This window comes from Streptosporangium sp. NPDC049078 (genome assembly GCF_040648855.1).
Lineage (GTDB): Bacteria > Actinomycetota > Actinomycetes > Streptosporangiales > Streptosporangiaceae > Streptosporangium.
This window is the reverse complement of the sequence record NZ_JBEZEL010000007.1, coordinates 341,667-398,767: the sequence shown is the minus strand read 5'-3', so window position 1 is coordinate 398,767 and position 57,101 is coordinate 341,667. Positions and strand designations below refer to the sequence as shown.

At 69.5% G+C, this 57,101-nt stretch carries 51 protein-coding genes and 3 CRISPR repeat arrays (2 of these 54 cut by a window edge); of the genes, 35 read left to right on the top strand and 16 right to left on the bottom strand.

The annotated features are described in order from the left end of the window. Nucleotides 1–623, bottom strand: the beginning of a protein-coding gene (locus AB0B90_RS14690) for a hypothetical protein (protein ID WP_362922839.1). It extends 1,324 nt beyond the left edge of the window; the window shows 623 of its 1,947 coding nt (coding positions 1–623); the start codon lies at nt 621–623; its stop codon lies beyond the left edge, outside the window. 33 nt (nt 624–656) lie between these two features. Here AB0B90_RS14690 and AB0B90_RS14685 point away from each other — a divergent pair, with 33 nt between their 5' ends. Then, nucleotides 657–1,208 (top strand): hypothetical protein, encoded by a 552-nt coding sequence (locus tag AB0B90_RS14685; RefSeq protein WP_362922837.1) that lies wholly within the window; start codon nt 657–659, stop codon nt 1,206–1,208. A gap of 243 nt (nt 1,209–1,451) precedes the next feature. Here the strand turns inward: AB0B90_RS14685 and AB0B90_RS14680 are convergent, their stop codons facing one another. Beyond that, nucleotides 1,452–2,378 (bottom strand): MBL fold metallo-hydrolase, encoded by a 927-nt coding sequence (locus AB0B90_RS14680; protein WP_350947810.1) that lies wholly within the window; start codon nt 2,376–2,378, stop codon nt 1,452–1,454. A 109-nt stretch (nt 2,379–2,487) separates the two neighbouring features. On the opposite strand from AB0B90_RS14680, the gene AB0B90_RS14675 reads away from it, so the two are divergent. Then, nucleotides 2,488–2,937 (top strand): hypothetical protein, encoded by a 450-nt coding sequence (locus tag AB0B90_RS14675; protein WP_362922835.1) that lies wholly within the window; start codon nt 2,488–2,490, stop codon nt 2,935–2,937. Between the two features lie 158 nt (nt 2,938–3,095). Here the strand turns inward: AB0B90_RS14675 and AB0B90_RS14670 are convergent, their stop codons facing one another. After that, nucleotides 3,096–4,607: a DUF1015 domain-containing protein gene (locus AB0B90_RS14670; protein ID WP_362922833.1), complete on the bottom strand. Its 1,512-nt coding sequence runs from the start codon at nt 4,605–4,607 to the stop codon at nt 3,096–3,098. A 111-nt stretch (nt 4,608–4,718) separates the two neighbouring features. On the opposite strand from AB0B90_RS14670, the gene AB0B90_RS14665 reads away from it, so the two are divergent. Together AB0B90_RS14665 and AB0B90_RS14660 are read left to right on the top strand one after the other, a co-directional pair. Next, nucleotides 4,719–5,150, top strand: coding sequence for a tetratricopeptide repeat protein (locus AB0B90_RS14665; protein ID WP_350947807.1), 432 nt, complete (start codon nt 4,719–4,721; stop codon nt 5,148–5,150). A gap of 226 nt (nt 5,151–5,376) precedes the next feature. Beyond that, the gene (locus AB0B90_RS14660; protein ID WP_362922831.1) at nt 5,377–6,396 is read left to right on the top strand and encodes an HAD-IIA family hydrolase; all 1,020 of its coding nucleotides are present in this window, start codon (nt 5,377–5,379) and stop codon (nt 6,394–6,396) included. Nucleotides 6,397–6,572: 176 nt separating this feature from the next. Here the strand turns inward: AB0B90_RS14660 and AB0B90_RS14655 are convergent, their stop codons facing one another. Continuing rightward, nucleotides 6,573–6,920, bottom strand: coding sequence for an SCP2 sterol-binding domain-containing protein (locus AB0B90_RS14655; RefSeq protein ID WP_350947805.1), 348 nt, complete (start codon nt 6,918–6,920; stop codon nt 6,573–6,575). A 623-nt stretch (nt 6,921–7,543) separates the two neighbouring features. Between AB0B90_RS14655 and AB0B90_RS14650 the strand changes: the two genes are divergently transcribed. The 13 genes from AB0B90_RS14650 (at nt 7,544) to AB0B90_RS14590 (ending at nt 21,003) form a co-directional block, all read left to right on the top strand. Beyond that, nucleotides 7,544–7,900, top strand: a complete 357-nt coding sequence (locus AB0B90_RS14650; RefSeq protein WP_362922829.1) for a hypothetical protein — start codon at nt 7,544–7,546, stop codon at nt 7,898–7,900. Further along, nucleotides 7,897–8,715: a TlyA family RNA methyltransferase gene (locus AB0B90_RS14645; RefSeq protein WP_350947803.1), complete on the top strand. Its 819-nt coding sequence runs from the start codon at nt 7,897–7,899 to the stop codon at nt 8,713–8,715. The genes AB0B90_RS14650 and AB0B90_RS14645 overlap by 4 nt, the downstream gene beginning before the upstream one ends. Before the next feature lie 173 nt (nt 8,716–8,888). Beyond that, on the top strand, nt 8,889–9,794 hold the full coding sequence (locus tag AB0B90_RS14640; RefSeq protein WP_350947802.1) for an NAD kinase: 906 nt from the start codon (nt 8,889–8,891) through the stop codon (nt 9,792–9,794). 90 nt (nt 9,795–9,884) lie between these two features. Further along, nucleotides 9,885–11,597 (top strand): DNA repair protein RecN, encoded by a 1,713-nt coding sequence (gene recN / locus AB0B90_RS14635; protein ID WP_350947801.1) that lies wholly within the window; start codon nt 9,885–9,887, stop codon nt 11,595–11,597. Nucleotides 11,598–11,767: 170 nt separating this feature from the next. Then, nucleotides 11,768–12,979, top strand: coding sequence for a putative cytokinetic ring protein SteA (gene steA, locus AB0B90_RS14630; RefSeq protein ID WP_350947800.1), 1,212 nt, complete (start codon nt 11,768–11,770; stop codon nt 12,977–12,979). Next, nucleotides 12,976–13,950 (top strand): copper transporter, encoded by a 975-nt coding sequence (locus AB0B90_RS14625; protein WP_350947799.1) that lies wholly within the window; start codon nt 12,976–12,978, stop codon nt 13,948–13,950. The genes steA and AB0B90_RS14625 overlap by 4 nt, the downstream gene beginning before the upstream one ends. 4 nt (nt 13,951–13,954) lie before the next feature. Continuing rightward, nucleotides 13,955–14,833, top strand: a complete 879-nt coding sequence (locus tag AB0B90_RS14620; protein WP_362922827.1) for a hypothetical protein — start codon at nt 13,955–13,957, stop codon at nt 14,831–14,833. Continuing rightward, nucleotides 14,830–16,479, top strand: a complete 1,650-nt coding sequence (locus AB0B90_RS14615; protein WP_350947797.1) for a lipid II flippase MurJ — start codon at nt 14,830–14,832, stop codon at nt 16,477–16,479. The genes AB0B90_RS14620 and AB0B90_RS14615 overlap by 4 nt, the downstream gene beginning before the upstream one ends. Next, on the top strand, nt 16,472–17,632 hold the full coding sequence (locus AB0B90_RS14610; protein WP_362922824.1) for a glycosyltransferase family 4 protein: 1,161 nt from the start codon (nt 16,472–16,474) through the stop codon (nt 17,630–17,632). The genes AB0B90_RS14615 and AB0B90_RS14610 overlap by 8 nt, the downstream gene beginning before the upstream one ends. Before the next feature lie 376 nt (nt 17,633–18,008). Beyond that, complete coding sequence (locus AB0B90_RS14605) at nt 18,009–18,998, top strand: TerC family protein (protein WP_362922822.1); 990 nt, start codon at nt 18,009–18,011, stop codon at nt 18,996–18,998. A 169-nt stretch (nt 18,999–19,167) separates the two neighbouring features. After that, entirely contained in the window at nt 19,168–19,773 is a 606-nt protein-coding gene (locus AB0B90_RS14600) for a phosphatidylserine decarboxylase (RefSeq protein ID WP_350947822.1), read from the top strand. Then, nucleotides 19,760–20,593: a CDP-diacylglycerol--serine O-phosphatidyltransferase gene (gene pssA, locus AB0B90_RS14595; RefSeq protein WP_350947794.1), complete on the top strand. Its 834-nt coding sequence runs from the start codon at nt 19,760–19,762 to the stop codon at nt 20,591–20,593. The genes AB0B90_RS14600 and pssA overlap by 14 nt, the downstream gene beginning before the upstream one ends. Nucleotides 20,594–20,733: 140 nt before the next feature. Then, complete coding sequence (locus tag AB0B90_RS14590; RefSeq protein ID WP_362922820.1) at nt 20,734–21,003, top strand: hypothetical protein; 270 nt, start codon at nt 20,734–20,736, stop codon at nt 21,001–21,003. A gap of 234 nt (nt 21,004–21,237) precedes the next feature. Here the strand turns inward: AB0B90_RS14590 and AB0B90_RS14585 are convergent, their stop codons facing one another. After that, nucleotides 21,238–21,879 (bottom strand): MBL fold metallo-hydrolase, encoded by a 642-nt coding sequence (locus AB0B90_RS14585; protein ID WP_362922818.1) that lies wholly within the window; start codon nt 21,877–21,879, stop codon nt 21,238–21,240. A gap of 291 nt (nt 21,880–22,170) precedes the next feature. Here AB0B90_RS14585 and uvrA point away from each other — a divergent pair, with 291 nt between their 5' ends. The 7 genes from uvrA (at nt 22,171) to whiA (ending at nt 31,509) form a co-directional block, all read left to right on the top strand. After that, the gene (gene uvrA / locus AB0B90_RS14580) at nt 22,171–25,011 is read left to right on the top strand and encodes an excinuclease ABC subunit UvrA (protein ID WP_350947791.1); all 2,841 of its coding nucleotides are present in this window, start codon (nt 22,171–22,173) and stop codon (nt 25,009–25,011) included. Nucleotides 25,012–25,100: 89 nt separating this feature from the next. Then, the gene (locus AB0B90_RS14575; protein WP_350947790.1) at nt 25,101–25,526 is read left to right on the top strand and encodes a Rieske (2Fe-2S) protein; all 426 of its coding nucleotides are present in this window, start codon (nt 25,101–25,103) and stop codon (nt 25,524–25,526) included. A 223-nt stretch (nt 25,527–25,749) separates the two neighbouring features. Continuing rightward, nucleotides 25,750–26,220, top strand: a complete 471-nt coding sequence (locus AB0B90_RS14570; protein ID WP_350947789.1) for a Rieske (2Fe-2S) protein — start codon at nt 25,750–25,752, stop codon at nt 26,218–26,220. A 419-nt stretch (nt 26,221–26,639) separates the two neighbouring features. Then, complete coding sequence (gene uvrC, locus AB0B90_RS14565; protein WP_350947821.1) at nt 26,640–28,634, top strand: excinuclease ABC subunit UvrC; 1,995 nt, start codon at nt 26,640–26,642, stop codon at nt 28,632–28,634. Next, the gene (rapZ, locus tag AB0B90_RS14560; RefSeq protein ID WP_350947788.1) at nt 28,631–29,503 is read left to right on the top strand and encodes an RNase adapter RapZ; all 873 of its coding nucleotides are present in this window, start codon (nt 28,631–28,633) and stop codon (nt 29,501–29,503) included. Before uvrC ends, rapZ begins: the two co-directional genes overlap by 4 nt. Continuing rightward, nucleotides 29,500–30,435 (top strand): uridine diphosphate-N-acetylglucosamine-binding protein YvcK, encoded by a 936-nt coding sequence (gene yvcK, locus AB0B90_RS14555; RefSeq protein WP_350947787.1) that lies wholly within the window; start codon nt 29,500–29,502, stop codon nt 30,433–30,435. Before rapZ ends, yvcK begins: the two co-directional genes overlap by 4 nt. A gap of 93 nt (nt 30,436–30,528) precedes the next feature. After that, the gene (gene whiA / locus AB0B90_RS14550) at nt 30,529–31,509 is read left to right on the top strand and encodes a DNA-binding protein WhiA (RefSeq protein WP_350947786.1); all 981 of its coding nucleotides are present in this window, start codon (nt 30,529–30,531) and stop codon (nt 31,507–31,509) included. Nucleotides 31,510–31,564: 55 nt separating this feature from the next. Here the strand turns inward: whiA and AB0B90_RS14545 are convergent, their stop codons facing one another. Beyond that, nucleotides 31,565–32,083, bottom strand: a complete 519-nt coding sequence (locus AB0B90_RS14545; RefSeq protein WP_350947785.1) for a hypothetical protein — start codon at nt 32,081–32,083, stop codon at nt 31,565–31,567. A 216-nt stretch (nt 32,084–32,299) separates the two neighbouring features. Here AB0B90_RS14545 and gap point away from each other — a divergent pair, with 216 nt between their 5' ends. From gap to AB0B90_RS14515, 6 genes are all read left to right on the top strand, one after another. Beyond that, entirely contained in the window at nt 32,300–33,304 is a 1,005-nt protein-coding gene (gap, locus tag AB0B90_RS14540; protein WP_350947784.1) for a type I glyceraldehyde-3-phosphate dehydrogenase, read from the top strand. Beyond that, entirely contained in the window at nt 33,304–34,491 is a 1,188-nt protein-coding gene (locus AB0B90_RS14535) for a phosphoglycerate kinase (protein ID WP_362922815.1), read from the top strand. Before gap ends, AB0B90_RS14535 begins: the two co-directional genes overlap by 1 nt. A gap of 79 nt (nt 34,492–34,570) precedes the next feature. After that, complete coding sequence (tpiA, locus tag AB0B90_RS14530; RefSeq protein ID WP_362922813.1) at nt 34,571–35,356, top strand: triose-phosphate isomerase; 786 nt, start codon at nt 34,571–34,573, stop codon at nt 35,354–35,356. A gap of 132 nt (nt 35,357–35,488) precedes the next feature. Then, nucleotides 35,489–35,719 carry a preprotein translocase subunit SecG gene (secG, locus tag AB0B90_RS14525; protein WP_030905020.1) on the top strand — a complete coding sequence of 77 codons (231 nt, stop codon included), beginning with the start codon at nt 35,489–35,491 and terminating at the stop codon, nt 35,717–35,719. 79 nt (nt 35,720–35,798) lie between these two features. Then, nucleotides 35,799–36,146 carry an RNA polymerase-binding protein RbpA gene (locus AB0B90_RS14520; protein WP_012892502.1) on the top strand — a complete coding sequence of 116 codons (348 nt, stop codon included), beginning with the start codon at nt 35,799–35,801 and terminating at the stop codon, nt 36,144–36,146. A 282-nt stretch (nt 36,147–36,428) separates the two neighbouring features. After that, the gene (locus AB0B90_RS14515) at nt 36,429–36,671 is read left to right on the top strand and encodes a DUF6343 family protein (RefSeq protein ID WP_350947781.1); all 243 of its coding nucleotides are present in this window, start codon (nt 36,429–36,431) and stop codon (nt 36,669–36,671) included. A 178-nt stretch (nt 36,672–36,849) separates the two neighbouring features. Here AB0B90_RS14515 and AB0B90_RS14510 read toward each other — a convergent pair whose 3' ends face one another. From AB0B90_RS14510 to AB0B90_RS14465, 10 genes are all read right to left on the bottom strand, one after another. Continuing rightward, nucleotides 36,850–37,392 (bottom strand): SPW repeat protein, encoded by a 543-nt coding sequence (locus AB0B90_RS14510; protein WP_350947780.1) that lies wholly within the window; start codon nt 37,390–37,392, stop codon nt 36,850–36,852. A 192-nt stretch (nt 37,393–37,584) separates the two neighbouring features. Further along, a CRISPR array of direct repeats spans nt 37,585–38,219; the repeat unit is 31 nt; unit sequence GTTGCGACCCCTCTCAGGGGCGATGAGGACC. Nucleotides 38,220–38,353: 134 nt separating this feature from the next. Further along, nucleotides 38,354–38,617, bottom strand: a complete 264-nt coding sequence (gene cas2, locus AB0B90_RS14505; RefSeq protein WP_362897371.1) for a CRISPR-associated endonuclease Cas2 — start codon at nt 38,615–38,617, stop codon at nt 38,354–38,356. A 6-nt stretch (nt 38,618–38,623) separates the two neighbouring features. Continuing rightward, nucleotides 38,624–39,604: a CRISPR-associated endonuclease Cas1 gene (cas1, locus tag AB0B90_RS14500; protein WP_362922811.1), complete on the bottom strand. Its 981-nt coding sequence runs from the start codon at nt 39,602–39,604 to the stop codon at nt 38,624–38,626. After that, nucleotides 39,605–40,102 carry a CRISPR-associated protein Cas4 gene (locus AB0B90_RS14495; protein WP_362922809.1) on the bottom strand — a complete coding sequence of 166 codons (498 nt, stop codon included), beginning with the start codon at nt 40,100–40,102 and terminating at the stop codon, nt 39,605–39,607. Further along, entirely contained in the window at nt 40,099–42,450 is a 2,352-nt protein-coding gene (gene cas3 / locus AB0B90_RS14490) for a CRISPR-associated helicase Cas3' (protein WP_362922807.1), read from the bottom strand. The genes AB0B90_RS14495 and cas3 overlap by 4 nt, the downstream gene beginning before the upstream one ends. 2 nt (nt 42,451–42,452) lie before the next feature. Further along, nucleotides 42,453–43,139 carry a CRISPR-associated protein Cas5 gene (gene cas5 / locus AB0B90_RS14485; protein WP_362922805.1) on the bottom strand — a complete coding sequence of 229 codons (687 nt, stop codon included), beginning with the start codon at nt 43,137–43,139 and terminating at the stop codon, nt 42,453–42,455. Beyond that, on the bottom strand, nt 43,136–44,170 hold the full coding sequence (gene cas7i, locus AB0B90_RS14480) for a type I-B CRISPR-associated protein Cas7/Cst2/DevR (RefSeq protein ID WP_362922803.1): 1,035 nt from the start codon (nt 44,168–44,170) through the stop codon (nt 43,136–43,138). The genes cas5 and cas7i overlap by 4 nt, the downstream gene beginning before the upstream one ends. Next, nucleotides 44,167–45,582 (bottom strand): hypothetical protein, encoded by a 1,416-nt coding sequence (locus AB0B90_RS14475; protein ID WP_362922801.1) that lies wholly within the window; start codon nt 45,580–45,582, stop codon nt 44,167–44,169. Before AB0B90_RS14475 ends, cas7i begins: the two co-directional genes overlap by 4 nt. A gap of 56 nt (nt 45,583–45,638) precedes the next feature. Continuing rightward, nucleotides 45,639–46,367: a CRISPR-associated endoribonuclease Cas6 gene (locus tag AB0B90_RS14470; RefSeq protein WP_362922799.1), complete on the bottom strand. Its 729-nt coding sequence runs from the start codon at nt 46,365–46,367 to the stop codon at nt 45,639–45,641. Between the two features lie 290 nt (nt 46,368–46,657). After that, nucleotides 46,658–47,343: direct repeats of the CRISPR family, unit length 30 nt; unit sequence GTCCTCATCGCCCCTGAGAGGGGTCGCAAC. Between the two features lie 19 nt (nt 47,344–47,362). Next, nucleotides 47,363–48,739, bottom strand: a complete 1,377-nt coding sequence (locus AB0B90_RS14465; RefSeq protein ID WP_362922797.1) for a helix-turn-helix transcriptional regulator — start codon at nt 48,737–48,739, stop codon at nt 47,363–47,365. Nucleotides 48,740–48,990: 251 nt separating this feature from the next. On the opposite strand from AB0B90_RS14465, the gene AB0B90_RS14460 reads away from it, so the two are divergent. The 5 genes from AB0B90_RS14460 to AB0B90_RS14440 form a co-directional block, all read left to right on the top strand. Continuing rightward, nucleotides 48,991–49,638, top strand: coding sequence for an ATP-binding protein (locus AB0B90_RS14460; protein WP_362922795.1), 648 nt, complete (start codon nt 48,991–48,993; stop codon nt 49,636–49,638). Between the two features lie 305 nt (nt 49,639–49,943). Next, a CRISPR array of direct repeats spans nt 49,944–50,565; the repeat unit is 30 nt; unit sequence GTCCTCATCGCCCCTGAGAGGGGTCGCAAC. 117 nt (nt 50,566–50,682) lie between these two features. Further along, nucleotides 50,683–51,900, top strand: a complete 1,218-nt coding sequence (locus AB0B90_RS14455; protein ID WP_362922793.1) for a hypothetical protein — start codon at nt 50,683–50,685, stop codon at nt 51,898–51,900. Between the two features lie 58 nt (nt 51,901–51,958). Then, nucleotides 51,959–53,617, top strand: coding sequence for a hypothetical protein (locus tag AB0B90_RS14450; protein WP_362922791.1), 1,659 nt, complete (start codon nt 51,959–51,961; stop codon nt 53,615–53,617). Continuing rightward, nucleotides 53,614–56,166, top strand: a complete 2,553-nt coding sequence (locus AB0B90_RS14445) for an RAMP superfamily CRISPR-associated protein (protein ID WP_362922789.1) — start codon at nt 53,614–53,616, stop codon at nt 56,164–56,166. The genes AB0B90_RS14450 and AB0B90_RS14445 overlap by 4 nt, the downstream gene beginning before the upstream one ends. Further along, on the top strand, nt 56,163–57,101 hold the 5' portion of the coding sequence (locus AB0B90_RS14440; protein WP_362922787.1) for an RAMP superfamily CRISPR-associated protein. 678 nt of this gene lie beyond the right edge of the window; the window shows 939 of its 1,617 coding nt (coding positions 1–939); its start codon is at nt 56,163–56,165; the stop codon falls past the right edge of the window. Before AB0B90_RS14445 ends, AB0B90_RS14440 begins: the two co-directional genes overlap by 4 nt.

Below are 57,101 nucleotides of genomic sequence, written 5' to 3'. Positions count from 1 at the left end.
GGGACGACCGGTCCGGGGGGCGCGACGAGGCTCCCGGCGGCCAGCGTGAGGAGTTGCCCGAGCTCGCGCCGGACATCACCGCGGAGGAGCTCGACAAGGAGATCCGCGAAGAGCTGCGTTCTCTTCCGCTCGACCTCGCGGATCTGATCTCCCGCCATCTCGTGGCGGCCGAGAGGGCCCTTGGCGAGGACGACGCGGAGCGGGCCTACGAGCACACGAAGGTCGCACGCCGCTTCGCGGCCAGGATCGGAGTGATCCGTGAGGCCGTCGGTATCGCGGCCTACCGTGCCGGCCACTTCTCCGAGGCGCTCAGCGATCTGCGCGCGGCTCGCCGGATGACAGGTTCCGACTCGTTCCTGCCGATCATGGCGGATTGCGAGCGCGGTCTTGGCCGCCCCGAGCGTGCGCTTGACCTGGTCCGTTCCAAGGAGGCCGAGCGACTCGACCGCGTCGGCAAGATCGAGCTCGCCATCGTGGAGTCCGGCGCCCGGAGAGACCTCGGTCAGAACGACGCCGCGGTCATCACCCTCCAGCGCCTTCCCGAGCTGCGTGACACCCGTCCCCAGCCCTGGTCGGCCCGTCTCGCCTTCGCCTACGCCGACGCGTTGTCCGCGGCCGGTCACGCGGGGCCGGCCACGGAGTGGTTCGGCCGGGCGATGACCTTCGACGAGGACGGCGAGACCGACGCGGCCGAGCGTTACGCGGAGCTGACGGGCGCTGTCATCGAGGACATCGAGGACATCGAAGAGGACGACATCGAGGACGGGGAAGTCTTCGTCGACGATGACACCCGCGCCGACGATGACGCCGAGGCCGAGGGCGATGATGACGTCAACGTCGACGATGACGCCGATATCGACGACGTCGCGGCTCTGGACGAGGAGATCGAGGCCGAAGACGATCTCTTTGACGACGACTTCGACGCGAACCGTCCCACCGCCGATGACGCTCAGGACAACGGTTCCGTCGACGAAGAGCACTCTGCCGAGGTGAGCTCCCCAGAGAAGGTCTCTTCCGAGGGCGAGGCGGCCGACGCCGAGCGGAAGACGGAGGAGAAGCCGGGCAAGGTGGAGCACGCTGTCGGCCCTGCCTTCATCGAGCCCGACTTCGGCGACATTCTGAGTGACGCCTCCGACACCGACTCCGATGAGGACGAGGATCAGCGCGAGGACGACGAGCAGGGCCGGGGCAAGGCCGAGAAGAAGTAAGTCCAGGGAACCTTCGCCGCATTCCGGGTGGACGAGCTGTGCGCCCGGAATGCGGGAGGTGTCTCCATCGTTCTCGGCGAGGGGACTGCCAGGTTTACCCGGTGAATCGCTTCCCTGTCACCGCTCCTGTGTTTGAAACGGTCAGGGCTTGGCCGTCGCCTACCTCGACGGAGGGAGGCGAGAAGCCGCTTCTTTCGGGGAACGGAGGAGTCACAACGGCCCCGAGCCTTGCGGGGCACGTTTTCACGGCTGGATTCGATCCAGCCAGTGCAGGATTCCGGCCACGTTGGACGGGGCGCCGCTCAGCAGCTCGAATTGTTCGGCGGTCGCCTCGTCCGTCTTCAAAGCCGCGTAACGGTCGCGGGTGCGCTCCCTGACCATGGCAACGGCGTGATCCAGGTCCATGCCCTCCGTGTGGGCCTGACGGGTCAGGTCGACCCAGACACGAAGCTCCTCGGCGGAGCGTCCCAGGATCTCCTCCACATCCGTGACCGGTCCGTAGTGACTGAAGAGCAGCCTTTGCGGGCCCAGTGCTTTGAACAGGGCGATCGAGTCCAGCGCGGTCCGCAGGTCGAAGTCCGGCGGAGGCGTGGCGGGACGCAGGTCGCCCGTCTCAGGAAGGTAGACCCCGGCCGCGTCGCCGACGTAGAGGTCTCCGGTGCCGGAGTCGATGAGTCCGACATGGTGTTTGGCGTGCCCTGGGGAGTAGTGGCTGTTCAGGGTACGACCGTTGCCGAGGTCGATCGTGTCGGTGTCGTCGAGCGCGCGGATCCGCGAGGCTTCTGTCGGGGAGAGTTCGCCGAACAGGGTGTCGAGCTTGTCGCCCCAGACCATTCGCGCGCTCGCCATCAGCCTGGATGGATCGGCGAGATGTCGTGCACCCTTCTGGTGAACCACAATCTCCGCATTCGGGTAGAAACCGGCGATGTCGCCGACCCCGCCCGCGTGATCCAAATGGATGTGCGTGACGACGACCGTGGCGAGATCTCCGGGTCCGACGCCCAGCGAGGTGAGGGCATCACGCACCACGGGGGCGGAGGTGGAGGTGCCGGTCTCAACCAGGCAGGGACGGTCTCCAAGGATCAGGTATCCGGCCGTGATGCTGGAGTACCCGGCCATCCTCGTATCGATCTCATAGACGTCCCCGCCGAGGGCGGTGATGTTGTCCACAGGCCACCTCATAACTGGAACCGGTATCCACAGAACAGTATTCGGCCATTCCGGTGCAGCTCACATCGTAGAGAGTCGTCCTCGACAGGCAGGATCGAGGGAGGATCGCATGGATCGTAACGAGGTCATTCTCGTGGGCCGCCTACCTGAGGTGGCCCACATCAGGGCGTTGCAGAGCGGAGGCACGCTCGGCACCTGGCGGCTCATCGTCCGGCGGCGACACCGCGGGCGTGGCGCCCGGGTCGACACCATTCCGTGCGCGTCGTTCGAGACCGACGTCATCGAGGCCGTGGCAGGTTGGCTTCCCGATGACATCGTCGAGGTGACGGGTTCGCTGCGTCGGAGATGGTGGGGAAGCGAAGGGGCCAAGTCGTCCGGCTACGAGGTCGAAGTGCGTTCGGTGAGACGTCTTGAGCGTAAGGTCATCACGATCCTGGCCTGTGCCGAGGAGGTTCCCGTGCCCGTCCCGCCTCGGCCGGTGCGCTCACTCCTGCATGCGAGGAGGGGGCCACGGGACCGGGGGGGAGGAGCCGCGGCTCACCTCGGCGAGATCGGGTAACTGACGCCCTACTTCCAGGGCATGCAGGATTTCGAGATGTCGGACTGGCTTTTTGAGATCTCGGACCGACCTCCACCGACCTGCAAGGCCCGGGAAACGCAGGGTTTCGGAGTTTCCGCGGCATCCGGCTCTTCTCAGGGGTCCGGCCCTCCTGAGTTTCAGGATCCTGACTTCGCGGAGGGCGGGTTTTCTTCGGAAGGTGTCAGTCTCGGGGTGAGCGTGCGCAGAACCAGACCGGTTCTGGGCTTCGGACCGAAGGAGGTGGACTTGCGAGGCACTCGTTCCCCCTGAGCCGCGACGGCGAGCACCTCGTCGACCGCGAGCGGGCGCAGAAGCACCGCGGTCCCACCGGACGTCCGCGCGAGCCGTACGGCGGCCTCCGGGTCGTGGTGGACGACGCGCACCGACTGTTCGTCGTCCCGCATCCCCCACACCTTCGGCAGAAGAAACTCCGCGAGGATGGAGGTGTTCAGCGCCCGCCACCCGGCCGAGTGCTCGGACGGCATGGCGTGTTCGAGCTGGTCGGGGTCGGGGTCGGTGAGAAGGTGTGCGGACCCGCCGGCGGACAGCAGGTAGGCCGGTCCGCTGGTCTCCTCCAGTGCGGCCAGACCTTCGGCCAGGTCCGCGTGGTCGTGCACCTGCCACGAGCCCCTCGCCTTGGCCAGCGCCTCCTCAAGCGGCAGTCCGGGAATGACCCGGTGGATGGCCTTCAGATCCGGTGGGTAGGCGCTGGAGTCCACCAGGAGCGCGAGACCGAAGTCCCACGGACCGGGCTCCGGAGGGCTCGTCGGGCTCACCGCTTCCGCGGGTTCCACCGGGCTCACCGAGGCCGTGGCTTTAGCGGGTTTCCCGGGATTCGTGGCTTCCGCCGACTCCGCAGGGGTGCCGTCCGTCATGGGCGTCACCGATTCCACGGCTGTCGTGGGTTTCATGGAGGTGGTTGTCGCGGCGTCACTCGTGACGGAGGCAGTGACGGAGGCGCGGTGTTCTCGCTGGAGCGCGAGATAGGTGGCGTAGCGGTGGTGCCCATCGGCGATCAGGGCCTGGCGGGGGCGGAGGTCGGCGTCGATGGAGGCGAGTTCGCCGGTGTCGGTGACGGCCCACAGCCGGTGCCTGACCCCGTCCTCGGTCTCCGTCTCCGCCAGAGGGGGCCGGGACGCGGCGATGCGGTCGACGAGGTGTGTGGTGGCGCCGCCCGCACCGTCGTAGAGCAGGAAGATGGGTTCCAGGTTGGCCTGCGTGGTGCGCATCAGCGCGAGCCGATCGGCGACCGGTCCGGGCATCACGTTCTCGTGAGGAAGGATGATGCCCAGCTCCGGACCGGCCAGGCCCACGTCACCGATGATCCCGCGCTGCAGGATGCCAGGACCCGACTGCTCGTAGATGTAGACCGCGGGTGTCTCGTCGGAGGTCAGCACCCCGCAGGAGAGCCACCGGTGAAGAGTCTCCCGCGCCTCGGCGTATTTGTGATGGTCGGTGCCGGGAAGGATCAAACGCACCACATTGTTGGGGTGAAGGTCGAGCAGCTTCCGCACCTCGGCCTCGTCGATGAGGTCGTACGGCGGGGAGGTGACTCCGGCCAGATCGTCGACCGTGAACCGCACGCCGTGAAACGGGCGCAGCACCAGCCCGCCGGGTATCGGCAGTTCAGGATTCGCCATAGAGGGCATGCTGCCATAAAGGCCTGAAACGGCCGGGGGCCGCTTCGAGTCTGCGATGGTGCCTGGTCCGTCAGGAAATCGGCCAGATCTGTCGTCTGTCGATGAAGGAGGCCTCACACAATGGTCCAAGGACGTGGCGGTCCGTCTGATTCCCCCAGCCCCGAGACGGGCGCTCCGGCCGGGGACGTCTACGAATGGTTTCAACGAGGGACGAAACTGCTGGCCGAGGGCAGTCCGGCGGCGGCGGCCGCGCTGCTGGAGCGGGCGGCCGACGCGGAGCCGGAGTCGCGGAGCATCCGGGAGGCCCTCGCCCGAGCACAGTTCAACTCCCGGCAGTACGCCGACGCCGTCGACAGCTTTCGCTGGATCATCGACGCCAATCCGGCTGAGGACTACGCGTATTTCGGTCTTGGGCTCGCCCTGTGGCGCACCGGGGACATGGAGGGGGCTCAGGAGCCACTGGCGATCGCCGTCGCGATGCGGCCCGACCTGCGGCACTATGTTTCCGCGCTGAAAAGTGTTCGCGCCACGTTGCGTGCCCGCAGGATGTGATCCGTACGAGTTCGCCGTTGTGATCCCGAACGCCCGCAGGATGTGATCGGTGCCGACCTTGCCGGTGTGATCGGTTCCTGCTGCCGGCGCGACCGGTGGGTGCCCTGCCGGTACGCCCCGAGGATGCTCGCCCGGTTGATCCGTGCGGGTTCGCAGGACGTGATCCAGGCGGTTCCGCCGCATGGGAGCGGTGCGGGCGGTGGAACGTGGGTGATGAAATGGGCCGGTGGACACGAATACGCTGATCGACCCGTATGACACCCTTCTCCTTGACCTTGACGGGGTGGTGTACCTCGGGCGCAACGCCGTACCGGCGGCCCCGGAGTCCCTGCGCCGGGCGGCGGAGGGTGGTGTACGTCTCGCCTACGTCACCAACAACGCCTCACGCACCCCCGCGGCCATCGCCCAGCACCTGCGCGCGCTGGGCGCCCCGGCGGAACCCGAGGACGTCGTGACCTCCGCCCAGGCCGCCGCGCGGGTCGTGGCCGAGCGGGTCGAACCGGGCGCCGCGGTGCTGGTGGTCGGTGGGATGGGGCTGCGCTCCGCACTGCGCGTCCACGGACTGCGCCCGGTCAGCACCGCCCTGGAAGGGCCGGTCGCGGTCGTCCAGGGCATCGCTCCCGATCTCTCCTACGGTCTGCTGGCCGAGGGCACGCTCGCGGTGAGAGGGGGAGCCCTCTTCGTCGCCGCGAACGCCGACTCGACCATGCCGACGGGCAGGGGGGAGCTTCCCGGCAACGGCTCGATGGTCAGGGTCATCGCCACGGCGACCGGGGTGGAGCCGATCGTCGCGGGCAAGCCCGAGCCGCCCCTGCACCGCGAGTCGATGCTCCGCACCGGATCGCAGCGGCCTCTGGTGGTCGGTGACCGGCTCGACACCGACATCGAGGGAGCGACCAACGCGGGGGTGGACAGTCTGCTGGTCCTGACGGGAGTGGCGGGCCCGCTCGACGTGCTGACCGCCGCTCCCCGGCACCGGCCCACCTACGTCGCCGCTGATCTGTCCGACCTGCACCGGCCCTACCCCGAGGTGCGGAGGATCACGGACGGGTGGACCTGCGAGGGGTGGACGGCCCGCTGGGAGGAGGGCGTGCTCACCCTCGAAGGCGGGGGTGGGCCGCTTGACGGGCTCCGCGCGGCCTCCGCGGCGACCTGGGAGGCCGTGGGCGAGGGCCGGGCGGACGAGGACGCGGTGAAGGCGGCACTCGACTCCGCGCTCTCGCCACGGGCCTCGCGCTCCGGCTGAGACGACCGCTCGACCCCGGCCTCCTCCAACGGCCGCCCAGCCTCCGTCATCCCCTTCTCGGCGCGACCTCACGTGCTCCCCTTGATGCCGAGCCCAGGCCGGGAGGCCGGGGCCGGGCGGGCCGTCGCCCTGCGTGAACCTCTCCGCCCGTGTGATCCCGCCTTCGGGCGGGATCCTCAAAGGAGCTTGCGCAGGCGGAGAAGGTCACCGAAGCTGGCGTCGACCTTGATCCGGCCGCCGAAGACGGCCCGTCCCATGTCGAGGTCCCCGTTGACCAGCGAGATGAGATCATCGCTGCCGATGGTCAGTTTCACCTCGGCCTGCCTGCGGTCGTCCGGGGAAAGGTCCTCGAAGGGACCGAGGCCGCCGTGGTGGATGTGGCCGTAGAAGGTGACGCCGAGATCCTTGATGTGGCAGCTGATACTGCGCTCGACCACGTGCTTGTCGCGGCTCTCCCGGTCAACCTCGTCGAACTGCTCGCCGAGTTTGCGCAGTGCCACCCGGCACTCGTCGACGGTCGCCATCGCGTGGCGCTCCCTTCTCTTCTCCCTGACCGATCCGAATCCCTTTCAGGTACGGACGGTAGCGTTCCACATGGGTACGGCATGCAATCCGGCGCGGGGGCACCGGAGAAAGAGGCTTCCGCAATGGCGTTCACGACATCGCGGGGTTATGCGCCGACGGCCGCCGACCTTAATGGCATGACAACGATCGAGGTTCCCGCGATAGTTCGCGGTTTACCCATCTTTGGAAGATCTCTCCCTTCCTTGCCCGCCCTGGGCCGACCTGTGTGGATCGGCCGCGGCGGATCCCCCGTATCCGTGCGGATCGGCCGCCGCGAATACCCCGTGCCCGTGCGGGTCGGCCCTCGCGGACTCCCCTGCGTTCACGGGAAGGACGGGGCCGGATTCGCGGCGTGGGGAGCCCGTCAAGGAGGGGAGCCCGCGTATGGCGAGGGAAAGCCGGAAAGGCGGGAAAGCCCGCCGGGGCGACGAGGGGCGCGGCTTCCGATACGGTCGGGGAATCCACGGGCGCGGCGCCGGTGAGCGTGGTGCTCGTACGGCGGAAGCCGCATTCGTACGGCGGCAAGGGCCGCGAAGACGATCATGACGGCCGAAGCGGCCAGGAGCGGTTCCGGAGGGGGCACATGACGGACCTGCTGGAGGAGACGGGCGACGAGCGGGCGGACGCCGCGCTGGGCGGGCTCACCCGTCTCGGCGCTCTGCCCGTCTCCGCGCACGCGGACGTCTTCGAGGAGGTGTTCACCGGACTGGAGCAGGCGCTCGCCGCGGTGAACGGTACCTCGGGGCGGGAGTCCGCCTCGCCGGACAGCCCTCCGGAGCGGGCCACCGCCCCGGCGCACGGTGCCCCGGAGCGGGAACCGACCTCACCGGGCGGCCTGCCAAGGCCAGGCGGCGTGCCAAGGCCGGGACCGGCCCTGGCGCACGCTCTTCCCGGGCAGGGGCGCCCGTCGGTGGACGGCACCCGGGATCGGCGCCCGTGAGCCGGCGGACACGTCTCGACAGCGAGCTCGTCCGCCGGAAGCTGGCGCGGTCCCGCGAGCAGGCGGCCCAGCTCATCGAGGCCGGCCGGGTCAGCGTCGGCGGCCAGGTGGCGGCGAAGCCCGCGACCCAGGTCGACACGGCCTCGGCGATCGTGGTCGCGGAGGCGGCCGAGGGGCCCGACTATGTCTCGCGGGGCGCGCACAAGCTCCTCGGCGCGCTGGAGGCCTTCGGTCCTCTCGGCCTCACCGTGGAGGGACGCCGCTGCCTGGACGCGGGAGCCTCGACCGGGGGCTTCACCGACGTACTGCTCCGTGCGGGAGCGGCGCACGTCCTGGCCGTCGACGTCGGGTACGGCCAGCTCGCGTGGTCGCTGCGGACCGACGACAGGGTCACGGTGATGGAGCGGGTCAACGTCAGGGACCTGAAACCCGACATGCTCGGCGAGGCGCCCACGCTGATCGTCGGTGACCTCTCCTTCATCTCCCTGCGCCTGGTGCTGCCGGCCCTCGTCCTGTGCGCCGCGGAACGGGCCGACTTCGCGATGCTGGTCAAACCCCAGTTCGAGGTCGGCAGGGAGCGGGTCGGCGCCGGAGGGGTCGTCCGCGATCCGGAACTTCGCGCCGGGGCCGTAAGGGACGTGGCCGAAGTCGCGCGGACGCTCGGCCTGACCGTGCGAGGGGTGACCGCGAGTCCTCTGCCGGGCCCGTCCGGCAACGTCGAGTACGTCATCTGGCTGGGCAGGGGAGAGGGCGCTCCGCCGGTCCCCGACCTTGACGCGGAGATCGAGCGAGCGGTGGCGGAAGGCCCCCGGTAGCCACTGCCCAGCTCTCCGGCTCCCGGCCCTTCAGCGCCCGGCCTCGGCCCTCCAGACCTCCGCCATCCGGCAACCTGCCGGCCGTCCAGACCTCAACTCCCGAATCCTCTGCCACCCAGACCCCAGCTTCCTCCCCCACCCGGGGCGAGGATCTCCACGTTCAAGGAGAGTCGATGACTGCCAAGCGCACCGTGCTGGTCACCGCGCACACCGGGCGGGCGGCGGCCGTCGACAGCGCCCGGATGGTGATCCAGCGGCTCGTGGACGCCGGGCTGACCGTGCGGGTCCTCAGCGTCGAGGCCGAGGAGATCGCCTGCGCGGGGACCGACGTGGTACCCGCGGGTCCGGCGGCGGTCGACGCCGTCGAGATGATGATCGTGCTCGGTGGCGACGGCAGCCTCCTGCGGGCGGCCGAACTCGCCCGCCCGGCGGGGGTGCCGCTGCTGGGGGTGAACCTCGGCCACGTGGGCTTCCTGGCGGAGGCCGAGGTGGAGGACCTGGCGGAGGCGGTCGACAGCGTGGTGGACGGCCGTTACGACGTCGAGGAGCGGATGACCATCGAGGTCACCGCCCGCCTCAACGGCAAGCTGCTCGCCGACAGCTGGGCGCTGAACGAGGTCACCGTCGAGAAGAGCGAGCGGATGCTCGAGGTGGTCGCCGAGATCGACGGGCGCCCGCTGTCACGCTGGGGGTGTGACGGGGTGATCTGTGCCACGCCGACCGGTTCGACCGCGTACGCCTTCTCCGCCGGAGGCCCGGTCGTGTGGCCGGAGGTGGAGGCGCTGCTGCTCGTGCCGATCAGCGCCCACGCCCTGTTCGCCAGGCCCCTGGTGGTCTCGCCCCGCTCCAAGCTGGCACTGGAGGTCCAGCCGGAGACGGCGGGCGCGGTGCTGTGGTGCGACGGCCGCCGCAGGTTCGACCTGCCGGCCGGTGCGAGGGTGGAACTGCGGCGGGCGGAGCTACCGGTACGGCTGGCGCGGCTGCACGGTCTGGAGGACACCGGGGCGCCGTTCACCGACAGGCTGGTCGCGAAGTTCGATCTCCCCGTACAGGGGTGGCGGGGTCGCGTGAGGCCCTAGTTCGTCCGGGCGGGCGACGCCTCAAGCGCGTAGGATCGTGCCCGCGCACCGCACTGATGTTCGGTGAATTCGATGTGACGGGAGGGACCAGTGCGACCTGGAGTCGAGGAGGTCCGTATCCAGGGGCTCGGCGTGATCGATGAGGCCGTCCTGGAGCTGGCGCCGGGATTCACCGTGGTCACGGGCGAGACGGGCGCGGGTAAGACCATGGTGGTGACCGGCCTGGGGTTGCTGTTCGGCGGCCGTGCCGACCCCGCCCGCGTCCGTCCGGGCTCCGGCAAGACGACCATCGAGGGCACGCTGATCGTCGACCCCGCCGGGCGGGTCGCCCAGCAGGTGCAGGACGTGGGAGGCGTGGTCGAGGACGGCGAGCTGATCATCTCGCGCACGGTCTCCGTCGAGGGGCGCAGCCGTGCCTGGCTGGGCGGGCGGACGGTTCCCGTCGGCACGCTCACCTACCTGGCCGAGGACCTCGTCGCCGTGCACGGCCAGATGGACCAGCAACGGCTGCTGCAGCCGGGCCGTCAGCGGGCCGCCCTCGACCGCTACGCCGGTGAGGAGCTGGTCAAGCCGCTGCGCGCCTACGAGCAGGCGTACAAGCGGCACAGGGAGACCGCGGAGAGGCTGGCCGAGCTGACCACCAAGGCGAGGGAACGCGCACAGGAGGCCGACCAGCTCAGGTTCGGGCTCGGCGAGGTCGAGAAGGCCGACCCCAAGCCCGGCGAGGAGATCGAGCTGCGCGAGGAGGAGGAGCGGCTCTCCCACGCCGACTCCCTCAGGAGCGCCGCGGAGACGGCGCACCGGGCACTGCTCGGCGATCCGATGTCCGGTGAGCAGGCCATGCCGGACGCCATCGCGCTGGTCGGAGAGGCCCGCGCGGCCGTCGAGGCGGTGCGCGACTTCGACCCCTCGCTCGCCGGGATCGCCGACCGGCTCGCGGAGGCGGGCTATCTGATCTCCGACGTCGCCACCGAGCTGGCCGCGTACGCCGAGTCGGTCGACGCCGACCCCGGCAGGCTCGCGGTGGTGCAGGAGCGACGGGCCGCGCTCATCCACGTCATCCGCAGATACGGCCAGGACACCGCGGAGGTGCTCGCCTGGGCCGCGCGGGCCGCCGCCCGGGTGGCGGAACTCGACGGTGACGACGACCGCATCGGCGAGCTCACCCGCGAGCACGAGGAGCTCACCGCGCGCCTCACCGAGCTGGCCGCCGAGCTGACCCGGGTCAGGACGGCGACCGCGGAGCGGTTCGGGCAGGCCGTGACCGAGGAGCTCACCGCGCTGGCCATGCCGCACGCCAGGGTCGCGGTCACGATCACCGCCGCCTCCGAGTTCGGCCCGCACGGCGTCGACGAGGTCGAGCTGCGCATGGCGCCGCACCCGGCCTCGCCGCTCCTGCCGCTGAACAAGGGCGCCTCCGGCGGTGAGCTGAGCCGGGTGATGCTCGCCATCGAGGTGGTCTTCGCCGGCGCCGACCCGGTCCCGACGTTCGTCTTCGACGAGGTCGACGCGGGTGTGGGCGGCAAGGCCGCGGTGGAGATCGGCCGCAGGCTGGCACGGCTGGCCCGCACCTCCCAGGTGATCGTCGTCACCCACCTGCCGCAGGTCGCGGCCTTCGCCGACCAGCATCTCGTCGTGGAGAAGGCCGACGACGGGAGCGTGGTGCGCAGCGGCGTGATCGCCCTCGACAAGGACGGCCGGGCGAGGGAGCTCTCCCGCATGCTCGCCGGGCTTGAGGACTCCGAGCTGGGCCGCGCGCACGCCCAGGAGCTCCTCTCGATCGCCGCCGCCGACAAGGCGTGACCCGAAACAGGCCGAACACGCCGGATTCGAGAAGCGAGGCGGTACGTGGGGGGTTGAAGGAGTAATCCTCGCGTTCCAGGGGAGCAGGTCTCAGGAGTATCGGGTGACGTATCTAACACGCTGCCGCCTGTTTGGCTCTCCCGGTCGTTCACTCTGGCAGGATGGGCGTGATGAAGGTGCCGACTGAAGAGCTTCAAGACAGGCTCACGAGGTACCTCCGCCGCAGGAAGGTCACGGACCTTCCCGGGGTGACGGCAGTGGCGAGAATCGATCGGCGGACCAAGAGGCTGACCAAGCGCCTCAGGGCCGGGGAAATCGCGATTATCGATCACGTTGACGTTGACCGGGTGAGCGCGGAGGCCCTTGTCGCGTGCGGCGCGGCGGGTGTCGTCAACATCGCCTCCGGCATCAGCGGCCGCTACCCCAACCTCGGCCCGCAGATCATCGTCGAGGCGGGGGTGCCGTTCGTCGACAACGCCACCCCCGAGCTGTTCGAGCGGATCAAGGACGGCGACCTGGTCAGGCTGCACGAGGGCGTCCTTCACCTCGACGACGAGGTGGTGGGCAAGGGCGACGTGCAGACGGCCGAGTCCATCGAGGCCGCGATGAGCGAGGCCCGTGCCGGGCTGACGGTGCAGATCGAGGCGTTCGCGGCCAACACCATGGAGTACGTCCGCCGTGAGCGCGACCTCCTCATCGACGGGATCGGCGTCCCCGACGTCCGGACCGTGATGGAGGGCAGGCACGTCCTCATCGTGGTGCGCGGTTACCACTACAAGGAGGACATCGCCGCCCTCCGCCCCTACATCCGCGAATACCGCCCGATCATGATCGGGGTGGACGGCGGCGCCGACGCGCTGCTGGAGGCCGGTTACCTGCCCGACATCATCGTCGGCGATTTCGACTCCGTCTCCACCAAGGCGCTCACCACCGGCGCCGAGCTGGTCGTGCACGCCTACCGCGACGGCAGGGCGCCCGGGCTGGAGCGGGTCCAGCAACTGGGCCGCACCGCGGTGCTCTTCCCCGCGATCGGCACCAGCGAGGACATCGCGATGCTGCTCGCCGACGACAAGGGCGCCGATCTCATCGTCGCCGTCGGCACCCACGCGACCCTGGTGGAGTTTCTCGACAAGGGCCGCTCCGGCATGGCCAGCACCTTCCTCACCCGCCTGCGGGTGGGCAGCAAGCTCGTCGACGCGAAAGGCGTCAGCCGGCTCTATCGCAGCCGGATCTCCACACCGTCCCTGCTCCTGCTCGTCGCCACCACGCTGATCACCATGGGAGTGGCGATCGTCGTCTCCCCGGTGGGCAAGATCTGGCTGGACAGCGTCCGCGACGTCTGGAGTGGCTTCATCTTCTGGCTGGTCGGACTCTTCTCGTGATCGATTTCCGCTATCACCTCGTCTCCATCGTCGCGATCTTCCTCGCGTTGTCGGTCGGGATCGTGCTCGGCACCACCCTGCTCGAAGATCCCGTCATCAAGGCGAGCGAGTCGCTGGCCAACCAGCTTCGCGAGGGCAACAACGAGCTTCGCGACCAGGTGGACGCCCTGCAGAAGCGCGAGGCCGCCAACGACGCCTTCGTGACCGGCGGCACCGCCCGGATGGTCCAGGACGCGCTCGTCGGCAGGAGCGTCGTGATCGTCGAGGCCCCGGGCAGCACCGCGAGCGTGCGCGAGGCGGCGCAGCAGGCGATCGAGGAGGCCGGGGGGAGCGTGACCGGCCGGATCACCCTCACCGAGCGGTACACCGACCCCGCCCAGGCGGGCTTCGTCGACAAGCTGGCCGTCGGGGCCAAGGCCGCCGAGACCGTCTTCTCCGTCGAGGACACGGCGCACGACAAGGCGGCGGAGGTGCTCGCCGGTGCGATCCTGACCAGTGACTCCAGCCAGGTGGGCAAGGAGCACCCGTCCGGAGCCGGCATCCTCGACGCGTTCCAGCGCGCCGGCCTGCTCACCGTCACCGGCGAGCCCGCCAGGCGCGCGGAGACGGCCCTGATGATCGCCCCGGCGGAGGCGTACGCGGGGGAGACCGCGAGTGCGCAGGCGGGCACGCTCGTGACGCTGGCGCTCGGCCTCGACGACGCGGGCCAGGGCACCGTGATCGCCGGCACGCAGACCTCCGTCGCGCCCGGCGGGGTGATCGCCGCGCTCCGCGAGGACGCGGCCTTCACGGAGAAGGTCTCCAGCGTCGACACCGCCGATATGCCCGCAGGACGGGTCGTGGTGGTCTACGCTCTCCGAGAGCAACTCACCGGGCTGGCCGGTCAGTACGGCATCGGCCCCGGCGTCTCCGGCATCGAGCCCAGCGCGACGCCGACCCCCACGGTCCCCACGGCCACCTCCGGAGGATGATCCGATGGCTCGTCGCGCTTTTCCCCGCGCCCTCGCGGGTGCCCTCGCCGGCGCGTTCCTCGGCGCGGTCGCCGCGCGCGCCGCGTACGCCGCCTTCACCCGCAGGCCTCCGGTCGGCGACACGGAGACCTGGGCCCGCACGAACCACAGGGGTGAGCCGATCACCCTGCTTGAGGGCCCGGCGTTCGTCGCCGGTGCCGGTGCCGCCGCGGCGGCGATGCCCGGGCTGCCCGGCAGGGTCCGCGTGGCGGCGCTGCTGGCGGTGGCGGGTGGTGGCGGGCTCGGCGCCTACGACGACCTGTACGGCGCGACCTCGTCCAAGGGGTTCAAGGGGCATCTGAGCGCCCTGGCCAAGGGCGAGGTCACCAGCGGGGCCGTGAAGCTCCTCGGTATCGGCGCGACCGGCCTGGCCGCGGCCGCCCTCACCTCCCGTCACCCCTTCGACGTCGCCGTCAACGGTGTGCTGATCGCGGGGAGCGCGAACCTGGCCAACCTCTTCGACCTGCGGCCGGGTCGCGCCGTCAAGGTGGGCCTCCTCGCCGGAGCGCCCCTGCTCGCCGCGGGGCTGCTCGGAGACGACCCGGCTTCGGCCACCGTGGTCGCGCTCCCCATGGGGGCCGCCGCCGCGCTGCTGCCCGAGGACCTCGGCGAGCGGGCGATGCTCGGTGACGCGGGGGCCAACGCGCTGGGCGCACTGCTCGGCTTGGCCGCGACCATCACCCTGGGACGTCCGGGGCGCCTGGCCGTGCTCGGCACCGTGGTCGCGCTGACCGCGGCCTCCGAGAAGATCAGCTTCACCAAGGTGATCGCGGGCAACCCCGTCCTGCACCGCCTCGACATGCTCGGCCGTCGCCCTGTGGAGCAGGCACCCGCCACCCGATGAGCACGAGGATCGCACGAGGGGTCGCGGGAGCGGCGCTCCTCATCGGAGTCGTGACCGTCCTGGCCAGGCTCGTCGGTTTCGGCCGCTATCTCGTCCAGTCGCAGAGCGTCGGCAACAGCTGCCTGGGCACCGCCTACAACACCGCCAACTACGTGCCCAACATCGTCTTCGAGCTGGTCGCGGGCGGCGTACTGGCCGGGATGGTGGTGCCGGTGCTGGCCTCGGCGGCCTCCAGGTCCGATGACGACCCCGAGGCCAGGGCGGAGGTGAGCAGGACCACCTCGGCGCTGCTCACCTGGTCGATGCTCGTCCTGGTGCCGCTCACGCTGCTCATCGTCGCGTTCGCCGGGCCGATCGTCGCGCTGCTCGTGGCGAATCCGGCCCCGTGCGACCTGGCGGACGTCGTCGAGGCCGGCACCGGCCTGCTCGTCGTCTTCGCCCCCCGGATGATCTTCTTCGGCCTGGCCGTGGTGCTGTACGGGGTGCTCCAGGCCCACCAGCGGTTCATGGGCCCGGCCCTGGCGCCGCTGGTCTCCAGCCTGCTCATCGTCGCCTCCAACCTGTTGTTCGAGGCGGTCAACGAGGAGGCCGCGAGGGACCTGTCGCGGCTCAGCGGTGCCGGGCAGCTGTCGCTCTCCCTTGGCGCGACCGTCGCCGCCGCCGCGATGGTGCTCACCGTGATCGGTCCGGTGGCCCGGCTGCGGCTGAGGCTGCGGCCCTCGCTGTCGTTCCCGCCGGGCGTCGCGGCCAGGGCGCGGAGTCTCGCCACCGCGGGTCTCGCCGTGCTGATCGCGCAGCAGATCGCGCTGATCGTCGTGATCCGCCTCGCCAACGAACTGGGAGGCGAGGGCGCGATCGCCGCCTACACCTACGCCTGGGCGCTGTACCAGCTGCCGTACGCGGTGCTCGTGATGCCGATCGCCACCAGCTCGTTCCCCGTGCTGTCCACCCGAGCGGCCGAGGGGGACACGCCGGGTTTCGACGCCCTGACCGCCTCCACCACCCGGGCCGTGCTCCTGGTCACGGGGCTCGCGGCCGGGGTGATGGCGGCGGTCGCGGTACCGGTGTCGAGGGTGTTCCTCGATGGGACCCCTGGCGGCGACCCCGCCGAGATGGCGAGGGGTGTCGCGCTGTTCGCGCCCGGCCTGGCCGGGTACGCGCTCATGCTGCACCTCGCCCGCGTCCTGTACGCCTGCGGGCGGGGCCGGTCGGCGGCCGCGGCCTCGGTGACCGGGTGGGCCGTCGCGCTGGTGGCCCAGATCGTGCTCGCCCGCACCGCGGGGAATCCGGCCGACGTGGTCGGGCTGCTCGGTCTGGGCAGCACGGTCGGTATGACCGTCGGCGGGCTGCTCCTGGCCGTCGCGGTGCTTCGCACCAGGGGAGCGGCCGCGCTGGCGGGGACGCCACGCACCCTCCTCGCGACCGTGGCCGGTGGCGGTGCCGCCTGGGGAGCGGGGCTCGCCCTGGTCAACGCCTTGGGTGCGGTGTCCACCTGGGAGTTCGTGGCGGCGGGCCTGGCCGCCGGTGTGGCCGGTGTGGTCGCTTTCGCGGCCGTGGCCGTGATGATCGACAGGCAGGACGTCCAGGCGCTGGCGGTGAGGCTCCGCCGAGGGGCCGCGAAGGAGGGTGGCCTTTCCGATGGCTGATGAGGGCAGGCGGGTGGCACTCGTACTGGGAACGAGCGCGGGAGGGGTCGGCCGGCACGTGGCGATGCTGGCCGGAGGGCTGGTGCGTGACGGCCACCGGGTGGTCGTGGCGGGCCCGCCGAGCACGGAGCGGGCCTTCGGCTTCGCCGCGCTCGGTGCGCGCTTCGTGCCCGTGCCGATCTCCGACCGGCCCCGCCCGGCCGGCGACCTGCGGGCGGTCCTGGCGCTTCGCGCGTTGCGGGGGGCGCACGTCGTGCACGCCCACGGGTTGCGGGCCGGGGCCCTGGCGTCGATCGCGCTGGCGGGGACCGGGACAGGGCTGGTGGTGACCCTGCACAACGCCGCCACCGCGGGCGGCGCCGTCGGCGCGGTCCACGGCCTCCTGGAACGGATCGTGGCCCGTCGCGCCGACCGGATCCTGGTCGTCTCCCCCGACCTGGGGGAGCGGATGAGCCGCCTGGGTGCCACGTGTGTCGAGGCCGCGGTCGTACCCGCGCCCCCGTTGCCCTCTTCGGGACGCGAGCCCGGCGACATGCGGCGAGAGCTCGGGGTGGGAGACCGGGTGATCTTTCTCACGGTCGCGAGGCTCGCCCAGCAGAAGGGCCTGGAGACCCTGCTCGACGTCGCGAAGACCCTGCGCGGGGCTCAGGAGGCGGAACCCGCGCGGGAAGCGAGCCCCACCGAGCCCGGGCACGGCCGGATCGCGCGGGAGCGTGCGCCCGAAGTCGTGTTCCTGGTGGCGGGGGAGGGGCCGCTGAGGGGGGAGCTGCAGGGGCGGATCGACCGGGAGAGCCTGCCGGTGCGGTTGCTCGGCGATCGCGCCGACGTGGGAGATCTGCTCGGGGTGGCGAGGGCGCTGGTGGTGCCGAGCCGCTGGGAGGGGCAACCCCTCACCGTGCAGGAGGCCCTGCGGGCGGGAACGGCGGTCGTCGCCACCGCCGTGGGGGGCATCCCCGCGATGGTGGGAGAGGCCGGGCTGCTGGTGCCGTACGGGGATGTCGCCGCGATGCGCGACGCGGTCGCGAGGGTGCTCGCCGACGACGAGCTCGCCGCGGCGCTGGCCGGGGCCGCCGCCCTGCGGGGCCGCGAACTGCCGGGCGAGGCAGAGGCGCTCGGGGCGGTGCTCGCGGTCTACGCGGGGCTCTCCGGCTGAGAGCGCGCGGGGTTCTTCGATCAGAGAACCGCGGGAGGGCGCTCGGTCCCGCGGGGGGAAGGAAGGCACGCGCCCGGTCCCGGAAGGGAGTCGGAAGGGCCGGAAGGGGCCGTCGGCAGGCGATTTCGGGGTCGATGGAACAAGCGGAGGAGCCGCGAGGTTGGATTAGGCGACGCCATGCCAGACGCCTATACTGGCGTGGTTAGGGGGGGAGTATCCCTTCGCGGCAGTCTCGTCATCACGGTGTTGTCTCGCTCCACGAGGCCCCCGGGGCTGTCGGTCCGCATCGTCGATCCGCTTCACATCGACCTGGTTTCCCGCGGGCGGGAGAGACCTCCGGCAGTCTGTCATGCGCGCCGCCGGAGGTTTATCAACCGTGAATGTTCCTGTCTGGATCTGGCTCGCCGTGATCGGCGGCCTCCTGGTCGTCCTCGCCTTCGACCTGTGGATCGTCGACCGAGGCGAGCCCCGGGAGTTCTCCCTCAGGCAGGCCGGGTTCTGGGTCGGTTTCTACGTCACACTCGCGGTGCTCTTCGGCATCGGGCTGTGGGTGATCGCCGGTCCCACCCCCGCGGGCCAGTTCATCGCCGGATATCTCACCGAGTACAGCCTGAGCGTCGACAACCTCTTCGTCTTCTACATCATCATGACCCGCTTCGCGGTGCCGAAGGTATACCAGCACAAGGTGCTGCTGATCGGCATCGTGATGGCGCTGGTCATGCGCGGCATCTTCATCGCGATCGGCGCCGCGGCGCTGGCCAACTTCGGCTGGCTCTTCTACGTCTTCGGCGCGTTCCTGATCTACACCGCCGTCCAGCTCGTCCGTCAGTTCGGCGAGGAGGAGCACCTCGAGGAGAACGCGGTGCTGCGCTGGGCACGGCGGGTGCTCCCGCACACCGACGACTACGTGGGTGCCAGGATCACCGTCAAGGTCGACGGCAAGCGCCTGGTCACCCCGCTGCTGATCGTCATGATCGCGATCGGCACCACCGACCTGCTGTTCGCGCTCGACTCGATTCCGGCGATCTTCGGCCTCACCACGGACGCCTTCATCGTCTTCACCGCGAACGCGTTCGCCCTCATGGGATTGCGCCAGCTTTACTTCCTGCTGGGCGGACTGCTTCAGAAGCTGGTCTACCTCAGCTTCGGTCTTGCGTTCATCCTCGGTTTCATCGGGGTTAAGCTGATCCTCGAGGCGCTGCACTCCAGTGGCGTCTCCTGGGCCCCCGAGGTGCCGATCTGGGTGTCGCTGTCGGTGATCGTCGTCACGATGGCCGTCACCACGGTGATCAGCTTGATCAAGGTCCGGCGTGACGTCCGCGCGGGCAAGGAAAACACCACCCCGGCGAGTGTCGAGCAAGGCTAGCGAATCGGCGTGTGAGGCGCTTTGCTTGTCTCATTGCGCCTTATAAAGGCTAAGAGATGGGTAACATCCTGCCCCAGAGCGGGTAGACATACCGGTCTAATGCCGCAAGACATCACAAAGGTTCCCTGTGTCCCACGATTCAGCAAGCCACATACCAGGTCCGTTGGGCCTGGCACGTGGCGTCTCCCCGTGGTTGCTCCCGACCGTCGCCGCCGCCGCCGTGACCTCACTGCTCAGCCGCCGTGACCGGCGCTGGGCGCTGGCGGCGGTCCCGCTGACCGCGCTCAGCGGTGGGATGCTCTGGTTCTTCCGCGACCCGGATCGCACTCCGGGCACCGGGCGGATCCTGTCGCCCGCGGACGGCGTGGTGCAGAGCATCGACCCGTGGCCGGACGGCCGCACCCGGGTAGCGATCTTCATGAGCCCGCTCGACGTGCACGTCAACCGGGCGCCGCTCGCCGGCACGGTCACCTCGGTGGAGCACGTGTCCGGGGGATACCTGCCCGCGTTCAACAAGGACAGCGACACCAACGAGCGGGTCGTCTGGCACCTGGACACCGCTCTCGGCGACATCGAGATGGTCCAGATCGCCGGCGCGGTCGCACGTCGCATCGTGCCCTACGTGGCCGAGGGGGCGAAGGTGGCCAAGGCCGAGCGGATCGGCCTGATCAGGCTCGGCTCCCGGGTCGACGTCTACCTTCCCGAGGGAGTCGCGCCCGCCGTCTCCGTGGGCGAGAAGACGGTCGCGGGGGTGACGAGCCTTGACCACGGCTGACGCGAGCTGGCCGATGGACGAGACGGACGACGAGCCGCGAGGACCGGTGGGTAAGGCGTTTCGCCTGTCGGCCGCGGACTCCCTCTCCCTGGGCAACGCCCTCTGCGGCTTCCTCGCGGTCTGCGTGCTCGCCTGGTCGGCCATCAGCTCGCTGCAGGAGGCCAAGCCCTTCGCGGCGGACCCCCGGTTCTTCGGCACCGCCGTGGTGCTCCTGCTGATCGGCGCCACCTGCGACCTGTTCGACGGCCTGGTGGCGAGGAAGTTCCGCGCCTCGGCGATGGGCGCCGAGCTGGACAACCTCGCCGATGTGATCAGTTTCGGCTTCGCGCCGGCCTTCATGGTGGTCATCTGGGCGGGGTTCAACCAGCAGATCCCCTTTCTGCTGGTGATGGCCGCGGCGTCGTCGGTGCTGCTGGCCGGCGTCATCCGGCTCGCGCGCTTCGCCTCGGTGAAGACCAAGAGCGGTGACTTCATGGGGTTGCCCATCCCGATGGGGGCGATGACCGTGGTCTCGGTCGTGCTGCTCTTCCCCCCGTCGGTCTGGACGATCCTGCCGGTCTTCGGTGTGGCGTACCTCATGGTGAGCCGGATCGAATACCCCAAGCCCAAGGGCAACCTCGCCGCCGCCGTGCTCGCCTGGATGATGATCAATGTCGCCTGCCTCACCATCTGGGTCGCGGGCCTGGCGGGCGGCGACACGCTGATCAAGGTCGGTGCCGTCATGCAGATGACGATCGTGGCGGCGATCCCGCTGCGGGTTCTGATGTTCAAGCGGGAGAAGCGCAAGGAGCAGCGCAAGGCGTCCGCCGGGGTCGGCTGAGGCCTGGCCTGAGACCACACGGAGTGTGGTCACCCGGGCGGTGGGGCGATGGTCGCGGACATCCCATGCCGCGACCCGTTCTCGCCCTGGAATGTCCCGATCCGCTTTCCCCGCCCGGCGCGGGTGCGTTCAATTGCCTCATGGCAACCGAGCCGCACGAGCACACACGCACCTATTTCCTCGGCATGCTCGCTCGCGAGCTGGAGCTGAGAGGCATGAACGTGACGCTCAGGCGGAGCCCGCCGTCGTTGCGGGTCACCGATCCCGAGGCGGCGATGTTCAACGAGACCCTCGACTGCGTACCGCTCGCCGAGGGCTGGTTCTACCGCTGGTCATGGGGCGATCTGGTCGAGCGGGTGGAGGATCCTTCCAATGCCGCGGATCGGATCCTCCGGGTCTTCGGCGGCTGATGTCCGCGAGCCCGGTGGGAACGGCTACCACCGTCCCACCGTGCTTCCGCGAACCGGACCGCCTCGATGACGGGCGCGGGGGAGCGGGAACGGCTACGGCCTTCCCCCGGGCGGGCGGGTGTCGGTCCTGGCGTCCGGGAGCGGTCACCGACCGGGTCCGGGCGACGCCGAGGGGTTGCCCCGGCCTGCCATGCCCGCGTCAGGCGACGCAGGGGGAGGGAGTGAGGCGGGAGGTCACCAGCCGCGTTCGCGCCACTCGGGCAGGGAGGGGCGCTCGGCGCCGAGCGTGGTGTCCTTGCCGTGGCCCGGGTAGACCCAGGTGTCGTCCGGCAGCCTGTCGAAGATCCGCTCCGACACGTCGGCGAAGAGCTGGGCGAACCGCTCGGGATCCTTGTTGGTGTTGCCGACGCCGCCGGGGAAGAGCGAGTCGCCGGTGAACAGGTGGCCGGGGTAGTACAGGGCGATCGAACCGGGGGTGTGCCCGCGCAGGTGGATCACCTCCAGGCTGACCACGCCGACGGTGACCCCGTCGCCGTTCTCCACCGCCAGATCCACCGGCACCGGCAGTGCCCCCGCGTCGAGCGGGTGGGCGATCACCGAGGCGCCGGTCGCCCTGGCGACCTCCTCCAGGGCCTGCCAGTGGTCGCCGTGCTGGTGGGTGGTGACGATCTTGCTGATCGGCTGGTCGCCGATGAGTTCGAGCAGGCGGTCGGGTTCGGCGGCGGCGTCGATGAGGGCGCCGTCGCCGGTCTGGGTGCACCGGATCAGGTAGGCGTTGTTGTCGAACGGGCCGACGGCCAGTTTGGCGATCGTCAGGGCGGGCAGTTCGCGCAGGTCGGCGGGGCCGCCGACCTGCACGTCACCGGTGTACGTCACGGATTCTCCTCGGACGGGGTCGCGGGAATGCGGGGCGGCACGCGCTCCGCCCTCGTCACCATCATCATCGCGCCCGCCGGGCCGTACGGGGCATAAGGGGGGTGTTCACGTCGTTGAAATCGTGGGCCACCTGCCATATCCGGGGGGAGACCGTACTCTGGAGGGGGCGGGAAAACGACCCCGGACGCCGGTCCGGAAAGACTCAGAACGCCGGTCCGGAAAATTGTCGGCCCCTCTCGCTAGTCTTCCCGCGACTACTTCCAACCCTCTACCAACGACGTCGGGACTGCTGTGGCTGACCGCCTCATCGTGCGTGGTGCACGTGAACACAACCTCAAGGACGTCTCGCTGGACCTTCCGCGAGACGCTCTGATCGTCTTCACCGGGCTGTCCGGCTCGGGCAAGTCGAGCCTGGCCTTCGACACGATCTTCGCCGAAGGTCAGCGCCGCTACGTCGAGTCGCTGTCGGCGTACGCGCGGCAGTTCCTCGGGCAGATGGACAAGCCCGACGTCGACTTCATCGAAGGACTCTCACCCGCGGTCTCGATCGACCAGAAGTCGACGAGCCGCAACCCCCGTTCCACCGTCGGCACGATCACCGAGGTGTACGACTACCTGCGCCTGCTGTGGGCGCGCATCGGCAAGCCGCACTGCCCGCAGTGCGGGCGGGCGATCGCGAGGCAGAGCCCCGAGCAGATCGTCGACCGGGTGATGGAGCTGGAGGAGGGCACCCGCTTCCAGGTGCTCGCCCCGGTGGTCCGCGGCCGCAAGGGCGAGTACGCCGAGCTGTTCAGCCAGCTCCAGGCCAAGGGGTTCGCCCGCGCCCGCGTCGACGGCACCGTGGTCCGCCTGGACGAGCCGCCGACGCTGAAGAAGCAGGAAAAGCACGACATCGAGGTGATCGTCGACCGTCTGGCGGTGAAGGAGGGCGCGGCCAGCCGGCTGACCGGCTCGGTGGAGACCGCCCTGGGCCTGTCGGGCGGGACGATCACCCTGGAGTTCGTCGACCTGCCCGAGGACGACCCCAACCGCGAGCGTTTCTACTCCGAGCACCTCTACTGCCCCTACGACGACCTGTCGTTCGAGGAGCTGGAGCCCCGCTCGTTCTCGTTCAACTCACCCTTCGGCGCCTGTCCCGAGTGCACGGGCCTGGGCGTCCGGATGGAGGTCGACCCCGACCTGATCGTGCCCGACCCGGAGAGGCCGCTGGGCGAGGGCGCGCTCTCGCCGTGGGCCGGGGGCCACACCAGCGACTACTTCGAGCGCCTCGTCGAGGCGCTCGGCCTGACCATGGGGTTCGGCCTCGACACCCCGTGGGAGCGGCTCCCCAAGAAGGCGCAGAAGGCGCTGCTGTACGGCCACGACGAGCAGGTCCACGTCCGCTACAGCAACCGCTACGGCCGCCAGCGCTCCTACTACACCACCTTCGAGGGGGTCATCCCCTGGGTGCAGCGCCGCCACGGCGAGTCCGACAGCGACGGCATGCGCGAGAAGTACGAAGGCTACATGCGGGAGATCCCGTGCCCGGCCTGCAAGGGGGCGAGGCTCAAGCCGGTCTCGCTGGCCGTCACGGTCGACGGCCGCTCGATCGCCGACGTCTCGTCGATGTCGATCGGCGACTGCGCGACGTTCCTGGCGGGGCTGAAGCTCTCGGAGCGCGACATGCACATCGCCGAGCGGGTGGTCAAGGAGATCAACGCCCGGATGGGCTTCCTGCTCGACGTGGGCCTCGACTACCTCACCATGGACCGGGCCTCCGGCACTCTCGCCGGTGGCGAGGCACAGCGCATCCGGCTCGCCACCCAGATCGGCTCGGGACTGGTCGGGGTGCTGTACGTGCTGGACGAGCCCTCCATCGGACTGCACCAGCGTGACAACCAGCGGCTGCTGGAGACCCTGATCAGGCTGCGTGACATGGGCAACACGCTCATCGTGGTCGAGCACGACGAGGACACCATCGCCGCCGCCGACTGGGTGGTCGACATCGGCCCCGGGGCGGGGGAGCACGGCGGCCAGGTCGTCGTCTCCGGCACCGTGGCCGACCTGCTCGCCTCGGAAGACTCGATGACCGGCGCCTACCTGTCGGGGCGCAGGACGATCGCGATCCCCGCCACCCGCCGCAAGCGCGACAGGAAGCGGCAGATCACCGTGAAGGGCGCCCGTGAGCACAACCTCAAGGGCGTCGACGTGGAGTTCCCGCTCGGGTTGTTGACCGCGGTCACCGGGGTCTCGGGGTCCGGCAAGTCCACCCTGGTCAACGACATCCTCTACAACGCGCTCGCCAAGGAGCTGAACGGCGCGCGCACCGTCCCCGGCCGCCACGCGCGGGTCAACGGGATGGATCTGGTCGACAAGGTCGTGCACGTCGACCAGTCGGCGATCGGCCGCACGCCCCGGTCCAACCCGGCGACCTACACCGGCGTCTTCGACAAGGTCCGCGACCTGTTCGCGCAGACCACCGAGGCCAAGGTCCGCGGCTACCAGAAGGGCCGCTTCAGCTTCAACGTCAAGGGCGGCCGGTGCGAGGCCTGCTCGGGAGACGGCACCCTCAAGATCGAGATGAACTTCCTGCCGGACGTCTACGTGCCCTGCGAGGTCTGCCACGGGGCGCGCTACAACCGGGAGACCCTGGAGGTCCACTACAAGGGCAAGACGATCTCCGAGGTGCTCGACATGCCGATCGAGGAGGCCCTGGACTTCTTCGACTCCATTCCGGCGATCAAGCGCTACCTGAAGACACTCAACGACGTCGGCCTGGGATACGTCAGGCTCGGCCAGCCCGCCACGACCCTGTCCGGCGGCGAGGCCCAGCGCGTCAAGCTCGCCTCGGAGCTGCAGCGCCGCTCCACCGGCCGCACGATCTACGTGCTCGACGAGCCCACCACCGGCCTGCACTTCGAGGACATCCGCAGGCTGCTGGGCGTCCTGGGCAAGCTCGTCGACGGGGGCAACACGGTCATCGTCATCGAGCACAACCTCGACGTGATCAAGACCGCCGACTGGCTGATCGACATGGGACCCGAAGGCGGCTCGCGGGGCGGCAGCGTGCTCGCCACCGGGACGCCCGAGGAGGTCGCCCTCGTCGACGAGAGCCACACCGGACGCTTCCTGCGCAAGATCCTCGGCAGCTGAGGGCCGGATTCGGGACCGGGCTCCCCCGTCAATACCCTGGACGAGGGAGCCCGGTTCCGATCGGGGATGACATTGCGAGAAGGGCCGCGATGAGCATGCAGGAAACCTCCGCCATGCCCGCGCGCAGGCAGGTGATCGCCGCCGCGGGGGCCGTGGCGTGCGGTGCGGCGCTGGCGGGGTGCGCGAGCGGGGAGTCCGCCGCCGCCATCGTGCCGCCGGGGATCAAGGGGAAGGTCATCGCACGGACCGCCGACATCCCGGTGGGCGGCGGCAAGGTGATCACCAAGTGGAAGATCGTCATCACCCAGCCGGCCTCGGGGGTGTTCAGGGCGTTCACGGCGAGCTGCCCGCACCGGGGGTGCGCGGTCGGCAGGATCGGGGACGGCGTCATTCGCTGCCCCTGTCACGGCAGCGAGTTCGCGGTCGACTCCGGAGAATGTCTCAAGGGCCCGGCGGAGGCGCCGCTGGTCCAGTACGCGCTGAAGGTCGAGGGCGACGGGATCATCGTGCTCTGACGGTTCGCGCCGACCTCTCCTCCGGGGAGGCGCGGATCCGCCGGGCCGGGCCTGGTTCGCCGGGGCCGAGGCCCGTGATGAGGGTTTGGCGAGGGTTCTCCGGTTAGTCCGTGAAGAGGGCCGAGGGAGTAATTCTTCACAGTCCCCTGACACGATGTGCGGCAAGCTGAACCGTCATCGGGGTGCGAGCCGTACCTGAAGATGATGATTCTGGAGGATATAGATGACTGAGACGACACGTCGTACGGTGATATTCAGCGCCGGCGGGGCCGGGATGGCCGCGGTGCTGACCGCGTGCGGAGGCTACGGGGAGCCGGCGGAGAGCGGCGGGGACACCTCCGCGACCTCCGCGTCGCAGGCGCCGGAGGCGGCCGAGACGAGCGCGGGCGCCGACCCGGGCGGCTCCGCGAACGCCCTGGCCAAGACCGCGGACATCCCCGAGGGAGGCGGCAAGATCTTCAAGGACCAGAAGATCGTGATCACCCAGCCGGCCGCGGGCGAGTTCAAGGCGTTCAGCTCCGTCTGCACCCACCAGGGGTGCGACGTGGACAAGATCGAGGGCGACACCATCGACTGCCCCTGCCACGGCAGCAAGTTCAAGATCACCGATGGTTCCGTGGCGAACGGCCCGGCCACCGACCCGCTGGAGGAGAAGGCGATCAAGGTGGACGGCGACTCCATCGTCCTCGCCTGATTCCTGACCGCCGCGAGCCCGCCACCGGGGAACGTCCCGGTGGTGGCGGGCGTCTCGCACGGCGGTTCTCGTACGGCCAGAAGCACCTGCAGGAGGCGACGGGCGTCGCATGAGGCCGTGGCCCGGTCCCGGGCGGGGACCTGGCCACGGCCCGTTCCGTCGATCCGCTCGGTGGGAGGTTGTGAGGCGGTCGACCCCGAGGCGGCGACGCGGGCGGTGAACCGGCCGCGGGCGGAAGGCGCCGGTCGAGAGGAGGCCCGGGCAGGGACTCCGCGGGGGCGGAGGCGTGCGGGAGTTCGGGCAGGGACTGTGCGGGAGGTTCGGCGGAGGCGCGAGGGAGTTCGGGCAGCGGGGTCGCGCGGAAAGCTCTAAGGAAACCTGTCGGTCCGGGCCGATAGGCTTTCCGTGTGGCGAGATCTGTGGGTGGTCAGGTGAGTTTCCGGCCGAAGCCGGGGTCCATCCCCGAGTCCCCCGGCGTCTACCGGTTCAAGGACGCGGAAGGCCGGGTCATCTATGTCGGCAAGGCCAAAAGCCTGCGCCAGCGGCTCAACTCCTACTTCGCCGACTTCGCGGGCCTGCATCCGCGCACCCAGACCATGCTCACCACCGCCGTGGACGTCGACTGGACGGTCGTCGGCACCGAGGTCGAGGCGCTCCAGCTCGAATACTCCTGGATCAAGGAGTACGACCCGCGGTTCAACGTCAAATACCGCGACGACAAGTCCTACCCCTACCTCGCGGTCACCATGGGGGAGGAGTTCCCCCGGGTCCAGGTGCTGCGCGGCGCCAAGCGCAAGGGCACCCGCTACTTCGGCCCCTACTCCCACGCCTGGGCGATCAGGGAGACCGTCGACCTGCTGCTGCGGGTCTTCCCGATCAGGAGCTGCTCGGGCGGGGTCTTCAAACGGGCGGCGCAGATCGGCCGCCCCTGCCTGCTCGGATACATCGACAAGTGCTCGGCCCCCTGCGTGAGCCGGGTCACGGCCGAGGAGCACAGGGCGCTGGCCGACGACTTCTGCGAGTTCATGGCGGGCAACACCGGCCGGTTCATCAAGCGGCTGGAGCGCGAGATGCGCGAGGCCGCCGTCGAGCAGGAGTACGAGCGGGCCGCCAGGCTGCGCGACGACATCCAGGCGCTGCGGCAGGCGATGGAGAAGCAGGCCGTGGTCCTCGGAGACAACACCGACTGCGACGTGGTCGCCCTCGCGGAGGATCCGCTGGAGGCCGCCGTCCAGGTGTTCTACGTCCGCGGCGGGCGGATCAGGGGTCAGCGCGGCTGGGTGGTCGACAAGGTCGAGGAGGCCGCGCCGGGCGAGCTGGTCGAGCAGTTCCTGCTGCAGATGTACGGCGAGGCGGCCGCCGAGGCGTTGCCCAGGGAGGTGCTGGTCCCGGTCCTGCCCCCCGACGCCGCAGCGGTCACCGAGCTGCTCGGCGAGCACCGCGGGGCGCGGGTGGAGATCAGGGTCCCCCAGCGCGGCGACAAGAGATCGCTGATGGAGACCGTCGAGCGCAACGCCGTCGAGTCCCTGAAGCAGCACAAGCTGAGGCGGGCCAGCGATCTGACCGCGCGCAGCAGGGCGCTGCAGGAGGTCGCCGACGCCCTCGACCTGGACCAGGTGCCGCTCCGCATCGAGTGCTACGACGTCTCCCACATTCAGGGCACCGACGTGGTGGCCTCCATGGTGGTCTTCGAGGACGGCCTGGCACGCAAGAGCGAATACCGCAGGTTCTCCGTACGCTCCACCGAGGGCGATGTCGCCTCCATCCACGAGGTGATCTCCCGCCGGTTCAAGCGCTACCTGGAGGAGCGCTCGGCCACCGGGGAGCTCGATGCGGACACCGGGGCGGAGCCCGCCGGCGGGCCGGTCGCTGGCCCCGCCGAGGAGGCGTCCGAAGGCGCGGACGGGGGGCCGGGCGAGGGGCCGCGGACACCGGGCATCGACCCCGAGACCGGCAAGCCGCGCAAGTTCGCCTACCCGCCCAACCTCGTCGTCGTCGACGGAGGTCCCGCCCAGGCCGCGGCGGCCCGCAGGGCGCTCGACGAGCTGGGCGTGGACGACGTGGCGGTGTGCGGGCTGGCCAAGCGGCTGGAGGAGGTCTGGCTGCCCGGCGAGGACCTGCCGGTGATCCTCGCCCGCTCCAGCGAGGCCCTTTACCTGCTCCAGCGAGTACGCGACGAGGCCCACCGCTTCGCCATCACCTACCATCGATCCAAACGGTCGAAGAGTGTCAAGGAAAGCGCTCTGGACGAGGTTCCCGGTCTCGGCCCGGCCCGCAGGCAGGCGCTGATCAAGCATTTCGGATCGGTGAAGCGGCTGCGGGAGGCGACCGCGGCACAGATCTGCGAGGTTCCCGGGATCGGCCCCTCGACGGCCGAGACGATCGTGTCGGCCTTGAAGGGGCAGAACCCATGAGCGAAAGAGAGTCCGCGTTCGTCCTCGTCACCGGAATGTCGGGGGCGGGGCGGAGCACCGCCGCCAAGGCCCTGGAGGACCTGGGGTGGTTCGTCATCGACAACCTGCCGCCCGGGTTGCTGTTCGCCATGGCCGAGGAGGCGGGGCGGGTCAAGCTGGCCGCCGACAAGGTGGCCGCGGTGGTCGACGTGCGCAGCCTCGCCTTCACCAGCGACCTCAACAGCGCGATCGAGGAGCTGGAGGGGCGCGGCGTCGCCGTGCGCGTGGTGTTCCTGGAGGCGAGTGACGAGGAGCTGGTCCGCAGGTTCGAGAACGTCCGCCGCCCGCACCCGCTGCAGGGGGACGGCCGCCTGGTCGACGGGATCGCCCGCGAACGCGGCATACTGCGCGAGGTGCGGGCGAACGCCGACCTGGTGATCGACACCTCCAACCTCAACGTCCACGAGCTCCGCGGGAAGATCGTCGCCTTCTTCGGCGGCGAGGACCGCCCAGGGCTGCGGGTCAACGTCGTCTCCTTCGGCTACAAGTACGGCCTGCCCGTCGACGCCGACCTGGTCGTCGACTGCCGGTTCCTGCCCAATCCCCACTGGGTCCCCGAACTCCGCCCGATGAACGGACTGGACGCCCCCGTACGGGAGTACGTTCTCAACCAAGCGGGTGCGAAGGAGCTCCTCGACGCCTACGAGGAAGTGTTCACCATCATCGCCTCCGGCTACACCCGCGAGGGCAAGAGCTACGCCACGCTCGCCGTTGGCTGCACCGGCGGCAAGCACCGCAGCGTCGCCATGGCCGAGCAGATCGGCGGGCGGCTGCGCGACAGGGGTGGCATGGAGGTGCAGGTGAGCCATCGGGATGTGGGCCGGGAGTGAATGAAGGTCTCAAGGTCGTCGCGCTGGGCGGGGGACACGGGCTGTACGCCTCGTTGTCGGCGCTGCGGAGGGTCACCTCCCGGCTGACGGCGGTGGTGACCGTCGCCGACGACGGGGGCTCCAGCGGCCGTCTTCGCCGCGAGCTCGGTGTGCTCCCCCCGGGGGATTTGAGGATGGCCCTGGCGGCCCTGTGCGGTGACGACGAGTGGGGGCGCACCTGGAGCGAGGTCGTCCAGCACCGCTTTCGCAGCGAGGGCGACCTGCACGGCCACGCGATCGGCAACCTGCTGATCGTGGCGCTGTGGGAGCGGCTCGGCGACACGGTGTCGGGCCTCGACTGGCTCGGGCGGCTGCTCGGCGCGCACGGGCGGGTGCTGCCGATGGCCTCGGTGCCGCTCGACATCGCCGCCGAGGTCGAGCTGGACGGCGAGGTGAGCACGGTGCGCGGTCAGGTGGCCTGCGCGCTCACGCCCGGCAGGGTCCGGGCCATCTCGCTGCTCCCGGAGGACCCGCCGGCGTGCCCCGAGGCCGTCCGCGCGGTCCTGGACGCCGACTGGGTGGTGTTCGGTCCCGGTTCCTGGTTCACCAGCGTGCTGCCCCACCTGAAGGTGCCCGAGCTGGCCGAGGCGCTGCACGCCACCCGCGCCCGTCGCCTGGTCGCGCTGAACCTCGCCCCGCAGGCGGGGGAGACCGACGGATTCTCCCCCCAGAAGCACCTGGAGGTGCTGCGCCAGCACGCGCCCTCCCTGGAGATCGACGTCGTCGTCGCCGACACCGGGGTGATCGACGACCGTGATGAGCTGGACAAGGCCGCGGCCGACCTCGGGGGGAGGCTGGTCCTCGCCTCCGTGGCGGACGAGGACGGCTCCCCGCGACACGATGCACAACGTCTTGCCTCCGTCCTGGACGAGATTTTCCGTGAGAAGCGTTGATCCTGGTCAGCGGTGCTCAGGAGTGCGAGAAACTTCTGTGAGCCCGATTTATCTCGGGTCGCAAGGGGTCTGTATGGGGGAGGACGAACACGCATGGCGATGACAGGTGTGGTCAAGGACGAGCTGAGCAGGCTGCCGATCCTGAAGCCTTGCTGCCGTAAGGCCGAGGTGTCGACGCTGTTGCGTTTCGCGAGCGGGTTGCACCTGGTGAGCGGCCGGATCGTGATCGAGGCCGAGCTTGACACCAACGTCACCGCTCGGCGGCTGATCAAGGACATCGGCGAGGTCTTCGGGCACAAGGCCGAGGTGCTCGTCCTGGCCCCGGCCGGGCTGCGCAAGGGCTCGCGCTACCTCGTGCGGGTCTACCGCGACGGGGAGGCGCTCGCCCGCCAGACCGGTCTGATCGACAACCACGGGCGCCCGGTCAGGGGCCTGCCCCGCCAGGTCGTCGCGGGGGCGACCTGTGACGCGGAGGCGGCCTGGCGGGGGGCGTTCCTGGCGCACGGCTCGCTGACCGAGCCGGGGCGTTCGATGTCGCTCGAGGTCACCTGCCCGGGGCCCGAGGCGGCGCTCGCGCTGGTCGGGTCCGCGCGGAGGTTGAAGATCCACGCCAAGGCGAGGGAGGTGCGCGGCGTCGACCGGGTGGTGGTCCGCGACGGCGACGCCATCGGCGCGCTGCTGACCCGGCTGGGCGCCCACGACAGCGTGCTCGCCTGGGAGGAGCGGCGGATGCGCCGCGAGGTCCGTGCGACGGCGAACCGGCTCGCCAACTTCGACGACGCCAACCTGCGCCGTTCGGCCCGTGCCGCGGTCGCGGCGGGGGCGAGGGTTCAGCGTGCCCTGGAGATCCTCGGGGAGGAGGCCCCCGAGCATCTGGTGATCGCCGGTCGCCTGAGGGTGGAGCACAAGCAGGCGTCCCTGGAGGAGCTGGGTCAGCTCGCCGACCCGCCCCTGACCAAGGACGCCATCGCCGGTCGCATCCGCCGCCTGCTGGCCATGGCCGACAAGCGGGCCCAGGACATCGGCGTTCCCAACACCGAGGCCAATCTCACCGTCGACATGCTGGCCCCGTAGACCGTCGTCGGGATCGCGCCACCGGAAAGGCCGGTCGGCGGGGCTCAGGGCTGGCTCAGGGCTGCTTCCTGGGCTCGAAGTAGTTCGTGTGGTCGGCGGCCTCGTCCGGCTGCGAGACGGACGAGGCGGCGAGGGCGTCGTGGGCCTCTCGGGCGGCCTTGACGCGCCTGTTCACGAAGCTGAAGCCCGCGTAGGCGGCGACCACCCAGAACAGCAGCGAGATGGGGTCCTGGCGCAGGAGCTCGGGGAAGGCGTCGAGCACCCGGGCGAGGGCGGGGCCGTAGTCCTCGCCGGACACCTGCGCCCAGGCGACGGTGGATCCGACGATCTGGCCGAGCGCGGCGCCGGCGAGGGAGAAGAAGGCGGCGAGCGGCGGCAGCACCGGGCTGGTCGGCTTGACCGCGATCATGGCGAGGCCGACGAGGAGACCGACGCCGATGGCGGCGAAGCCGATCTCGTACCCGCTGAAGGCGATGAGCGCGCCGTAGGCCCCGGCGCCGGCGGCGGTGCCCAGCAGGCCGGTAATAATGCCTGGTAGGAGGCCGTTCGCCAGGTGTGGGTCGTTATCTGTCACAGCAGATTCTCCTGGGGGTTGGGGTGTTTGTAGTGACGAGTCGGGCACTTTACTTGAATGGTGCGATACCTGTTCGTGGGTTAGCGAATAACGGAGCACCCCCTCAAGTGGTCTAGGCCAATTTGGGTCCGATAAGGTTCGTGGTTGAGGTTTCAGCCCGCATCAAGTCGCCGGATCCGAGAGACCGGCGCATCGACGTACGAGGAGATCGGCACCGTGACCATCCGCGTAGGCGTCAACGGATTTGGCCGCATCGGCCGCAACTTCTGGCGCGCGGTCGCTGCCAGCGGCAAGGACATCGAGATCGTGGCGGTCAACGACCTGACCGACAACGCCACGCTCGCGCACCTGCTGAAGTACGACAGCATCCTCGGCCGTCTGCCGTACGAGGTCAAGAGCACCGCCGACGAGATCATCGTCGACGGCAAGACCATCAAGGCGTTCGCCGAGCGCGACCCGGCCAAGCTGCCCTGGGGCGACCTGGGCGTGGACGTCGTCGTCGAGTCGACCGGCTTCTTCACCGACGCCAACAAGGCCCGCGTGCACGCCGAGAACGGCGCCAAGAAGGTCATCATCTCGGCTCCGGCCAAGAACGAGGACGTCACCGTCGTGATGGGCGTCAACCACGACAAGTACGACCCGGCGAACCACACGGTCATCTCCAACGCCTCCTGCACCACCAACTGCCTGGCGCCGATGGCCAAGGTCCTCAACGACACCTTCGGTATCGAGAAGGGTCTGATGACCACGATCCACGCCTACACGCAGGACCAGAACCTGCAGGACGCCCCGCACAGCGACCTGCGCCGCGCCCGCGCCGCCGCGATCAACATCGTGCCGACCTCGACCGGTGCCGCCAAGGCCATCGGCCTGGTGCTGCCCGACCTCAAGGGCAAGCTCGACGGCTACGCGCTGCGCGTGCCGATCCCCACGGGCTCGGCCACCGACCTCACCGTCGAGGTCGGCCGTGAGACCACCGTCGAGGAGGTCAACGCCGCGATCAAGGCCGCGGCCGAGGGCGAGCTCAAGGGCTACCTCAGCTACAACGAGGACCCGATCGTCTCCGCCGACATCGTGACCGACCCGGCGTCCTGCATCTTCGACGCGCCCCTCACCAAGGTGATCGGCAACCAGGTCAAGGTCGTCGGCTGGTACGACAACGAGTGGGGTTACTCCAACCGCCTCGCCGACCTCATCGAGCTGGTCGGCGCCGACCTCTGATGAAGGACATCTCCGAGTTCGACGTGGACGGTCGGCGCGTCCTGGTGCGCGCCGACCTCAACGTCCCCCTGGAGGGGGACGTCATCACCGACGACGGCCGCATCCGCGCCTCGGTGCCGACGATCAAGGAGCTCGCGGGCCGAGGGGCCCGCGTGGTCGTCGTCGCGCACCTGGGACGCCCCAAGGGCAAGCCGAACCCGGAATACTCCCTCGCCCCGGTCGCCAAGCGGCTGGGTGAGCTCCTGGGGGCCGACGTCGCCTTCGCGACCGACGTGGTCGGCGAGTCCGCCCAGGCCGTCGTGGAGGCCCTCCAGGACGGCCAGGTGGCCCTGCTGGAGAATCTGCGCTTCGAGCCGGGCGAGGAGTCCAAGGACGACGAGGAGCGGGCCGCCTTCGCCGCCAGGCTCGCCGCCTTCGCCGACGTCTACGTGGGCGACGGCTTCGGCGCGGTGCACCGCAAGCACGCCAGCGTCTACGACGTGCCCGGTCTGCTGCCGCACGCCGCGGGCCGGCTCGTCCTGGCCGAGGTCGAGGTGCTCAGGAAGCTGACCGACGAGACCGAGCGGCCGTACGCCGTGGTGCTCGGCGGCGCCAAGGTCTCCGACAAGCTCGGCGTGATCGGCAACCTGCTCACCAAGGTCGACCGGCTCCTCATCGGCGGCGGTATGGCCTACACCTTCCTGGCGGCCCAGGGCTACGAGGTCGGCAGGTCGCTGCTCCAGGAGGACCAGCTCGACAAGGTGCGGGGCTTCCTCGACGAGGCCGCCAAGCGCGAGGTCGAGATCGTCCTGCCGGTCGACGTGCTCGCGGCCGTCGAGTTCGCCGAGGACGCCGAGTACGAGGTGGTCGACGCCACCGCGATCCCGGCCGACCGCGAGGGGCTCGACATCGGCCCGCGCACCCGCGAGCTGTTCGCGGGCAAGCTGGCCGACGCCAGGACGGTGTTCTGGAACGGCCCGATGGGCGTCTTCGAGTTCGAGGCCTTCTCCGGGGGAACTCGCGCGGTCGCCGAGGCGTTGATCGCCTCTGAGGCCTTCACCGTCGTCGGCGGGGGAGACTCGGCCGCGGCGGTGCGCAGGCTCGGCCTGGCGGAGGACGGGTTCTCCCACATCTCCACCGGTGGCGGTGCCAGCCTCGAATACCTGGAGGGCAAGACCCTCCCCGGACTCGTGGCGCTGGAGCGGTAGAAAGTGAACCCACGCGACGAGCGGAGCGGCCGGTCGACGACCGACGCCCGCCCAGTGAACAAGGAGTGGTGAGCGAACGATGAGCACACCTCGTAAGCCGCTCATGGCCGGCAACTGGAAGATGAACCTCAACCACCTCGAGGCCATCGCGCACACCCAGAAGCTCGCCTTCGCGCTGAACGACAAGGACTTCGACCGGGTCGAGGTGGCCGTGCTGCCGCCGTTCACCGACCTGCGCAGCGTGCAGACCCTGGTGGACGGCGACAAGCTGCGGATCGTCTACGGCGCGCAGGACCTGTCACAGCACGACGGCGGCGCCTACACCGGCGAGGTCTCCGGGGCGATGCTCTCCAAGATCGGCTGCACCTTCGTGCTCGCCGGTCACTCGGAGCGCCGCCAGTATCACCGCGAGGACGACGACGTCGTCAACGCCAAGGTGCAGGCGGCCTACCGCCACTCGCTCACCCCCATCCTGTGCGTGGGGGAGGGCCTGGAGGTGCGCAGGGCGGGCGACCAGGTGGCCCACAGCGTCGCGCAGCTCGACGGCGCGCTCCGCAAGGTGAACGCCGAGCAGGTCGCCTCCATCGTGCTCGCCTACGAGCCGGTGTGGGCGATCGGCACCGGCGAGGTGGCCACCCCGGACGACGCGCAGGAGGTCTGCGGGGCACTCCGGGCGCGACTCGCCGAGCTGTACGACGCAGAAGTGGCCGCCGGTGTCCGTATCCTTTACGGTGGGTCGGTCAAGTCTGACAACATCGCGGGCATCATGGCGCAGCCTGATGTCGACGGTGCCCTGATCGGTGGCGCGAGCCTCGATCCCGGGGAGTTCGTCAAGATTTGCCGTTTCGGCGAATTGTCGAACTGACTGAGCCATTCGGTGGGTGCGACTTGACAGCACGTCATACCCTCTTAGAGCAGGTTTGAATCGTCACGCCTTCGGCGTACACAAGGGTCGTGCCCGGACGCGGGTCACGCGCACATAGGGAACAGGTCAACGGTGACAATCGGAATCTCCATCGCCCTCATCCTGTCGAGCTTGCTGATGATGCTGCTCGTCCTGCTCCACAAGGGCAAGGGCGGTGGCCTCTCGGATCTGTTCGGTGGCGGTTTCTCGTCGTCGTTCGGAGGCTCCTCGGTGGTGGAGCGCAACCTCGACAGGCTCACCGTCATCACCGGTGTCGTCTGGTTCGTCTGCATCATCGCGCTGGGCCTGCTCCTGCGGCCCTGACCTGGCTTCGCGACAGGCGTGACAGTGGTTCAGTCCCCGCATCCCCAAGCGGCGGGGCCATCGAGCAAGGAGTTCATCCGTGGGTAGTGGCAACGCGATCCGTGGCAGCCGTGTCGGTGCCGGCCCGATGGGGGAGGCGGAGCGCGGCGAGGCGGCCCCCCGTGTGCGGGTGCCTTTCTGGTGCGCGAACATGCACGAGACGCGCCCCAGTTTCGCCAGCGACGCGGCCGTCCCCGAGTTCTGGGACTGCCCCCGGTGTGGTCTCCCCGCCGGTCAGGACGAGGCGAACCCGCCCGCCCCGCCGCGTAACGAGCCTTACAAGACGCACCTCGCGTATGTGAAGGAACGCCGCAGCGACAAGGATGGCGCGCAGATCCTCGCCGAGGCCCTGGAGCGGCTGCGCTCCTCCTCACGCCCGATCTACTAGCCGGTCCCTCGGGTTCCGGACCTTCGGGTTCCGGAGGACCCTCGGGGACGGCTCGACGGCGAGTACGCGGAAAGACCTCCGCGGGTGGAATCCACCCGCGGAGGTCTTTCCGCGTTCCGGGGGTTTTCGCGATCGCCGGGAACCGCTTACCGGGCCGGCCCCGCGCCCTCTCGGTGAACTCCGGTGTCGTGGATGGTGAGGGATGTCCTGGGTAGGGGCTGAAAGATACCCCCGCATAGATATGAGCAGGTGGGGGATCGACATCGCCCTGGAGGTGGTCCCATGAAGGAGCAGCCAGGTACGCACGACCATCCGAAGAGCGCGCTGAACCTGCGGCTCGTTCTGGCGATCTTCGGCCTGGTGGTCTGCACGGTTCTGGCGGTGTTCGCGGCTCAGGGCGGATTCACCCTGCTCACCGTGGCCCTCGCCGTCCTGGCGGCCGTCGCGGCGGTGGACATCGTGGTGGTCGGGATCAGGATCGCCCGCAGGCGCCGACGCGGTGAGCGGCACACCCTGTTCGAATGAACCGTCCCCTCCGGCCTTCCCGGCCGGGCTCCCGTCTTCCTGGCGGGGTCCGTGGCGGAGGACGGATCCCCGAAGACGACGGAAGCCCGGCCGGGGCCGGGCTTAGCTGGAGACGACGCTCTCAACCCGGTCCCTGGCCGGGTTGAGCAGCCGTCGCGCTGATCTCACATCCATCTGTCTATGGCCTGTTGGGATAGTCGGGCCTGTTGGGGTAGTCCGGCCGATTGGGCATGTCCGTTCGACCGGGCATGTCCGTCCTGTGGGAGCTGTCTCCTCGATGGGACATGCTTCCCTTGTGTGACATTCCGGCCATCTTCTTGGTGCCCATCGCCACCGCTCCCAGACCGAGCAGGAGGATGACGATGCCGGTGACGACGTTGTTCCAGATGCTGCCCCTCGTCGCCGAGCCGGTGATCCAGGGAGCGATGATGGTCCAGATTCCGATCACCGGGGCGACCCAGCTGACCCCGTAGGTCCGGCCGTAGGCGGACGCGAAGGCCAGGGCCAGCGCGGCGACCGCGATACCGGTGACGAGGTTGCTCACCGAGAGCCTGGACAGGCCGTTGAAGCCGACCACCCAGGGTGAGATCGCCAGATACAGGCCCGCCAGAAGGCCCAGTCCTTCGATGGCCTGGGCCACCGAGCTGGAGCCCGCTCGTTCGTACCTCTCCCGCATCTCGATGAGATCGGGGTGATGTTCCAGGCTTGCGGGTCTCGTCATGACCCATGCCCCCTTCCGGTTTCACGCGAAATACGATCCGCTGTGAAAGCGAACTCTTACCGATATACCCGACATAAGCTCCAAGCAGCCCAAAGAGCCACAAATCTAGACAATGAAATCCTTGGGCTACGGAGATCCGAAGGCCACCCTCACACGACCCGCCTCGACTTCCGGTGGGCGAGAAGTCAGGACGTCGTGACCCCTCTCAGGGGCGATGAGGACGAGAAGCCGGAGATCCTGCGGTCGTATCTCGACCGGTTGCGACCCCTCTCAGGGGCGATGAGGACCTCCCCGACTCGCATCTACGACGCCTTAGCGCGTAGAGAGTTGCGACCCCTCTCAGGGGCGATGAGGACCTCCGACCTGAAGAAGTGGCTGCAGGCGGTGATGCCGTTGCGACCCCTCTCAGGGGCGATGAGGACCGACGGTGCCGTCGAGCAGGCGGTCATCTATTGGGAGTTGCGACCCCTCTCAGGGGCGATGAGGACCGCGACTACGGGTACCCCGACTGGTTGGATACCTGTATGTTGCGACCCCTCTCAGGGGCGATGAGGACCGCGACTACGGGTACCCCGACTGGTTGGATACCTGTATGTTGCGACCCCTCTCAGGGGCGATGAGGACCGGGCGCCACCGTGTCCGGTGTCGCCTGCACGCTCAGGTTGCGACCCCTCTCAGGGGCGATGAGGACCCGTTGAGCAGGCCAAGAAGCTCGCCGCCGACATCGCGTTGCGACCCCTCTCAGGGGCGATGAGGACCCGCCCAGCGCAGCCGGACCGTCCGCTCACAGGTATGAGTTGCGACCCCTCTCAGGGGCGATGAGGACCCCCCAAGGTAAAGTCCCAGGTCAGTAGCCTGTTTGCCGAGTGGATTCGGGGCTGTTTTGCAGTGAACCTCCGGTCGTGCAGGAAACCCGGGGGGTCTGCTGCAAAACGGTGTGATCACCGCGATGGCACGGAGATTACAGGATGTCGCTGGGGGCGGGTTGGGCGATGCCCCATTCCTGGCGTTGGGGTGTGGTGCCGGGCGGGAAGCTGAAGACGAGGACGCTGTCGTATCCGGCGTCGATCACCCCCTCGACCTCGTGCCGGAACCGGCGTAGTTGTGCCGGGCTCAGCGCGCCTTCGAAGACGCTTCGCTGCACGTGGTGCAGATACTGCCGGCACAGTCGCAGGATGGCGGCGTTGCGTTTGGCCAGGGTGTCGTAGACCACCACGACGTACACGCGACCTCACCACCAGATCTTGAACGGCTTGTACGGGGTGCCCTCCAGGCAGGTGCGGGTGAGCTGGAGGGCTTCGAGGTAGAGCAGCTCGTCGTAGGCGACGTTGCGGCCGAGGGTGCGGTGCTGGACGGTCACCGACAATTCATCGCGTACGGTCTGCACGACGAGTTTGCGGCCGGAGTCGCTGAGCATCGCCTGGTTGCTGCCGACGTCGAAGTGGGTTGGTTTGAGCTGGCCTCGCCCGGCGAGCCGGAGCAGCAGCCGTTCGGCGAACAGCGGTTTGAACACCTCGGCGAGATCCAGGACCAGCGAGTGACGCTGGCGTTCCATGTTGCTGTGCAGGAACGCCACCCCCGAGTGCAGCGGGGTGAGCCGCACCGCCGACAGCAGTCGTGAGTAGGTGATCCCGTTGACATAGCCGATGAAGGCGTTCCCGGCGTTGAGCGGTGGTCGGCGGCTGCGGCCGTTCAGCCGGAGCCATTCGGGGAGCCGGGTGTCCAGGACGGCCCAGGCCGAGCGGCGGAAGGTGCCTTCGATGCCCATCAGCTCCTCGCGCGTGGCCGCCTCCGCGATGGAGGATTCCAGCACCGACATCGGCCGGGCCAGCAGCTTGCGGTCGATCACCCGCCGTACGTTCGCCGCGGTGCTCGCCACGATCGCGCGAGCGATGACGAGGGAGGCCGCGGGGTCGTCGGCGAGCCGGGCCTGGGCGATGACGGTCTGGCCCGAGGTGCTGGTGTCGGAGGTCAGCAGCGAACCGGCGTAGTCGCCGTAGTGGCTGAGAAAGTGGACGTTGACCCGGTGCTGGTTGAGCAGGCTGATCACGGCGGTGTTGAGATCGACAGACTCGCAGGCCACGATGTCGCGGACGTCGGTGATGGGGATGTGCACGGGGGAGCCGTCGACCCGCTCGATCCGCAGTGACTGGTCCTTGCGGCGGATCCGGCAGGGTGTGGTGAGCCAGTAGGTCCGGGCGGCAGTCGGCATTTACTCGTTCCAGCAGTAGTCGGTGTAGGAGCAGCCCCGGCAGCCCGACCGGGCGAGGAGGGGCGGGGAGGTGGTCGCGGAGACCACCTCCAGGACTTCGGCGATGTCGGCCTCGGCCTGTTCGGCGGCCTGGGGGGTGTACGGCAGCCGCTTGGTGCGGCGGGTTTTGGGATAGTGCAGGATGCCGCCCTGGGCGGCGATTCCGATGGCGTGCAGTCGGTAGCAGTAGTGCATCGCCTGGGCCTCGTCGGCCCTGCTGGGCTTGGCGGACGACTTGACCTCGTGCACCCAGGCCGCGCCGTCGAGATGGTCCAGTTGCGCGGCACCGAGATCGATGGGGGAGCTACGGGTGTAGGAGGTCTCGTGGACGGCCTCGCCCAGCTGGACGGTCGCGCTCAGGTGCTCGGGGCGGATCCCGCGTGCGTACAGCCACAGCTGACGCCGGCAGTGGTAGAGGTATTTGACGTGGACGCCGCCCACGTCCTCGGCGCCGATCACAGCACCTCACCCGCCTGGTAGACCTGGGCGGCCCGGCCGTGGATCTCGCCCAGGCCCAGCCGTCCGTCGTAGTCGGCGTTGACGATCCGCAGGCCCAGCTTCCTCTCCCAGGAGGTGAGGGGAGTGCCCCAGTGCGGCATCGGGATCAGGTAGCGCTCGGCCAGCAGGCGTCCGGCCGCCCTGTCACCGGTCACCTGGCGAAGATCCGCCTCGTAGGCGTCGCGATCCTGGGCGAGAACCGCCTCCGTGCCGTCGAACAACTCGTCGAACAGCTCGGTCAGCTCGTCCCGGCTGACGAAGGGGTGGGCGAAGCCGAGGAACGCGTCGGTGAACCTCGTCTGGTTTTCCAGCACCTCGGCGGACCACTCCCGTCCCCACGCGGTGTCGTACACCTCGTCCAGCCAGGCGCGTGCGTGCCCCTCGTCGACCTCGTCGCCGTCGTGGCGGGCCAGGATGTTCCAGCCCGCCTCGACCGGAAGACGGGGATAGACGCCGTCGGCGTACTCCTGGTCGCCGCCCCTGCGCCGGGGAGCGAAGGTCGCCGGGTGGACGACCACGTCGGCGGGTGGCCGGGCCGCGACCCGGTTGACCCGGCCGAACCGCTGCAGCAGGGCCTCCAGCGGCGCCGCCGAGGTGAACAGGCAGTCGAAGTCCACGTCCAGGCTCACCTCGACGACCTGGGTGGCGACCACCAGCCCCGGCAGCCGTGGACGGCCGGCGCCGAAACGGTCACCGATCCCCTTCTCCAGCACGCTCCGGTCCATCCGACGAAACCGCGAGTGCAGCAGGAACGCGGCCTCCTCGTCCGTCTCCGGTGCCAGTTCGGCGAACAGGTGCTGGGCGTCGGCCACGTTGTTCGCCACCACCAGCACCGATGCGCCGTCCGCGAGCCGGTCTTTGATCTCCTCGACGGAGTCGGGGTCGGTCAGGTGCCTCTCACGCAGCGAGAGGCGGTGACGCAGCGGAGCACCCTCGGTCGCGGCCTGGACCAGGTGAGCATCCTGCTCCAGCGCCTGACGGAACAGGTGGATCAACGCGTCCGGCAGCGTGGCCGACAGTACGGCGATCCGCCCGCCGAGCCGCTCCCACAGCCGGGCCGTCGCCAGGATGTAGCCGAGCCGCCGAGGATCGTAGGCGTGCAACTCGTCCAGCACGAACACCGAGTTCGCGGCGTCGACCAACGTTCCCGAGTGCGCAGGACCGGCCAGCACGCCCCGCAGGATCTGGTACGGCGTGCCCACCCGTACGGTCTCCCGGAAAAGCCGGGTCGCCGCTGCCCGGGAGACGGCCTTCCTTGCGGCCTCCGCCTGCTCGTCCTCACCGTCCTGCGGGCAGATGGCGGTCGCGAGGTGGTAGGAGGCGGCTCGCGAGTGCATCACCCCCACCAGCGTGCCGTCTCCCAGCAGGCCGCCCAGCCGCTCGGTCATCGCGTTGATCGAGGCAAGGTACGGCAGCGTGAAGAAGACCCTCGGCACACCGCCCGTCTCCCCGGCGATCGCGACGGTCTGCGCCGCCGCCCACAGCAGCCCGGCCTCGGTCTTGCCCGAGCCGGTCGGCGCCCGCAGCAACAGATGGCCGTCCACCGCGGCCGCCTCCACCTGGTGGGGACGCAAGGTGTGGCCCTTCTCGGCGAACGTCTTCTCCAGCAACGGCCGGAAGGCGGCGTCGAAAGGCTGACGGGTGTGGAACGTTCCGTGAGCTGAGGAGACATGGTCGGCCAGCGTGACGGACCCCTGCACCAGCACCGCCGCAAGTCCCCGGTCCGGTTCCGAGGGAAGCTCCCACTCGTCCAGCAGCCGGGCGAACATCCGCAGGGCCTCCCCAGCGACATCAGGCTCCTGCGGCGGCGAGGGTATGACGGGCAGCCCCGCCGACCTCGCGGTGGAGACGAGCCAGTCGGCGAGTTCGGCGGCCACGTCCCCCGGGATCGGCTGGAATCGCTCCCGCCACTCCTCTTCACCGGCACCGCCGTACGCCAGGCTGAGCGAACCGCGCCCGCCCTCCAGCGAGCGGTGGTGGGTGGCGACACCGGCGGCCACCCAGAGCAGCAGACGCTCGTCGTCGATCAGACCGGGCAGGAAACCCAGCGAGACGACCTCGTGGCGTTCACCCCACGATCTGATGAGGCCGTTGAGCATCGCCTGGAAGCCGTCCGGGATCTTCCCGGCGTCATGACACAGCGCGGCCAGGCAGACCGTGGGCCAGAACATCCCGTCGGTGACCTCGTCCAGCAGGGCGACCCGACCCACCCGCCGACGCAGCGCGACGGCGCCCGCCAGCGTGGCGGCGAGGTGAGCGGTGAGCCTCTCCTTCGGCGCGCTCTTGGCCAGCATTCTCTCCAGGGCCACGATCACGCCTCCATGGTCGCGAGCCGGCCGGGATGGACCGGGGGGAGAAGCGCCACCGCCCGGCCCTCTTCGTCCGCCCAGTCGCAGGTGACCATGAGGTCACTTCGCCCGGAGGTGTCGAAGTGGTAGCCGTCCCAGCGCGTCCGGTGGCGGTCGAGCGAGACCGAGGTCGGCAGCCGCAGCAGGGTTCCGACCGGTGGCGGGGTGATCGTCTCGGGCAGGAGGGCGGAGCCCTGGCGGCCGGGACCGGGTAGCAGCGCGACACGCCGGGTCGCCAGTCCGACCAGATCCTGGCTCCTGCCCAGCCGCAACGGCCACACCGGCCTGCGCAGCCTGCGCTCCCACAACTCGACGTCCTCGGTGAGCCACACCGTCAGCGTCACATCGGCGAGGAACCCGCGCTCCCGAGGGGTCGAATCGGCCTTCTTGCCGGTGGCGTCCAGTGGGTGATAGGTCTCCAGGTCACTCCCCATGCCACGGGCGTGGAACGCCATCGCGAACCGGGTTCGCTCGTCGACGGCCTCCCAGCCTCCGGTCGCGGCCGCGAGCATGCCGCCCACCGTCGCAGGGGGAGGGCAGGGCAGCGCCACCTGGACTCCCGCGTACAGCGGATTGCGGAAGGAGGCGATCGGCGCGGTCACCGTGACTTCCAGAGCCTCCCGCGGCGCCGCTGAAAGGTCGGCCGTCATACCTTGGGGTCCTCGAACCAGGCGTCTCGCTCGCCGCGTTCGATCTGCTCGGCCAGGCCGCCCAGCAGCACCCGGGGATGGTCGACGACGAGGCTTCCCGCGGTGATCAGGTCGGCGAGCTCGGCGCGCACCTGGTCACGCTGCTCGCCGAGGAACCCCGGAGCCCAGCCCAGCAGCACAGGCCCGTCCAGCTCGTCGGCCCACGCCTCGATCTCGGCGCGCAACACGCCCGCGTCGAACCGAGCCCGCTCGCCCCGGACACCGAGCACCCGGGTGAAGGGATTGACGCCGCCCTTCACCGGCGCGAGCAGGATCAGCGCCGGGGTGCGGTCCCCGTAGTGCATCGACTGCTTGGCACCCCCGCGTACCGCCGTCAGCGTCCGCAGCAGCAACGAGGCCCGGCGGCGCCGCTCGGCGATTCCCAGCCGCAGCGCCGAGGACCCCCTGAAGACGACCGGCTCCGCGCCGTTGTCCTGAGCCTCCTTCGCGGCCGGTTCCGGGAGGGCGACCTTCACCCCGGTCCCGTCGGTCTCGAAGACACCGACCCTCGGCAGGTCCAGCAGTACGTCTCCGGCGAGCTCCGCGCTGTAGAACTCGTGACCGTGCAGCACCGGGTTCTCCCCGGCACCGAAGCCCCGGCTCATCGTGCCGAAGTCCCGCTCGGGCCGGCGCGGGACCACCGAGACGAAGGTCCCGGTGGCCAGCACCGTATCCCGCTGGCAGGTCTTGGTCTTGTCACCCTTGACCGCGACCATGTAGCCGAACAGATCGTCGTCGAGGTAGAGATCGGGACGGCCGTTGGTGTAGGCCTGCTGCTTCTGGCCGCTGCCCGACCGGATCACCGGCGAGGACGGCTCGGAGGCGGGCAGCGAGTCGCGCACCCAGCGGCGGAACGCCTGCGCCGAGACGTACGGATGGGTGTCACGCCCGACGCGCAACTGCTTCACCCTGGCGACGTTGTCCTCGCCCAGGCCGTTGTTCGGCGCCCCGGCCACCACATCCAGAACGATCTTTCCTACCAGGTAGCTCATGCTTCGTCCTTCATGTACTCGATGTCCTCCGGGTGGTCCTTCTCCTCGGTCGCCATCTCGGCGGCGACCTCGGCCCGGTCCCCGGGGTTGAACTTCAGCTCGTGAAGCCGCTGGACCACCGAGACGAGGAGCAACTGCCGGTGGAACCAGGCGTCCTCCACCTCGGGGTCGAACAGCAGCCGGAACTGGTTCTCGGTGATCAGCGGGCCGTCGATCCCGCTTTCTGCGTCGAGCAGGGCGTCGATGTTGCGGCGCATCAGCCAGTGCCGCATCTGCTTCTGCTCCTTCAACGTCGCGTTGAACCGCCGGAGCTGCCCCGCGGAGTTCTCGGCGTTCAACCAGGCCGCCACCTGCGCCCCGGCCGCCTTGACCTCGTCTACCTCGTTCTGGTTCATCCGCATCACCTCGATCACTAGGGAGAAGCACAGTTCGGCCAGGTCGGCCGTGTCGTCACCGATCACGCCCCGGTCCAGCCGCGCGGCCAGATACCGGCCGCAGGCTCCGGCGATCCGCTCCGGCGACCGGAAGGCGTTACGGGCCAGCCCGACGACGCCCGGCCTGTCGGCCGTGGCATGCGCACGCAGCAGAGCCGGAAAGCCACGCCTACGCGGAGGCCGCGACGAGCGCCGCAGCCACTCGGCGACGGGCTGCTCCATCGACTGGATCTCCAGCGTCTGGCCCCGGTTGTTGTTGCCGAAGACCAGCAGATCCACCCCAGCCGTCAGCCGGTCCTCGTGGTGCCGCAGAGCCTGCAGCGCCAGCACCTCCCGTGCGGGAACCCCTTGGGGGTCGGCCCTGCCCAGAGCGATGAACTGCCGATTGCGCTCCACCCGCCGCGACAGCGTCCGCGCCATGAACCGCTCGTCCCAACTGTGCAGAGCGGTCGACGGCCCACCCGTCAGACGACAGCCGTACGGCAGGGCGTAGAAACTGCACAGGCACGGCCAGCACAGGGCCATTCCGGCATGTCCGCGCGGTGTGTTGTTGCGGTAGAGGTCGCTTTCCGCCAGCGGCACATCCACCTTCCCGAAGAACCCCACCGCGCCACGCCCGCACAGCACACACGCCGCCGTCGGCCAGGTCTTCTCCTCGGGCCGCGTCCGCCAGGCCCGCACGGCACCTTCGATGGTGCCCTTGTCCTTCTTCGCGTTGCTGAGGTGGTTCATCTTGGAGTTCGGAAAGAAGGACAGACTCGACTTGAGCCAGAAACCCCGGTCGCTCTTCGTGTCACGGACCAGGGCCGCGGTGACGGCGTCCTCGGTGACCCTGTCCACCGCGTCTCCGAACATCTTGGGAGTGAGCTTCTCCGGCGACGACGCCTCGCCGAGCAACGCCAGGGCGTAGGCGCCGATCCGCTGGAGCGGATGGGCGGTGAGCACCGGTCGCGACTGCTCGTCGTCGCTTCCGTCCACGTGCCGGCCTGGTTCTACGCGCTGATGCGGCTCGCTTATGACACCGACCGTTTCGCTCACGCGGCGATCCAGCCGAAGCCGGCCGCGTTGGCCTGGCCCAGGCCCCAGCTCCAGATCGCCTGGAGCGTCTCCGGCGGCCCGGCCAGCTCCACCTCGATCGGAGCACCCGGCTTCGCACCCTGACCCACCGTGAAGGAACGCTTCGCCCCCACCCAGGAGATCTCCGTCAGCGACACCTCGGGATCCAGGCCCAGGGTCTCGGCCTTGCGCCGCAGGTTGCGCTGGAAGAACACCGGGAACTCCGGGTCGGTCGGCAGCAGCCACGCCTGCCGGGTGGTTCGCTGCCCCGACTCCTCGCGGCCGGTGCCCTTCATCACCACCGGCGTACTCGTCCTGAACCGGCCCCGCCCCGACTCGAACCCCGGAGGCTCCACGGCCACGACGTTCAGCACCCGGAACGCCGCCCCGCCCCAGTCCAGCAGCTCACGCCGCTTCACCCCCTGGGCCAGCACAGCTACCACCTCGAAGAGCGGGCTGCCCAGCTCCACCCACCCCTTCCCACCCACGGCGTACGCCCCCCGCCGCCGCGTCGCCTGCGGGAACACCGGCGCCCCATGTCCCAGCGGCACCATCCCGTACGGCCCGGCCCCCTCACCGTGGAATCGCTTCCCGACCTCCGGCGCCTCCCGGGCGAGCAGGTCGTACACCAGGGACCGTCCAGGCGCGAGCACCTTGGTCCACGCGAGCTCGGTAGCCGCCGTGGCGACCTCGATCCGCACCCTCACCGTGTTCCTCCGATCTGTTTCGGCTTGCACTACATACAGATGGACGAAGAGCTCTGGTCCGTGTCCGTGCTGGTCAGCGGGGTGGAGTGCATATGGGGCCACAGAACCGTGGTCTTCGAGGGAAAGATCGGGTTAGTCTGCATGCAGCATCAGGCGCACGCCAGAACCGAGATGTTTTGATCATGTTTTTGCAGCAGACCCCCCGGGTTTTCTGCACTACCGGAGGTTCACTGCAAAACAGCGCTGAAACCCCTCGGGAAACAGGTCGCTGACCTGCGCCTTTACCTTGGGTCCTCATCGCCCCTGAGAGGGGTCGCAACGACAGGCAAGGCGTTTACATGTGACCTACGCCACAGTCCTCATCGCCCCTGAGAGGGGTCGCAACACCGTGACGCCGAGGGAGTTGAACCGGGCGATGGCGTGTCCTCATCGCCCCTGAGAGGGGTCGCAACGTACTCCAGGCCCCCGGCCATGCTGTTGAACCAGGGTCCTCATCGCCCCTGAGAGGGGTCGCAACGCCGCTTTTTGTCAGGGATGCGCATCCCGGCTTGGGTCCTCATCACCCCTGAGAGGGGTCGCAACGCCGGTCTCCCCGGCACGGCGCCAGCGCGGGGTCGTCCTCATCGCCCCTGAGAGGGGTCGCAACGCCGGTCTCCCCGGCACGGCGCCAGCGCGGGGTCGTCCTCATCGCCCCTGAGAGGGGTCGCAACAAGCTATCCAGAATGATGAATCCGTGGACACGGCCAAGTCCTCATCGCCCCTGAGAGGGGTCGCAACGCGTTGGGGAGGATCGGCTGCTTCACTGGCCACCGCGTCCTCATCGCCCCTGAGAGGGGTCGCAACGAATCGCCGCCGCGCAGCAGCCGCCAGGCCAGCGCCGGTCCTCATCGCCCCTGAGAGGGGTCGCAACAACGCGCCCGCACTGGCCCGGATCAGCGGAGTCCTGGTGCTCATCGCCCATGAGGGGGATCACAACGGTGTTTTTGAGAAAACATTCAGGAGGTGAGTTCGCTGTTCAGGTAGGCGCGGAACTCTTTGACCCGGATGGTTGTGGCGTACGGTTCCAGGCGGTCGGAGAACTTGCGGATGCGGCCGACTAGGCGAGGGGAGGCCAACGATCTGGCCATCGGGATGGCGGTTCGTACGGAGTCCACGGCCTGTTCGATTTCGCCCAGGCCCAGGTAAGCGTCAGCGACGCTGACCCGGCTGAGCTGGGCTGAACGGAAGCGGCGTTCACCGTAATCACGCAGGACGGCCTCCACGCAATCGACAGAGCGTCGGTGTTCGCCGATGAGGGACCAGCAGATACCTGCCTCTGCGACGGGCTCGGTTGACTCGTACCACTCAGCCCAGGACGGATCACGGTCGCTGCTGCCCTGGGCGTAGAGCCGCTCGACCTCGCCGAGGAGTTGCTCAACTCGTTTGACGCCGTGACCGTCGCCTGCCTCGCTCATCTTGACCTGGAGGGCCGTCGCCCAGGCTTCTCTGCTCAATAGTTGGGCCATGACGCGCGGTGGAGCCTGGGCCCGCTGGGCGGTGTCCACAGTGGCCCGGGCGAGTCGTACCGCCCAGGCAGGCTGTTCCAGGTAGATCGCCTGGATTGTCATGGTGGTCAGTATCCAGGCGCCCGTCAGTGAGTCGTCGCCGGCCTTGGCCAGTTTGAGTGCTTGGCCGAAGTAGTGCTGGGCCTGGCCGTGATGTCCCAGGTCGAAAGCGGTCCAGCCCGCCTGCAAGGTCATCCCCGCCGCAGCTGTCATCAGCGCGGCCCCGACCTGATCGTTGTAACGGCCGCGCAGCAGCGGCTCCACAGTGCCATAGAGGTAGTCCACCACCGCCGGACGGATCATCCCGGCCCCGAATCGGTGGTCCATCTGACTGAACGCCTGCCGCGTCTCTGTGATCCGTCGGACATCGGAGAGTCCCACGGCTGAGCCGGACCCCTGATAGGCCACTGAGGCGATGGGGGTGCCATAGCTCCACTCCGAAAGCCATCCCCCCAGCGCGGCGGGTACGAACGGTAGCGCGGCCAGTATGTGACGGCGGTCCGGGTCCACGTCGCACCTCCACAGTCGTCCGGCGGCCTCGACGGTAGCCCCGAGCGACAGGTCGCTGAAGTCCGGCAGCAGCCAGGCTTCCGTATCGACCGGATCCGTGCCCTCGATCCATCGGTCGACCTCGGCCGCGTCCACCCCGAACACCTCGGCCATCCGTGCCCGATACACCGGGCGGATGTCCTGATGGCCCCGCTCCCAGCGGCTCCACGTCGTCGACGACACCCACAACGCCGCCGAGATCTGATCCTGGCTCATTCCCATCCGCTTACGGGCTCGTACCAACTCCGGGCGTCCCGCATTCTGATCCACATCGTCCATAACACCCTCCGTCACCCAGGGTTACGAGCCGTCAACTTATTGTCAACGAGTGTGCCTCTCGATCTCCGTTCGTCCGTCAAAACGACCAGGAAACGACCAGCTGGCAAGGTCGCCCATGGGGGTGAGTCGGAGGGATCTTTCCTTTCGGCGTCTCGCGCCGGGTGTGGAAACGCCGACGCTTGGGCCTGTGTCGGATCCATCAGGTGACGTTTCCTGCTGGACACAGTCACCGAAAGCGATGGAGTGCACACATGCGGCCAACTCCCTACGACCCGGCGAGCCCGACCGGCGACCGCGCCAACCGTTCGGCGATCCTCCTCCAGGGACTCGCCGCCGGAGGAGCCCTCTCAGGAGACGCCCGCGCCGACGTCAGCATGTTGGTGGCGATCCTGTATCCGGGCTCCGCCCCTCGCCAGGCGTGCGCGGTCGTACGCCAGGCGCTCCAGGAGTGCGGCGTACTCGATGGGGACGTCACCGACGCGGAGATAATCGTGGCCGAGCTCGCCGCCAACTGCGAAAGGCATGCCCGCCCGCCGTACGAACTCCGTCTCTTCAACCTGGCCGGCGTCCCGACCTGGTGCGAGGTCGTCGACAGTGACCCCGATCTGGGGTGGATTCCCGCGGTCCTTGACCACTCCCGGCCGCAGACCGCCCTGGACCTGTTCGCCGAGAACGGTCGAGGGCTGATCCTGGTCCGCGAACTCTCCCAGGGGCACTGTCGCGCCTACGTCACCACGACCTTCATCGCCAACACCCCCGCCAAGGCCATCGCCTTCGCCCTTCCCACCCTTGCGGGAACTCGCCTGACCTGCCCACCCCTCCTTCACCTGGGCCGCCGCTCAGCCCGCCTCCTCCTGACGGATCTCTCTGCCGCAGTTGAACACGACCGGGACGGCTAAAACGCCGCCTGGGCTCGAAGCGGAGCACCATTCTCATGCCGTCACCTGCCAGCGACCCCGCCCTTTGATCATCACGATGTCCGCAACGGAACCTATACACTCCTTCCGCACTGTCACGTCCGCAGTGAACACGACGCTCACCACCTCCACCACAAAACAGGACGCCTCGCAGACGCCGTGGCATCATGGTGATCATTCTGTTTTGCAGCAGACCTCCCGGGTTTTCTGCACTACCGGAGGTTCACTGCAAAACAGCGCTGAAACCGTTGGGAAAACAGGGCTCTGACCTCAGGCTTTACCTTGGGGTCCTCATCGCCCCTGAGAGGGGTCGCAACGTTACGGCCCCATGAGTTTCCTAAGCGGCGACAGTCCTCATCGCCCCTGAGAGGGGTCGCAACACGGCTACGAGGTGTACGCCCGCCGCAACGTGGAGGGTCCTCATCGCCCCTGAGAGGGGTCGCAACAAGCCGGTCAGGCGCTCAGCCGGATCGGCATGATCAGGTCCTCATCGCCCCTGAGAGGGGTCGCAACGTCACGGCTTTCGTCTTGGGACCGTAGATGCCATCGTCCTCATCGCCCCTGAGAGGGGTCGCAACCACTTGATGCTGGCGGTTACCAGGGTTACCGGAATGTCCTCATCGCCCCTGAGAGGGGTCGCAACATCGCGGGTGTCGCCAGCGCGTAGCGGTCCTTCGTGGGTCCTCATCGCCCCTGCGAGGGGTCGCAACATGCCCTCCCCGGACATCACCTGGGTGACGTCCCCGTCCTCATCGCCCCTTCGAGGGGTCGCAACGTGGCCTGCGGCGGGAACACCAGCAGCCCGCCGGGCAGGTCCTCATTGCCCCTTCGAGGGATCGCAACTCCAGGACGTGGTCCTGCACGTACGGGCGGAGCATCGTCCTCATCGCCCCTTCAAGGGGTCGGAACCCCGGATCCCGGACGCACCCGACCCGCTCACTCTCAATCCTCATCGCTCCTACCAGGGGTTTTCTTTTCGTCCATCTGTAGATGGGCGAAGAGAAAACACGGTGGACAGGAGGGCGGATGCGGCTTTCTCGGGGTGGGAGTGGTCGGGCGAGGGCGCTGTGGGAAGGGGCGTCGGGGTGGTCGGTGGCGGCGCTGGCGGGTGTGGCGGCCGCAGTGGCCGCGGGGACCGTGCCGGATGTGATCAAGGGGTGGATGGGGGACCAGAAATGGTTCCTGACGGTGCTCTGCGTGGCCGCGGCGGCGGTGTTCGCCGGTATCAACCTGTGGCAGCAGCGCAGCAGGGGCGTGGGCATCGTGATCGCCCTGCCGAGGGAGAACTGGCGGGGGCCGTGGAGTGATCAGTGGGTCAGCGCTGCCGTCAATCACGCTCGGCGTGGTCACGATTCCTGTTTCGTCGTACGGCGGGAGATCGAGGTGGCGGTGCTCGGCGCCGATCCGGCCACCAGGATCGCCGCGCGGGAGGCCCGCGAGGATGCGCTTGAGCTGGCCTACGAGCTGGTGAGCGCGCGGCTGACCGAACTGTCGGAGTCGGACCCGTCCACGCCGGTGTCGCTCTACGTCAACGCTGGGCTGCCCGACGCCTTCGACCTGGGGGCGAAGTTCAAGTTCAACGTGCAACGGGATCTGAGGGGGATCAGCCCTGATCTCGGATTGAAGCGATCCGTAGCGGAGTCTGACGAACTCGGTGGGAGTTCCGTAGCGGGGCCGGATGAGTTCGGCGGGGGTGCCGGGCCGGTGCTGCCGCAGCGGTCGGAGCGGGCGCAGTCGGACTTCTTTCCGTCGGTGAGGATCAGCAGCCGGTTGAAGGATCCGCTGACCTCGGCGGAGGCGGTGCGGGCGGTGAAGCTGGCGAGGGTGGTCGAGGAGCCTGACTTCGAGGGGGATGCCGAGGGAACGGCGGTCGCCCTGGTGGTGCATCTGGCGGACAACCCGATGATGGTAGCCCAGGCGTTGCGGGCCGCGGCCGATGGCTGCGCGGACACCGGTGGGCGATGGGAGCGGTGCCGTGCGGCACTGGTCATCGACGGCGGGCCGTCCAACCTTCCCGAGACGGCCGCCGACTTCGAGCTGGTCGTCCGGCACGTCTACGCCGCCTGGCGAGCCTGGATGGTGGCTCACCCACGGTACGCCGAGCTGCGCACCCGGTTGTTCATCACCGCTCCGGCCAGTGTCGCCTTCGCACTGGGCTGGCTGATCGGCCACGAGGTGCGGGTGGTTCCGCATCCGTACGAGACGCGCCACGACGGGGTGCGTCGTGACGGGACGCGCTCATAAGGGGTGCCTTCCAAGAGACGCACCCCAAGAGATTCGTTCAGACGAGACAAGGAGAGTCATGTACGTCGTCGTGATCAATACGGCGGGTAATCAGCGGTACATCTTCTCCTCCAACAAGCGGCAGGAGATCGTCGGCGCGTCCGACCTGATCACCCGGGTGGACGGAGCCTGGGCTGACGAAGCGCTGGAGAAGGCGTTCCCCGGTTTCAAGCGGGCGACCTGGCGGCTCGACACCCATGACGCGGAGCTGGTGGTCGCGGGGGCGGGCGGGGTCATCGTGCTGACCAAGGATAGGGAGGCCGGGCGGCGGCTGGTGACCGAGCTGACCGCCCTCGCGCTGCTTCACGCGCCGGGCCTGGATGTCTGCGGCGTGGTGGTCGAGTACGAGCCGGGCACGCTGGCCAAGAAGATGGGCGGGGTACGGAAGGAGCTGGCCGCCGTACGGGAGTCACGGCCTGGGCCGCAGGCGAGGTTTCTGCGGTTGCCACCGGTCGAGGACTGCGGGTCGAGCGGGTTGCCGGCGGAGGTGATCCGCCGTGAGGGCGAGGAGCAGCCGAGGCCGAGGTCGGCGGCTGCGAGGGCGAAGCTGGATGCCTGTCCGGGCGCGCTCGACAGGATGGCCGAGATCGCCTGGCTCGATCGGCGGAAGCCGGACAGGAGCGTCGGCCGGCGGAGGATGCGGGAGATCGTCGATCGGCTGGGCCTGGAGGCTTCCTGGGTCGGAGTGGTCCACGCCGACGGCAACGGGTTCGGTGCGATCTTCAAGGGCTTGGACGCAGTCGTCGCGGACGGGAACGATCGGGATTACGTGGAGACGTTGAGAAGCGTCTCCCAGGCCGCCGACGAGTGCGCGAAGAAGGCGTTCAGGGAGGCGCTGCGTCGCACCGCCCGTGAGACCACTCACGAGACCGCTGATCGGCCCGTCGGCGGGAACAGTGCCGGGATCCCCGCTGAGGGTGTACCTCCGGCGGTGTTGCCGCTGGTGATCGGTGGTGACGATCTGACCGTGCTGTGCGAGGGCGAGGTGGCGCTGCCCTTCACCCGGCACTACCTGGAGGCGTTCGAGGAGGAGACGGCCAGGGACGCGAGGCTCACGCCGGTGCTGGGCAAGCTGGGTCTCAAGAGGCTGGGCGCGGGTGCCGGGGTGGCGATCGTCAAGCGGAACTACCCGTTCCACTTCGCCTACGACCTGGCCGAGGAGCTGATCGACACCGAGGCCAAGCGGGTCAAGGAGTGGGGTTCGGCGCTGGCGTTCGCCGTGCTGCTGGAGAGTTCGGCCCCCGATCTGAAGCGGATCCGGCAGGCGGGCGGCGCCGGTGGGTCGGCCTCGCCCTACCTGGTGGGGGCGGGAAGCGCCGACGACAGGGCGTCGGGACGGCGCTGGGAGGACCTTGAGCGGCGGGTCGGCGCGCTGAATCGGCGCGATCCCGAATCGGGGGAGTTGCTCATCCCTCGTGGCGTCGCCCACGACCTGCGTGAAGGACTGCACCTGGGGGCGGAGGTCGCGACTTCCAGGCTGGAGCTGCTGCGCCGCCGGTTCGAGGGCGATCGCGAACGTACGGAGGTGCTGCTGAAGCTGCTGGAGAAGGAAGGCGGGTCGCTCTGGCTCGATGACCTGGACGGCAGGAAGGGGGCCGTGACGGGGCTGCCGGACGCGATGATGGCGCTGCAGTTCCTCACGGCCGGGAGCGAGAAGGCCGGGAGTGAGAGGGAATGAGGGACGGTGACGTGCGGGAGACGCGCGAGATCGGCGAGTTCGACATCTCGCTGTTCATGATCAGTGACTGGCGGGTGGGTACCGGAACGGGCATCCAGGGATACACCGACCGTCTCATCCAGCGGGACGCGGATCGTGTCGTCCGCCGAGACACGGGTTCCGTGCGCCGAGGTGGGAAGGACGCGGACAAGGATGCGCGGGCACTCGCCGCGCCGATCGTTCCGGCCAAGACACTGATCGGGGTCTGGCGCGACTCCTGCGAGCTGGCGGCGCACGCCTTGGACAGCGGGCCCGCAGGGGTGTGGCACGACTGGCTGGGATTTCTGTTCGGCGGGCAGTACGCCACGGCCACGGGCGCGCTGCGGCCCGCCGCGCTCGTCGTCGAGGGACCGCTCAGGTTTCCCGAGAGGCTGGCCGAGTTGCTGCGGGAGAAGCCCCTGGTCTCCAGGGCGACGACGTTCCGCAAGCCGGGGGTGGCGATCGACGCCCGTACCGGCACCGCCAGGGCGGACATGCTGCGGTTCGAGGAGATGGCCCGTGCCGGGGTCACGCTGAGGGGCCGAGGGCGGATCGAGGGGTTCGCGGAGCTGAGCCAGGCCCAGCGGGAGATCGCCGTCGCGCTGCTGGACGCGGGGGCGCGGCTGCTGGAGAGTGTCGGCGGCAAGCGGCGCCGGGGGGCGGGGCGATGCAGGATGACCGTCGAAGGGGAGGGCTTCGCTCCCGGCTGGACAATGCCGGACGAGCTTGAGGCGCCCCCGTCGGTCTCTCCGTACGCGGTCGCCGACCGGCCCGTGCCCGCGGACCGGACGGCACGGTCGGGCTGGGAGCGCGCGGAGCTGGTCATCACGGTGAGGGAGGCCGTGCTCGTCGCGGCCACCGTGATGGGCAACGTGGTGCAGGGCGCGACCCACATTCCCGGCTGGTGCCTGATGCCGGAGGTGACCCGGCGGCTCGGCGGGGCCGCGCACGCCTTGGTCCGCACCGGGGACCTGCTGGTCACGGCCGCCACCCCAGAGTCAGGAGAGGGCGGGCGGACCTTGCCGGTGCCCAGGGTCCTCGTCCACGAGAAGGGCGGGACGGCGATCGTCGGCAACCGGATGGCCGAGGCCGAGGCGTCCGGCAAGCCGTACCGGGACGGGTACGTCGCCGTCGAGGGAGAGAGGTTTCCCGAAGCGGTGAACCCGGCGCTCACAGTGCGCATGCACAACAGCGTCGATGACAGAGTGCAGCGGCCCATCAGGGAGATCGGCGGCGTCTACGTCTATCGGGCGCTCGCCGCGGGGACCGTGCTCCGCGCCGAGGTACGGGTCAGGACGGGAATGCTTGAGGAGGGGTGGGAACGGCGGCTGGACGGGCGATGGCGGGTCGGCCGGTCCTCCAAGGACGACTACGGGCAGGTGGAGGTGAAGGCGCGTCCGGCCGCCGACCGGCGGCGGCCCGGTGCGGAGGGCGACCTGCTTCGGGTGTGGCTGCTGTCGGACCTGCTGGTCCGTGATGTGCGGTTGCGTCCCAGTACGGAGGTCGTCGACGTCGGGCGGGCGCTGGAGCGGGCACTGGTCGCGGCCGGAGCCGCCGGGGTGCGCCTGGTTCCGGTGACCGAGCCGAGGGACGGGCGAGTGAGCGTCGCGCTCGGCGTCCACCGGACGGAGAGCTGGCACCGGGGCTGGGGCCTGCCTCGCTCCACCCTGTACGGGCTGGCCGCCGGGAGCTGCCTGACCTTCACGGTGACCGGCGGGCCCATCGATCCGGAGGCGCTCGCGGAGGTGCGGGCCGCAGGGGTGGGGGAGCGCAGGGCCGAGGGGTTCGGGCAGGTGGAGTTCGACCATGACCTGCTGCTGCGGCCCGTCGCGGCCTCCGACTCGGCCGATACGGGGTCCGGTGCCGCCGCCGGGCAGGAGTTCGGCGCTGACGCGGACGGTGTCATCGGGACCGGCTCGCCTGACGCCTCTTCGGTTCCGCACGTCGCGGCCGGGACGTCTCAGCCCATCGCGCCGAACGAGGAAGGGTACGAGAACGCGCGGATCTTCGAGCGGGCGGCCTGGCGGACGGAGATCCACCGTGCCTGCGAACGCATCAGGGGGAACCGGGGGACGCGGAGGCGGATCATTCCCGACAGGGTGTCCAACACCCAGCTCAACGCGCTACGAGAGATCGTCGCTGACCTCCCCTCCGGACGGGCGGGGAGACGTCTGGAACGACTCGCAGGGAACAGGGCCGGCAGACCGGCCTGGCCCGATGAGGCGGTGGAGCGGCTGCGCGCACTGCTCGTCGACGCCGACCCGATCTGGACGCTGCTCGGCCTTCCCGAGGAGGAGCTGACGGTGACGGCGGATGGCGTCACGACGTTGCGCGCCGAACTCCGCGACGAGGCGGTACGGGTGCTGGTCACCGCGTGCCTGGCAGCGCACAGCCGTGACAAGGCCGCGGGTGCCGGTGCCAGGACAGGACAGAACGGTCATGAGATCGGTGGTGACGTCGGTCTCGTACCCGTTAGTGGTGAAGCGGGGCGCGGTCGTGAGGGTGCCTCGACGGTGAGGAGCACGAGATGAGCATCAGGGTGGGACGGCGCGTGACCAGCAGGGTCCGGGCGCGCGGCTGGCTGCGCACCGAGTCGCCGCTGCATGTCGGAGGTCTCGGCCATGACCCCTCGCAACCGCTCCCGATCGCGGTGGACGGTCTGGGACGTCTCTACGTCCCCGGGACCACGCTGGCCGGGGTGCTGCGGAACTGGTCGCGCGGCGCCGATCCGGAGTCCACGGACCTCGACTCGCTCTGGGGCTTCGTATTCAAGGGCAGGGACGACGAAGGCCGGGCCAGCCGGGTGGTCGTCGCCGATGCCCTGATCACCTCCGACGCCAGGCTGGACGATCGTGGCCTGCCTGCCAGCCCGCTGGACCCGGCCCGCCTGGAGCTGCGGCAGTCGGTCGGCATCGACCGGACGACCGGTGCGGCGGCGCAGGAGTTCCTGTACGGCAGGGCCGTCGTGCCCGCCGGGTGTCATCTCAGGCTGGAGATGGACATCGAGTCCGGCGAGGACGGTCCCGCCGACGAGGCCAGGATGGGGGCCCTGATCGAGGCCCTGTGCGCGGGGGAGGTGCGGATCGGCGCGGCGACGGGCAGGGGTTTGGGAGCGGTGCGGCTGCTCGACGACCCGTTCGAGCTGGTCGTGGAGCGGTTCGACTCGCCGGCGGGCCTGCTCGCGGTCCTCAGGAACGATCCTGTTCGCGTCCGGTCGGTGGCGTCGTTGCGGTCGGGCGACGCGGGGCTCCCGGCGCGGCGCGAACTGCTCGACGTGCGCGTGGTGTGGAGCCCGAGGGCGCCGGTGATGGTCCGGGCGAGCTCGGCAGGTCTGGTCGTCGACACTCTGCCGCTCACCACGCGCGTCGATCGCCGTCATCTCACGCTGGTGCTGCCCGGCGGATCGATCAAGGGGGCGTTGCGCGGCCACTCCGAACTGGTGGAGCGCACGGCGCGCGGAATCGAC

What these genes read in the sequence shown, in the direction of transcription:
- AB0B90_RS14575 (WP_350947790.1), top strand. Translation starts at nt 25,101, where the DNA reads ATGAGCATGCAGGAAACCTCCGCCATGCCCGCGCGCAGGCAGGTGATC.
- AB0B90_RS14675 (WP_362922835.1), top strand. Translation starts at nt 2,488, where the DNA reads ATGGATCGTAACGAGGTCATTCTCGTGGGCCGCCTACCTGAGGTGGCC.
- cas7i (WP_362922803.1), bottom strand. Translation starts at nt 44,170, where the DNA reads ATGAGCTACCTGGTAGGAAAGATCGTTCTGGATGTGGTGGCCGGGGCG.
- rapZ (WP_350947788.1), top strand. Translation starts at nt 28,631, where the DNA reads ATGAGCGAAAGAGAGTCCGCGTTCGTCCTCGTCACCGGAATGTCGGGG.
- AB0B90_RS14620 (WP_362922827.1), top strand. Translation starts at nt 13,955, where the DNA reads ATGGCTCGTCGCGCTTTTCCCCGCGCCCTCGCGGGTGCCCTCGCCGGC.
- AB0B90_RS14465 (WP_362922797.1), bottom strand. Translation starts at nt 48,739, where the DNA reads ATGGACGATGTGGATCAGAATGCGGGACGCCCGGAGTTGGTACGAGCC.
- cas5 (WP_362922805.1), bottom strand. Translation starts at nt 43,139, where the DNA reads ATGACGGCCGACCTTTCAGCGGCGCCGCGGGAGGCTCTGGAAGTCACG.
- AB0B90_RS14535 (WP_362922815.1), top strand. Translation starts at nt 33,304, where the DNA reads ATGAAGGACATCTCCGAGTTCGACGTGGACGGTCGGCGCGTCCTGGTG.
- AB0B90_RS14450 (WP_362922791.1), top strand. Translation starts at nt 51,959, where the DNA reads ATGTACGTCGTCGTGATCAATACGGCGGGTAATCAGCGGTACATCTTC.
- tpiA (WP_362922813.1), top strand. Translation starts at nt 34,571, where the DNA reads ATGAGCACACCTCGTAAGCCGCTCATGGCCGGCAACTGGAAGATGAAC.
- AB0B90_RS14590 (WP_362922820.1), top strand. Translation starts at nt 20,734, where the DNA reads ATGGCAACCGAGCCGCACGAGCACACACGCACCTATTTCCTCGGCATG.
- steA (WP_350947800.1), top strand. Translation starts at nt 11,768, where the DNA reads ATGAAGGTGCCGACTGAAGAGCTTCAAGACAGGCTCACGAGGTACCTC.
- whiA (WP_350947786.1), top strand. Translation starts at nt 30,529, where the DNA reads ATGGCGATGACAGGTGTGGTCAAGGACGAGCTGAGCAGGCTGCCGATC.
- AB0B90_RS14685 (WP_362922837.1), top strand. Translation starts at nt 657, where the DNA reads ATGACCTTCGACGAGGACGGCGAGACCGACGCGGCCGAGCGTTACGCG.
- AB0B90_RS14640 (WP_350947802.1), top strand. Translation starts at nt 8,889, where the DNA reads ATGACTGCCAAGCGCACCGTGCTGGTCACCGCGCACACCGGGCGGGCG.
- AB0B90_RS14515 (WP_350947781.1), top strand. Translation starts at nt 36,429, where the DNA reads ATGAAGGAGCAGCCAGGTACGCACGACCATCCGAAGAGCGCGCTGAAC.
- AB0B90_RS14650 (WP_362922829.1), top strand. Translation starts at nt 7,544, where the DNA reads ATGACGGACCTGCTGGAGGAGACGGGCGACGAGCGGGCGGACGCCGCG.
- AB0B90_RS14570 (WP_350947789.1), top strand. Translation starts at nt 25,750, where the DNA reads ATGACTGAGACGACACGTCGTACGGTGATATTCAGCGCCGGCGGGGCC.
- AB0B90_RS14655 (WP_350947805.1), bottom strand. Translation starts at nt 6,920, where the DNA reads ATGGCGACCGTCGACGAGTGCCGGGTGGCACTGCGCAAACTCGGCGAG.
- AB0B90_RS14510 (WP_350947780.1), bottom strand. Translation starts at nt 37,392, where the DNA reads ATGACGAGACCCGCAAGCCTGGAACATCACCCCGATCTCATCGAGATG.
- AB0B90_RS14455 (WP_362922793.1), top strand. Translation starts at nt 50,683, where the DNA reads ATGCGGCTTTCTCGGGGTGGGAGTGGTCGGGCGAGGGCGCTGTGGGAA.
- AB0B90_RS14460 (WP_362922795.1), top strand. Translation starts at nt 48,991, where the DNA reads ATGCGGCCAACTCCCTACGACCCGGCGAGCCCGACCGGCGACCGCGCC.
- AB0B90_RS14670 (WP_362922833.1), bottom strand. Translation starts at nt 4,607, where the DNA reads ATGCCCTCTATGGCGAATCCTGAACTGCCGATACCCGGCGGGCTGGTG.
- AB0B90_RS14665 (WP_350947807.1), top strand. Translation starts at nt 4,719, where the DNA reads ATGGTCCAAGGACGTGGCGGTCCGTCTGATTCCCCCAGCCCCGAGACG.
- AB0B90_RS14445 (WP_362922789.1), top strand. Translation starts at nt 53,614, where the DNA reads ATGAGGGACGGTGACGTGCGGGAGACGCGCGAGATCGGCGAGTTCGAC.
- AB0B90_RS14615 (WP_350947797.1), top strand. Translation starts at nt 14,830, where the DNA reads ATGAGCACGAGGATCGCACGAGGGGTCGCGGGAGCGGCGCTCCTCATC.
- AB0B90_RS14610 (WP_362922824.1), top strand. Translation starts at nt 16,472, where the DNA reads ATGGCTGATGAGGGCAGGCGGGTGGCACTCGTACTGGGAACGAGCGCG.
- cas1 (WP_362922811.1), bottom strand. Translation starts at nt 39,604, where the DNA reads ATGCCGACTGCCGCCCGGACCTACTGGCTCACCACACCCTGCCGGATC.